67 protein-coding genes and 1 pseudogene (1 of these 68 only partly in view) are annotated in these 55,909 nt (G+C 40.0%); 56 read left to right on the top strand and 12 right to left on the bottom strand.

Going from position 1 to position 55,909, the window contains the following annotated elements:
• The 4 genes from MKX72_RS16805 to MKX72_RS16790 all read right to left on the bottom strand — a co-directional run.
• Positions 1-515, bottom strand: the start of a protein-coding gene (locus MKX72_RS16805; protein ID WP_155007886.1) for an FtsX-like permease family protein. 1,432 nt of this gene lie to the left of the window's left edge; only the first 515 of its 1,947 coding nucleotides appear in the window; its start codon is at positions 513-515; its stop codon lies off the left edge, out of view.
• On the bottom strand, positions 505-1,266 hold the full coding sequence (locus MKX72_RS16800) for an ABC transporter ATP-binding protein (RefSeq protein WP_154990197.1): 762 nt from the start codon (positions 1,264-1,266) through the stop codon (positions 505-507). The genes MKX72_RS16805 and MKX72_RS16800 overlap by 11 nt, the downstream gene beginning before the upstream one ends.
• A 100-nt stretch (positions 1,267-1,366) precedes the next feature.
• Positions 1,367-2,371: a sensor histidine kinase gene (locus MKX72_RS16795; protein ID WP_155007888.1), complete on the bottom strand. Its 1,005-nt coding sequence runs from the start codon at positions 2,369-2,371 to the stop codon at positions 1,367-1,369.
• Entirely contained in the window at positions 2,364-3,056 is a 693-nt protein-coding gene (locus tag MKX72_RS16790) for a response regulator transcription factor (RefSeq protein ID WP_155008242.1), read from the bottom strand. Before MKX72_RS16790 ends, MKX72_RS16795 begins: the two co-directional genes overlap by 8 nt.
• Before the next feature lie 169 nt (positions 3,057-3,225).
• On the opposite strand from MKX72_RS16790, the gene MKX72_RS16785 reads away from it, so the two are divergent.
• From MKX72_RS16785 to MKX72_RS16775, 3 genes are all read left to right on the top strand, one after another.
• Positions 3,226-4,140, top strand: coding sequence for an NAD(P)-dependent alcohol dehydrogenase (locus MKX72_RS16785; protein ID WP_155007890.1), 915 nt, complete (start codon positions 3,226-3,228; stop codon positions 4,138-4,140).
• A gap of 163 nt (positions 4,141-4,303) precedes the next feature.
• On the top strand, positions 4,304-5,644 hold the full coding sequence (locus tag MKX72_RS16780) for an LLM class flavin-dependent oxidoreductase (RefSeq protein ID WP_340760526.1): 1,341 nt from the start codon (positions 4,304-4,306) through the stop codon (positions 5,642-5,644).
• Positions 5,634-6,818 (top strand): M20 family metallopeptidase, encoded by a 1,185-nt coding sequence (locus MKX72_RS16775; RefSeq protein ID WP_049165604.1) that lies wholly within the window; start codon positions 5,634-5,636, stop codon positions 6,816-6,818. Before MKX72_RS16780 ends, MKX72_RS16775 begins: the two co-directional genes overlap by 11 nt.
• 472 nt (positions 6,819-7,290) lie before the next feature.
• Here the strand turns inward: MKX72_RS16775 and MKX72_RS16770 are convergent, their stop codons facing one another.
• Positions 7,291-7,755: a hypothetical protein gene (locus MKX72_RS16770; RefSeq protein ID WP_033580357.1), complete on the bottom strand. Its 465-nt coding sequence runs from the start codon at positions 7,753-7,755 to the stop codon at positions 7,291-7,293.
• A 102-nt stretch (positions 7,756-7,857) separates the two neighbouring features.
• Here MKX72_RS16770 and MKX72_RS16765 point away from each other — a divergent pair, with 102 nt between their 5' ends.
• Entirely contained in the window at positions 7,858-8,400 is a 543-nt protein-coding gene (locus tag MKX72_RS16765) for a GNAT family N-acetyltransferase (protein ID WP_155007894.1), read from the top strand.
• A gap of 103 nt (positions 8,401-8,503) precedes the next feature.
• Here the strand turns inward: MKX72_RS16765 and MKX72_RS16760 are convergent, their stop codons facing one another.
• Positions 8,504-9,934 carry an MFS transporter gene (locus MKX72_RS16760; protein WP_033580300.1) on the bottom strand — a complete coding sequence of 477 codons (1,431 nt, stop codon included), beginning with the start codon at positions 9,932-9,934 and terminating at the stop codon, positions 8,504-8,506.
• A gap of 492 nt (positions 9,935-10,426) precedes the next feature.
• Here MKX72_RS16760 and MKX72_RS16755 point away from each other — a divergent pair, with 492 nt between their 5' ends.
• Positions 10,427-12,022: an FAD-dependent oxidoreductase gene (locus tag MKX72_RS16755; protein WP_155007896.1), complete on the top strand. Its 1,596-nt coding sequence runs from the start codon at positions 10,427-10,429 to the stop codon at positions 12,020-12,022.
• On the top strand, positions 12,022-12,351 hold the full coding sequence (locus tag MKX72_RS16750) for a 4Fe-4S dicluster domain-containing protein (protein WP_033580302.1): 330 nt from the start codon (positions 12,022-12,024) through the stop codon (positions 12,349-12,351). The genes MKX72_RS16755 and MKX72_RS16750 overlap by 1 nt, the downstream gene beginning before the upstream one ends.
• Before the next feature lie 34 nt (positions 12,352-12,385).
• On the opposite strand, the gene MKX72_RS16745 is transcribed toward MKX72_RS16750, so the two are convergent.
• Positions 12,386-13,774 (bottom strand): alpha/beta fold hydrolase, encoded by a 1,389-nt coding sequence (locus MKX72_RS16745; RefSeq protein WP_155007898.1) that lies wholly within the window; start codon positions 13,772-13,774, stop codon positions 12,386-12,388.
• A gap of 176 nt (positions 13,775-13,950) precedes the next feature.
• Here MKX72_RS16745 and ggt point away from each other — a divergent pair, with 176 nt between their 5' ends.
• The 3 genes from ggt (at position 13,951) to MKX72_RS16730 (ending at position 16,923) form a co-directional block, all read left to right on the top strand.
• The gene (gene ggt, locus MKX72_RS16740) at positions 13,951-15,561 is read left to right on the top strand and encodes a gamma-glutamyltransferase (RefSeq protein WP_098627566.1); all 1,611 of its coding nucleotides are present in this window, start codon (positions 13,951-13,953) and stop codon (positions 15,559-15,561) included.
• 206 nt (positions 15,562-15,767) lie between these two features.
• The gene (locus MKX72_RS16735; RefSeq protein ID WP_154992009.1) at positions 15,768-16,268 is read left to right on the top strand and encodes a CBO0543 family protein; all 501 of its coding nucleotides are present in this window, start codon (positions 15,768-15,770) and stop codon (positions 16,266-16,268) included.
• A gap of 43 nt (positions 16,269-16,311) precedes the next feature.
• Positions 16,312-16,923, top strand: coding sequence for a CBO0543 family protein (locus tag MKX72_RS16730; protein WP_034263929.1), 612 nt, complete (start codon positions 16,312-16,314; stop codon positions 16,921-16,923).
• A 29-nt stretch (positions 16,924-16,952) separates the two neighbouring features.
• Here the strand turns inward: MKX72_RS16730 and MKX72_RS16725 are convergent, their stop codons facing one another.
• Positions 16,953-17,291: a hypothetical protein gene (locus MKX72_RS16725; protein WP_033580307.1), complete on the bottom strand. Its 339-nt coding sequence runs from the start codon at positions 17,289-17,291 to the stop codon at positions 16,953-16,955.
• Positions 17,292-17,516: 225 nt separating this feature from the next.
• Between MKX72_RS16725 and MKX72_RS16720 the strand changes: the two genes are divergently transcribed.
• The 5 genes from MKX72_RS16720 to MKX72_RS16700 all read left to right on the top strand — a co-directional run bounded on the left by MKX72_RS16720 (position 17,517) and on the right by MKX72_RS16700 (position 20,549).
• Positions 17,517-17,699 (top strand): hypothetical protein, encoded by a 183-nt coding sequence (locus MKX72_RS16720; protein ID WP_033580308.1) that lies wholly within the window; start codon positions 17,517-17,519, stop codon positions 17,697-17,699.
• Positions 17,700-17,731: 32 nt separating this feature from the next.
• Entirely contained in the window at positions 17,732-17,932 is a 201-nt protein-coding gene (locus MKX72_RS16715) for a hypothetical protein (RefSeq protein ID WP_034263931.1), read from the top strand.
• Positions 17,933-18,022: 90 nt separating this feature from the next.
• Entirely contained in the window at positions 18,023-18,361 is a 339-nt protein-coding gene (locus MKX72_RS16710; RefSeq protein WP_029715023.1) for a zinc ribbon domain-containing protein YjdM, read from the top strand.
• A 200-nt stretch (positions 18,362-18,561) separates the two neighbouring features.
• Entirely contained in the window at positions 18,562-19,806 is a 1,245-nt protein-coding gene (gene gltP, locus MKX72_RS16705) for a glutamate-aspartate/proton symporter GltP (RefSeq protein WP_029715022.1), read from the top strand.
• A 263-nt stretch (positions 19,807-20,069) separates the two neighbouring features.
• Positions 20,070-20,549: a hypothetical protein gene (locus tag MKX72_RS16700; protein ID WP_033580311.1), complete on the top strand. Its 480-nt coding sequence runs from the start codon at positions 20,070-20,072 to the stop codon at positions 20,547-20,549.
• A 27-nt stretch (positions 20,550-20,576) separates the two neighbouring features.
• Here the strand turns inward: MKX72_RS16700 and MKX72_RS16695 are convergent, their stop codons facing one another.
• On the bottom strand, positions 20,577-21,443 hold the full coding sequence (locus MKX72_RS16695; protein WP_155007900.1) for a LysR family transcriptional regulator: 867 nt from the start codon (positions 21,441-21,443) through the stop codon (positions 20,577-20,579).
• 109 nt (positions 21,444-21,552) lie between these two features.
• Here MKX72_RS16695 and MKX72_RS16690 point away from each other — a divergent pair, with 109 nt between their 5' ends.
• From MKX72_RS16690 to MKX72_RS16610, 17 genes and pseudogenes are all read left to right on the top strand, one after another.
• Positions 21,553-22,773: an MFS transporter gene (locus MKX72_RS16690; protein WP_155007902.1), complete on the top strand. Its 1,221-nt coding sequence runs from the start codon at positions 21,553-21,555 to the stop codon at positions 22,771-22,773.
• Between the two features lie 108 nt (positions 22,774-22,881).
• Positions 22,882-23,367 (top strand): general stress protein, encoded by a 486-nt coding sequence (locus tag MKX72_RS16685; protein ID WP_155007904.1) that lies wholly within the window; start codon positions 22,882-22,884, stop codon positions 23,365-23,367.
• A gap of 449 nt (positions 23,368-23,816) precedes the next feature.
• A complete protein-coding gene (gene gvpA, locus MKX72_RS16680; RefSeq protein ID WP_013058000.1) occupies positions 23,817-24,077 on the top strand; it encodes a gas vesicle structural protein GvpA in 261 nt (86 codons plus the stop codon).
• Positions 24,078-24,137: 60 nt separating this feature from the next.
• A complete protein-coding gene (gene gvpT / locus MKX72_RS16675) occupies positions 24,138-24,623 on the top strand; it encodes a GvpT/GvpP family gas vesicle accessory protein (protein WP_155007906.1) in 486 nt (161 codons plus the stop codon).
• A gap of 25 nt (positions 24,624-24,648) precedes the next feature.
• The gene (gvpQ, locus tag MKX72_RS16670; protein WP_049165587.1) at positions 24,649-25,122 is read left to right on the top strand and encodes a gas vesicle protein GvpQ; all 474 of its coding nucleotides are present in this window, start codon (positions 24,649-24,651) and stop codon (positions 25,120-25,122) included.
• Between the two features lie 19 nt (positions 25,123-25,141).
• Entirely contained in the window at positions 25,142-25,408 is a 267-nt protein-coding gene (gene gvpJ / locus MKX72_RS16665; protein ID WP_013057997.1) for a gas vesicle structural protein GvpA, read from the top strand.
• 74 nt (positions 25,409-25,482) lie between these two features.
• Positions 25,483-25,749: a gas vesicle protein GvpO gene (gvpO, locus tag MKX72_RS16660; RefSeq protein ID WP_033580317.1), complete on the top strand. Its 267-nt coding sequence runs from the start codon at positions 25,483-25,485 to the stop codon at positions 25,747-25,749.
• A 28-nt stretch (positions 25,750-25,777) separates the two neighbouring features.
• On the top strand, positions 25,778-26,704 hold the full coding sequence (gene gvpN, locus MKX72_RS16655) for a gas vesicle protein GvpN (RefSeq protein WP_033580318.1): 927 nt from the start codon (positions 25,778-25,780) through the stop codon (positions 26,702-26,704).
• Positions 26,705-26,718: 14 nt separating this feature from the next.
• Positions 26,719-27,486: a GvpL/GvpF family gas vesicle protein gene (locus MKX72_RS16650; protein ID WP_155007907.1), complete on the top strand. Its 768-nt coding sequence runs from the start codon at positions 26,719-26,721 to the stop codon at positions 27,484-27,486.
• A 1-nt stretch (position 27,487) separates the two neighbouring features.
• Positions 27,488-27,754 (top strand): gas vesicle protein GvpG, encoded by a 267-nt coding sequence (locus MKX72_RS16645; RefSeq protein WP_013084016.1) that lies wholly within the window; start codon positions 27,488-27,490, stop codon positions 27,752-27,754.
• On the top strand, positions 27,755-28,564 hold the full coding sequence (locus tag MKX72_RS16640; protein WP_028414531.1) for a GvpL/GvpF family gas vesicle protein: 810 nt from the start codon (positions 27,755-27,757) through the stop codon (positions 28,562-28,564).
• A 17-nt stretch (positions 28,565-28,581) separates the two neighbouring features.
• Entirely contained in the window at positions 28,582-28,869 is a 288-nt protein-coding gene (locus MKX72_RS16635) for a gas vesicle protein (RefSeq protein WP_033580320.1), read from the top strand.
• Positions 28,823-29,107 carry a gas vesicle protein K gene (locus MKX72_RS16630; RefSeq protein ID WP_028414529.1) on the top strand — a complete coding sequence of 95 codons (285 nt, stop codon included), beginning with the start codon at positions 28,823-28,825 and terminating at the stop codon, positions 29,105-29,107. Before MKX72_RS16635 ends, MKX72_RS16630 begins: the two co-directional genes overlap by 47 nt.
• A 21-nt stretch (positions 29,108-29,128) precedes the next feature.
• On the top strand, positions 29,129-29,431 hold the full coding sequence (gene gvpJ / locus MKX72_RS16625) for a gas vesicle protein (protein WP_028414528.1): 303 nt from the start codon (positions 29,129-29,131) through the stop codon (positions 29,429-29,431).
• A 36-nt stretch (positions 29,432-29,467) separates the two neighbouring features.
• Positions 29,468-30,322 carry a GvpT/GvpP family gas vesicle accessory protein gene (gene gvpT / locus MKX72_RS16620; RefSeq protein WP_034265332.1) on the top strand — a complete coding sequence of 285 codons (855 nt, stop codon included), beginning with the start codon at positions 29,468-29,470 and terminating at the stop codon, positions 30,320-30,322.
• A gap of 23 nt (positions 30,323-30,345) precedes the next feature.
• Positions 30,346-30,762 (top strand): gas vesicle accessory protein GvpU, encoded by a 417-nt coding sequence (gene gvpU / locus MKX72_RS16615; protein WP_013057987.1) that lies wholly within the window; start codon positions 30,346-30,348, stop codon positions 30,760-30,762.
• A gap of 50 nt (positions 30,763-30,812) precedes the next feature.
• Positions 30,813-31,259 (top strand): annotated as a pseudogene (locus MKX72_RS16610) (EamA family transporter); the annotation flags it as partial.
• A 73-nt stretch (positions 31,260-31,332) separates the two neighbouring features.
• Here MKX72_RS16610 and MKX72_RS16605 read toward each other — a convergent pair.
• Positions 31,333-31,548 carry a hypothetical protein gene (locus MKX72_RS16605; RefSeq protein WP_013057984.1) on the bottom strand — a complete coding sequence of 72 codons (216 nt, stop codon included), beginning with the start codon at positions 31,546-31,548 and terminating at the stop codon, positions 31,333-31,335.
• 273 nt (positions 31,549-31,821) lie between these two features.
• On the opposite strand from MKX72_RS16605, the gene MKX72_RS16600 reads away from it, so the two are divergent.
• The 3 genes from MKX72_RS16600 (at position 31,822) to MKX72_RS16590 (ending at position 33,974) form a co-directional block, all read left to right on the top strand.
• Positions 31,822-32,757: an aldo/keto reductase gene (locus MKX72_RS16600; protein WP_154992016.1), complete on the top strand. Its 936-nt coding sequence runs from the start codon at positions 31,822-31,824 to the stop codon at positions 32,755-32,757.
• A gap of 366 nt (positions 32,758-33,123) precedes the next feature.
• Positions 33,124-33,507: a MerR family transcriptional regulator gene (locus MKX72_RS16595; protein WP_025751010.1), complete on the top strand. Its 384-nt coding sequence runs from the start codon at positions 33,124-33,126 to the stop codon at positions 33,505-33,507.
• A 20-nt stretch (positions 33,508-33,527) separates the two neighbouring features.
• On the top strand, positions 33,528-33,974 hold the full coding sequence (locus MKX72_RS16590; RefSeq protein ID WP_155007909.1) for a GNAT family N-acetyltransferase: 447 nt from the start codon (positions 33,528-33,530) through the stop codon (positions 33,972-33,974).
• 298 nt (positions 33,975-34,272) lie between these two features.
• Here the strand turns inward: MKX72_RS16590 and MKX72_RS16585 are convergent, their stop codons facing one another.
• The gene (locus tag MKX72_RS16585) at positions 34,273-34,419 is read right to left on the bottom strand and encodes a YjcZ family sporulation protein (protein ID WP_013057978.1); all 147 of its coding nucleotides are present in this window, start codon (positions 34,417-34,419) and stop codon (positions 34,273-34,275) included.
• Between the two features lie 520 nt (positions 34,420-34,939).
• On the opposite strand from MKX72_RS16585, the gene MKX72_RS16580 reads away from it, so the two are divergent.
• The 3 genes from MKX72_RS16580 to MKX72_RS16570 all read left to right on the top strand — a co-directional run bounded on the left by MKX72_RS16580 (position 34,940) and on the right by MKX72_RS16570 (position 37,397).
• Positions 34,940-35,272 (top strand): hypothetical protein, encoded by a 333-nt coding sequence (locus tag MKX72_RS16580; RefSeq protein WP_155007911.1) that lies wholly within the window; start codon positions 34,940-34,942, stop codon positions 35,270-35,272.
• A gap of 336 nt (positions 35,273-35,608) precedes the next feature.
• Positions 35,609-36,172 carry a GNAT family N-acetyltransferase gene (locus MKX72_RS16575; protein WP_155007913.1) on the top strand — a complete coding sequence of 188 codons (564 nt, stop codon included), beginning with the start codon at positions 35,609-35,611 and terminating at the stop codon, positions 36,170-36,172.
• A gap of 88 nt (positions 36,173-36,260) precedes the next feature.
• Complete coding sequence (locus MKX72_RS16570) at positions 36,261-37,397, top strand: sensor histidine kinase (RefSeq protein ID WP_155007915.1); 1,137 nt, start codon at positions 36,261-36,263, stop codon at positions 37,395-37,397.
• Between the two features lie 58 nt (positions 37,398-37,455).
• Here MKX72_RS16570 and MKX72_RS16565 read toward each other — a convergent pair whose 3' ends face one another.
• Entirely contained in the window at positions 37,456-38,229 is a 774-nt protein-coding gene (locus MKX72_RS16565; protein WP_033580487.1) for a DUF2628 domain-containing protein, read from the bottom strand.
• Positions 38,230-38,419: 190 nt separating this feature from the next.
• Between MKX72_RS16565 and MKX72_RS16560 the strand changes: the two genes are divergently transcribed.
• The 19 genes from MKX72_RS16560 (at position 38,420) to MKX72_RS16470 (ending at position 55,906) form a co-directional block, all read left to right on the top strand.
• On the top strand, positions 38,420-38,764 hold the full coding sequence (locus MKX72_RS16560) for a YunG family protein (RefSeq protein ID WP_034265360.1): 345 nt from the start codon (positions 38,420-38,422) through the stop codon (positions 38,762-38,764).
• 14 nt (positions 38,765-38,778) lie between these two features.
• Entirely contained in the window at positions 38,779-39,660 is an 882-nt protein-coding gene (locus MKX72_RS16555) for a PhzF family phenazine biosynthesis protein (protein WP_155007917.1), read from the top strand.
• A 163-nt stretch (positions 39,661-39,823) separates the two neighbouring features.
• Positions 39,824-40,498 carry a response regulator transcription factor gene (locus MKX72_RS16550; RefSeq protein ID WP_034265362.1) on the top strand — a complete coding sequence of 225 codons (675 nt, stop codon included), beginning with the start codon at positions 39,824-39,826 and terminating at the stop codon, positions 40,496-40,498.
• Complete coding sequence (locus tag MKX72_RS16545) at positions 40,495-41,877, top strand: sensor histidine kinase (protein ID WP_155007919.1); 1,383 nt, start codon at positions 40,495-40,497, stop codon at positions 41,875-41,877. The genes MKX72_RS16550 and MKX72_RS16545 overlap by 4 nt, the downstream gene beginning before the upstream one ends.
• A 72-nt stretch (positions 41,878-41,949) precedes the next feature.
• A complete protein-coding gene (locus MKX72_RS16540) occupies positions 41,950-43,035 on the top strand; it encodes an ABC transporter permease (protein ID WP_034265368.1) in 1,086 nt (361 codons plus the stop codon).
• Positions 43,035-43,730: an ABC transporter ATP-binding protein gene (locus MKX72_RS16535; protein WP_098627552.1), complete on the top strand. Its 696-nt coding sequence runs from the start codon at positions 43,035-43,037 to the stop codon at positions 43,728-43,730. Before MKX72_RS16540 ends, MKX72_RS16535 begins: the two co-directional genes overlap by 1 nt.
• Before the next feature lie 127 nt (positions 43,731-43,857).
• Entirely contained in the window at positions 43,858-44,055 is a 198-nt protein-coding gene (locus tag MKX72_RS16530) for a hypothetical protein (RefSeq protein ID WP_080974267.1), read from the top strand.
• A gap of 37 nt (positions 44,056-44,092) precedes the next feature.
• Positions 44,093-44,545 (top strand): hypothetical protein, encoded by a 453-nt coding sequence (locus MKX72_RS16525; protein WP_034265377.1) that lies wholly within the window; start codon positions 44,093-44,095, stop codon positions 44,543-44,545.
• 11 nt (positions 44,546-44,556) lie between these two features.
• The gene (locus tag MKX72_RS16520; RefSeq protein WP_048019601.1) at positions 44,557-45,117 is read left to right on the top strand and encodes a shikimate kinase; all 561 of its coding nucleotides are present in this window, start codon (positions 44,557-44,559) and stop codon (positions 45,115-45,117) included.
• A 5-nt stretch (positions 45,118-45,122) separates the two neighbouring features.
• On the top strand, positions 45,123-45,512 hold the full coding sequence (locus MKX72_RS16515) for a VOC family protein (RefSeq protein WP_155007921.1): 390 nt from the start codon (positions 45,123-45,125) through the stop codon (positions 45,510-45,512).
• A 233-nt stretch (positions 45,513-45,745) separates the two neighbouring features.
• Positions 45,746-46,312 (top strand): GNAT family N-acetyltransferase, encoded by a 567-nt coding sequence (locus tag MKX72_RS16510; protein ID WP_028414508.1) that lies wholly within the window; start codon positions 45,746-45,748, stop codon positions 46,310-46,312.
• Between the two features lie 306 nt (positions 46,313-46,618).
• A complete protein-coding gene (locus MKX72_RS16505) occupies positions 46,619-47,473 on the top strand; it encodes a GAF domain-containing protein (RefSeq protein WP_028414507.1) in 855 nt (284 codons plus the stop codon).
• 266 nt (positions 47,474-47,739) lie between these two features.
• Positions 47,740-48,111, top strand: a complete 372-nt coding sequence (locus tag MKX72_RS16500) for a hypothetical protein (protein ID WP_034328210.1) — start codon at positions 47,740-47,742, stop codon at positions 48,109-48,111.
• Positions 48,112-48,556: 445 nt separating this feature from the next.
• A complete protein-coding gene (zwf, locus tag MKX72_RS16495) occupies positions 48,557-50,059 on the top strand; it encodes a glucose-6-phosphate dehydrogenase (RefSeq protein ID WP_155007923.1) in 1,503 nt (500 codons plus the stop codon).
• A 28-nt stretch (positions 50,060-50,087) separates the two neighbouring features.
• Entirely contained in the window at positions 50,088-52,082 is a 1,995-nt protein-coding gene (gene tkt / locus MKX72_RS16490; RefSeq protein WP_340760471.1) for a transketolase, read from the top strand.
• A gap of 38 nt (positions 52,083-52,120) precedes the next feature.
• A complete protein-coding gene (gene gnd, locus MKX72_RS16485; protein ID WP_047750468.1) occupies positions 52,121-53,014 on the top strand; it encodes a phosphogluconate dehydrogenase (NAD(+)-dependent, decarboxylating) in 894 nt (297 codons plus the stop codon).
• A gap of 49 nt (positions 53,015-53,063) precedes the next feature.
• Positions 53,064-53,732, top strand: a complete 669-nt coding sequence (gene fsa / locus MKX72_RS16480; protein ID WP_028414502.1) for a fructose-6-phosphate aldolase — start codon at positions 53,064-53,066, stop codon at positions 53,730-53,732.
• A gap of 78 nt (positions 53,733-53,810) precedes the next feature.
• A complete protein-coding gene (locus MKX72_RS16475) occupies positions 53,811-54,296 on the top strand; it encodes a hypothetical protein (protein WP_155007928.1) in 486 nt (161 codons plus the stop codon).
• 329 nt (positions 54,297-54,625) lie between these two features.
• Positions 54,626-55,906, top strand: coding sequence for a glycosyltransferase (locus MKX72_RS16470; RefSeq protein WP_235918737.1), 1,281 nt, complete (start codon positions 54,626-54,628; stop codon positions 55,904-55,906).
• Positions 55,907-55,909: the final 3 nt, after the last annotated feature.

The following is a 55,909-nucleotide window of genomic DNA, read 5'->3' as shown; positions in this document are numbered from 1 at the left end:
TAGTTCATCGTCATGATTAACAAATAGATGACGCCGAACACAATCAGCGTTTGAATCAAGGCTTCTTCTGAAAAGTGAAGCTTGGCAATGCCTTTTGTATCGGTGATTTTAAACAAAATCATAATGACCGCTTTTGAAAACGAAAACCCAATTAAAATGCCGACAATCAGTGAGGCAAAATACAGCATAAAATTTTCAACGGTCAAAATACGGAAAATTTTTGTTTTGGTCATGCCAATTAGCTGAAATAAGCCAATTTCTTTACTGCGTCGCTTAATAAAAATCGTATTTGCATATAGTAGAAAGATAGAAACAATGGCTACAAGTAAAACAGAAGCGGCCCGAACCGCCGCGCCTCCTTTAATGGAGCCTTTGGTTGCATCAAGAGCAGGATCGTACTGAAGCGTGACAAAAGCAAAATATAAAGCTGCGCTGAAAATTAGTGCAAAAACGTACAAATAATAATTTTTTACATTCTTTTTGAAGTTGCGGAAGACGAGCTGATTAATATTCATCTTGCACTCCGCCTAGCACGCCTTGCGTTTTCATAATATCTTCAAAGAAGTCTTTTCGCGTTTGGTCGCCTTTATACAGCTGCGTATAAATTTGTCCGTCTTTTATAAAAATGACTTTACTGCAGTAGCTGGCTGCCACTGGGTCATGCGTTACCATCACAATCGTTGCGCTTCTTTTGTCATTAAGCTCGGTCAGTTTGTTTAATAAATCGCTAGCTGCTTTTGAGTCAAGTGCACCGGTTGGTTCGTCAGCAAAAATCATGCTTGGCTCATGAATAAAGGCTCTTGCAGCAGAGGTACGCTGCTTTTGTCCGCCCGAAATTTCATTTGGATATTTGTCTTTCAGCTCGTAGATGCCAAGCTGTTTGGCTAGAACGTCAAATTTTTTGTGAGCTACTGCTGAAGGAGTTTTGACAACAGAAAGCGGCAAGAGGATATTTTCTTTGACTGTCAGCGTATCCAGTAAGTTATAGTCTTGAAAAATAAAGCCTAAATGTGTTTTTCGGAAGTTTGCTAACTGCTTTTCTTTCATTCTGCTAATTTCATTTCCTTCAATTTTGATGGTTCCGCCGTTGATTTTATCAATCGAGGAAAGCACGTTAAGAAGCGTCGTTTTACCTGAGCCTGAAGCGCCCATAATTCCTACAAATTCTCCTTTCATAATGGTAATATCTACCCCTTTTAATACTTCTTGTTTATTAAATTTATTTCCGTAGCTTTTGTGAATATTAGTAGCTTCTAATATGTTCATATGTACTCACTCCTTTGATCTGATACGTTTATTATAGAAAAAGGGCTTTAGCTTTTCCTTTGATTCACCGAACAAATGACGAAAGCATGTGACATTTTTGTCACATGCTTTTCATATCAACAAAATCATTTGATTTAGGAAAGGCAAGTGTAAACGTCGTGCCTTCGTTAAGAACGGACTTCACGCCAATGTGAATAGAAAGAGCGTGCGCAGCTTTTTGAGCGAGATACAAGCCCATGCCTGTGGCACGGCTGTCTTCATGCTGAGTGGTTGATGTAAAACCTTTCTCAAAAATGCGCGGCATATCTTGAGGAGAAATGCCGCGTCCGCTGTCTTTTACCTCGACGTACACTTGACCGTTGTGCTTGTAGCTTCTAATCATTACGTCAGATGCTTCACTGTACTTGACTGCGTTTGTTAAGAGCTGTCTCATAATAAACGAAAGCCACTTTGCGTCACACAGTACACGTTCTGCCTGTATGTCCACATCAAACCCAATCTTTTTTTGCATACACCAAGCTTGCAGCGTTTTGATTTCAGTGAAAATAAGGGACTCTAAATCCAGGTGTTCAATATACATATCATTTTCGATAAAGAAAATGCGCTTTTGATGCAGCTGTTGATCAAGTAAAAAGTGAATACGGAGCCACTCGAACGTCAAGTTTGCTTTAACTTCTCGATTTTCTAAGCGTTCAATTATTAAATGCATTGCAGTTAACGGCGTTTTAATTTCGTGAATCCAAGCTAACATTTCATCTTTTTCCTGCGTCACGTGCAGCTGAGTTTGCACCGCATCTTTTTTCGCCTGTTCTAATTGTTGCATCAGATTTTGCTGAACAATCTTTTCAAAGGGGCGCAGCGGATGAGAAAGAGTAGAAGAATCAAAGAAATCCTCTTCATCTTTTAACCCTTGGTAAAATTTCGTTTCTTTCTGATAGCGGAAGACGCAAAAAATAAGAAAGATAATCGATGATAAAAACACGATATAAAGAATCGAAGACAGAGGAATGGATTCATCAATATAAGCGATAAAAAGCATTAAAAGATGCATCATAAAAAAGAAAAGAATCCAGCTTAGACGCTCGCGAATAAAGAGTTTAATCATAGCGTTCCTCTTCAATCGCTACGTAGCCTTGACCGACTTTTGTTTCAATAAAGCTTCCCAGTCCAATTTCACCTAACTTTTTTCGCAGGCGATTGACGTTTACCGTTAGGGTATTATCACTGATAAACCGTTTATCTTCCCACAAACTATTAATCAGCTCATCTCGGCTTACAATCGTATTCTTTTTATATATTAAGCATTTTAAAATAAAGATTTCATTTTTGGTTAACTCAATAGCTTTAGATTCCGCTGATACTTTATTTTTTTCGTAATCAATCGTTGCGCCTTGCCACGAAAGAAGGCTTACTTGTTCAACGCTGTAATTATACACGCGGCGGAGAAGGGCCTGTATTTTTGCTACAAGCACATCAAAATGAAACGGCTTTTGCACAAAGTCGTCGGCTCCAAACTGCATAGACATGACCATATCAGAAGGATGATCTCGTGAAGATAGGAATATAATAGGGATTTTCGAGTGAGAGCGAATCATTCTGCACCAGTGGAATCCGTCATACTTCGGCAGCTGAATATCCATAATCACTAAATCAGGTTTTACCTCGCTAAACTCCTGCATAGCGTTACTGAAATCACGGATGCCATAAACATCATATGACCATTGCTCCAACCGCTCTTTCAGTTCGTTAAACAGCGTTACATCATCCTCAATTAAAAGAAGTTTAAACAATAACACGTACCACGCTTTCTGTTTTTATACTTATTTTATAGCAATATCCTTTTATTTACCATATATGTTAGTAGATTCATAGGGGTTCTTTTTAAAATGTAAAGAATAGCACTGGCTGAGCATAGTTTATAAACATACGCTGAACTCTAAGAAAAAAAGGAGAGCTGTTATGAAAGCAATGGTATGTACAAAGTATGGAAAACCAGACGTTTTTCAGCTTAAAGAAGTAGAAAAGCCTACTCCAAAAGAGAATGAAATACTCGTAAAGATTTATGCAACTACAGTGACATCGGGTGACTGCAGAGTGAGGAACTTTAATAGTCCACTATTATTGTGGCTTCCTATGCGAATAGTTTTGGGATTACGGAAGCCTAGAAAACCGATACTAGGAGTAGAATTGGCTGGAGAAGTAGAGGAAGTAGGGAAAAACGTAACGAAGTTCAAAAAAGGAGATCAGCTTTTTGCGATGACAGGTATGAAGTTCGGAGGATATGCGGAATATATCTGCTTACCAGAAAAAGGGACAATAGCTATAAAGCCAGAGAATATAACCTATGAAGAAGCGGCTTCTATTTCTTTTGGTGGCACAACGGCTCTGCATTTTTTTAGAAAAGGAAACATTCAAGTCGGACAAAAAGTGCTTATCTATGGTGCTTCAGGTGCGGTAGGAACTGCCGCTGTACAGCTTGCTAGCTATTACGGGGCCGAAGTGACAGGCGTGTGTAGCGCCAAAAATAGCGAATTAGTAAAATCTTTAGGAGCAGATTACGTCATCGACTACCAAAACGAAGATTTTACTAAAAAAGAAGAAAGATATGATCTTATTTTTGATGCCGTTGGAAAACTTACAAAAAACCAGTGTAAGGAAGCGTTAACACTAAATGGACGCTTTGTTTCAGTAGAAGGACAAGGAATTGCGAAAGTGCAGACGGAAGATTTATTGTTTCTTAAAAAGCTCATGGAAGAAGGCCGGATCAAATCAGTCATTGATAGATGCTACTCTTTAGAACAAATTCCAGAAGCTCATAAGTATGTAGAGACCGGACATAAGGTAGGAAATGTGGTTGTAGTTTTAAAGGAATAAAACTACATATTTGAAAAGATGATTTGACTTACCCGGATAGTAGGTATAACATGCAGATAAGTCAACTAAACAGCTATTTAAAACCAATCGACCAGACGACTGGAGATGCTTTGAACAATCAAAGCATCTCTTTTTATTTGTCGTGAAAAGGAGGAAGTATACGTTGAGTAAAAAGAGAAAGCTAATGCTAGGAGCAAATATTAAAGGACTTGGAAATACGACGGATGGATGGAGACATCCGGACGTAGAGCCTGATGCGAGCATTAATATTGAGTTTTATAAGAAACAAGCGCGTATATTAGAAAAAGGACTTTTCAGCTTTGTCTTTATTGCGGATGGATTAGCCATATCTGAAAAGTCTATTCCTCACTTTTTAAATCGTTTTGAGCCCATTACGCTGCTGTCAGCTCTTGCTGCTTCTACGAGTCACATCGGACTAGTTGGAACGGTTTCAACAAGTTTCAGTGAGCCTTTTACAATCGCTCGTCAGCTGATGTCTCTTGATCATATCAGCGGTGGCCGAGCAGGATGGAACTTAGTTACTTCTCCGCAAGAAGGGGCAGCGCGCAATCACAGCAGAGGATATCTTCATGTTCACAGCGAGCGATACGAAATGGCAAAAGAGCATCTCGACGTAGTAAAAGGGCTGTGGGATTCGTGGGAAGACGATGCTTTTATCTATCAAAAAGAAACCGGTCAGTTTTTTGATCCGAAAAAAATGCATACGCTTGGGTTTAAAGGCAAGCATTTTCTAGTTCAAGGGCCTTTAAATATTGCTCGTTCAAAGCAAGGACATCCGGTTGTATTTCAAGCTGGCTCATCAGAAAGGGGAAGAGGTTTCGGAGCGGAAAATGCGGATGCGATTTACACAAATGCACATACACTAGAAGAGGCGCAGGCATTCTATCAAGATATGAAAAATAGAGCGAAAAATCACGGGAGAAATCCTGAAGAGCTTCTCATTTTTCCAAGTATTGATTTAATTATAGGAGATAGCGAGGAAGATGTAGAAAGAAGATATGGAGAGCTTGCTGCTTTAATTCCAATTGATCATGCCATTACATATTTAGCTCGTTTTTTTGATGATTATGACTTTCATCAATTTGACGTAGACGCACCGTTTCCAGAGTTAGGGGATATCGGAGCCAATGCCTTTCAAAGTACTACAAATAAAATTAAACAAGCGGCGGCTGCTAGGAAATTAACGTTAAGACAAGTGGCGCTTGAAACAATTTTGCCTCGTTCGCCGTTTTCAGGAACGCCAGAGCACGTAGCGGATGAAATGCAAAAATGGTATGAGCAGGAAGCAGCGGATGGATTTGTGCTTCGCCCGTTTATGAGCGAGACGTTTCATCAGTTTGTGGAAAAAGTGGTGCCTATCTTGCAAGAGCGTGGGCTTTACGACACTTCATACGAAAGCAATACGCTGCGCGGGAATTTAAATCTTTCCGTTCCAGCCAATCGATATAGTCAAACAAAGGGGGAGTTTGTATATGACAGTTAAATCAATCGGTGAATACAGCGTCACAGAAAGCTTAAAGAAGCAGGTAATTGAGTGGAGAAGACATTTTCATCGCTATCCTGAATTATCGTTTCAAGAGCACCGAACGGCTCAGTTTGTGGAAGATACGCTTCGTTCGTTTGAAAGCTTTGTCATTACGCGTCCTACACCAACAAGCGTGGTAGCTAGATTAATAGGGAAAGAAGAGGGAAAAGTAGTTGCGATTCGAGCGGATATGGACGCGCTGCCGATTGAAGAAGAAAATACGTTTTCATTTGCTTCGGTTCATAAAGGCGTGATGCATGCATGCGGACATGACGGTCACACGGCTATTTTGCTAGGAGTAGCTTCTGTGCTTTCTCAGTTAGGAAATGAATTTAAAGGAGAAATTCGCTTGATTTTTCAACACGCAGAAGAGCTGCTGCCCGGGGGAGCGCAGGAGCTTGTGAAAGAAGGCGTGATGGAAGGTGTGGATTATGTAATTGGTACGCACTTGAATTCTGGTCTTCCGGTCGGAGAAATCGGCGTGCTTGCAGGTCCTATGATGGCTTCGCCTGACACGTTTAACATATCGATTAAAGGAAAAGGAGGACACGCCGCAGCGCCTCATGAAGCAGTTGATGCCATTGTGGTAGGAGCGCAAATTGTGACCAACCTTCAAACCATTGTTTCAAGAACGACGAATCCAATTGATAAATTAGTTGTATCAGTTACACAATTTCACGGAGGAACTACGCACAATGTACTTCCTGATAAAGTGGAGCTGAACGGTACTGTTCGAAGTTTTGACGCGGCTCTGCGAGAAAAAGTTCCGGCACAAATTGACCGGATTGTAAAAGGACTAACAGAAGCCTACGGCGCAGAGTACACGTTTACGTATGAAAAAGGCTATCACCCTGTCATTAACTCTGAAGAAATTACGCGTTTAATTGAAGAAACAGCTATCGAAGAATATGGAAAAGAACGGGTTAAAACGCTGTCTCCTAAAATGGGAGGAGAAGATTTTTCAGCTTACCTGCAGGAAACGGAAGGGGCGTTTTTTAACATTGGAGCACGAAATGAAGAACATAACATCGTATACCCTCATCATCATCCGAAGTTTACGGTAGATGAAGCCTCGCTTGAAGTCGGAGTAAAGATGTTTTTGCGCGTTACTGAAAAGCTGTTGGCTCGTTAAAAAAAGAGATTCAGACATACAATGACCCAATTTAAAGACGAAAAAAGGCACAAAGGAGCTCGTATGGATTGCTTGTGACACGGCTGTTGGTTTCCGTGCAAGACTTCGCTTTCCGCGGGCGGCCGGTGAGCCTCCTCGTCGCATACGCTCCTGCGGGGTCTCACTTCTTCCGCTTTTCCCGCAGGAGTCTTCGTCTTGTCCTCCAACCAACAGCTAGAAGCTACTACATAGATTAAATCTACGTTCGCTAGCACAATGAAAAGATCCCAACTGTTTATGGTTCGGATCTTTTTTCAACTAAACTACGTTTGTCCCACCGACTCTTCTTTACGACATCTTACTTTGTATCCTTATAATTCGTCGCAAATCCTGCTGCAATTAAACCAATTAGACCTAGCACTCCTACAATAACCGTTATGACCACTATGCTCACCTCAATCGCTCTGAATAATACGCTTTCATTTGTTTAATTTTACCATGAGTCTTCGTATGAAAGAAGCTTTTCTTTTAAAGGCTCGAGCTTCTTAAATTTTCGATCATAGCTTTGCCGTTTTAACATGTCGTTAGTGATTATCAAGGCATCTTCTTTACGCCCTGCATACAAGTAGGCTTCAATGACTTCGTCAAATCCTTCTGAGTAAGGGAATTCTTCATATTTTGCTAGTTTAAATGAGGCATCGTAGTGTTTCGTTGATTCTTCATATTGCTTTAGTTTTAAAAGCATACGCCCGTTCGCTAAATGTAAATCAGCTCGTTCTAAATCGGTAAGGGTATGGAGTTCAATTCCTTGGTTACGTATATCAAGAGCATCTCCATAGCGCTTTTTCTCTTCCAGCTCAAACGCTCTCTCGTAAAAATGATCAAACTTCGTTAGCGGTCTCCTTGATTTATACAACTTGTAAATGCCGTATAGAATCAAAAGCAATAACCAAAGCAATTCCTTCAACTCTCTTTCATTTCTTTATGTATAATATTTATAATAAAGGAAATTAAAACTAATTGATAGATTGAATGAAAGAAATACGTGTGGAGGTATAAGATGGTCATCAACCAGCAGATTTACCATGTAAAAGGACTTCGGTACATCATTCGTTCAGCTCACATTAACGATGCAAACGAACTGTCTCACCTAAGAGTTCAGCTAGATGGAGAAACGGAAAACTTAGATCGTGAATCAGGAGAAGGGTATATGGACGAATCCGACTTTGAAAAACTTATTCAACGTGACACAGAAAGTAAACGAAACTTATTTTTAGTAGCGGTTGTACATAATGAAATTGTCGGATTTTCAAGATGTGAAGGTAATGAGTTGAAGCGATTGGCTCATAAAGTAGAGTTTGGTGTATGCATCGCAAAAGAATATTGGGGATACGGAATTGGCAAAGGTTTTTTGCAGCAATCCATACTGTGGGCAGAGAGCGCGACCATGAAGAAAATGACGCTGAATGTGTTAGAAACGAATAAAAAAGCCATTGATTTGTATGAAAAGTTCGGATTCGAAGTAGAAGGGGTATTAAAGAATGACAAGGTGCTGTCAGACGGCAAGTTCTATAATACAGTAGTGATGGGGCGCTTTGCATAGCTTTTTACGAGGATTTTTTTATCGATCTTTAAAGAAAAAAACACCTTCAAGTACACTATACTTGAAGGTGTTTTGCGTTTCGCCTGTTTTACTAGAATGATAGTTAGTGATAGACCTCACTTTTTTCACTAAAGCTTTTATTGATTTCAAATCCTTGTTCTTCTTCTTTTTCGACATCTGTGCCAATAGGCTCCCACTTAATAAGAAACGTCGCGATCAGACCAATAACGGGAACGATTGTAAGGACGAGAAATGTTGTATAAATTCCGCCAATCGAAAGGACAACCGGGAATAAGTAAAAACCTAAAATGCTGCCGATACGCGTTGTTCCTTGCCCCCATCCAGAGCCTAGCCCTCGCAGTTCAGTAGGGTAAGAAAGAGTGGCCATTGTCATCCCTTGCGCTCCCGGGCCAAAAGATTGACCAAAAATAAATAAAGCAATAAATAAAATGGGCAGCGCAATAAAATGAGTATCACCTGTTAGTCCCATCAGGACCAAGCTTAAAGAACAAATGATATAGCCTGTAATCGCAAGTTTTCTTATGCCAACTTGTTCAGTTAGCCGTGATTGTGTAAAGCCGCCAATAATCCCAAATAAATTAAAGAAAAGAGTACCGATAATTGCATAAATCATTCCTTTACCAAAAATAAGCGTGGAGATGGTTGGGATATAGAAGCCAACTGCAAAATACTGCATACTTTGAGTAGCCGTAATGATGGAAGCTAGAAATGTCCGAGCCCGATACTTTCCTTGGAAAATAGCTTTGTAAGACAGTTTTTTTGAACGAGATACTGGTTCTTCTTTTGCATTTTTAGCCACCGTGACTTGTATGTCATAGGTTTTCTCTAACACCTTGACAGCTTCTTTAAGCGGAAGATGATGAGCCGCCCACATTGGACTTTCATCCATGTAGCGGTAGCGCAAAATTAACACGATTAGTGCAGCAACAGCTCCAAATCCTACCGACCAACGCCAAATGTCTTCGTGCTGCCCGAGCAGGTAAAAAGGAAGAACAACAAGTCCAGTAACAGTTGCGGCCACGTACCACAAGGGACACCACAAGTTCACGTATTGGCCTTTTTTCTTTAAATTACTAAACTCAGCAATAAAGCTGAGCGCTACCGGAACATCTAGTCCTACGCCTACGCCCATTAAAAACCGAAAGATAAATAACCAAACTAAATCAGTCGCTAAAGCAGCGCCAAGAGCAGAGAATACCATGAAAAATAAATCGATTAAAAACATTTTGTTGCGGCCGAATTTGTCCGTGTAATATCCTCCTACAGTAGCTCCTAGCAAGGCGCCAAAGGCCATAATAGCTGTAAGGCTTCCAAGGCCGGCAGGAGAAAGGTTAAATTGTTCCTTTAATTGATCAGCTCCAATTCCGAGACTGGTAAAGTCGTAGGCATCGACAAAAATGCCCCCTAAAGCTACTAAAATGATTTTCCAGCTTTTAGAGGTAACTGGATTTGAATTAACAAAGTTGATAATGTCTTGACGGGATTGAATTACGTGTGGTTGAGCACTTGCCATACTTGACCTCCTTATCGTATTAAAACCCTTAACCAAAGAAACAAAAAAGACTCTCATCTATTAAAAAGAATGAGAGCCTCCAGTTGTCTGGTCGGTTTTTAAATCCTATATGTTTAGTGAGATTAATTTACCAAAAAATTCATAGAGTTGTCAATACGAGATACGAACGATTCAAATAAATTCTAAGAATAACATAATCATTGACAATCGTAGCATAAACTTTTAATATATAATTAAACAAAGTGAATTACTTGGTATTGATGATACTGTACGAAAAAGCGCCTACTAGGCAACTGGAGGCCAGACCATTGTGGTGAAACAAATGGACTGGTCTCCTTTTTATATTGAATGGGTGTTATGGAAGAGTTGGATTCTGGAACGGAATAGTTGGTATAGATTTAGCGATGAGCAAAATAGTCGAGTGGATAATAAGCAAGGTTTTTCTTAATAAGGTTTTTGAGAGCGCAAACATTTTAAGAGGGGGATCCGTATATGACTGCCGACTTTCATTTTCATACAGATGTATTAATTATTGGAGGAGGCCCTGCCGGTGCATGGGCAGCTCTGCAAGCAGTTAAAGAAGGTGCAAAAGCTGTACTTGTTGATAAAGGATATTGCGGAACGAGCGGAGCAACTGCGCCTTCGGGTACAGGAGTTTGGTATGTGAAACCTACTTCTGATGAACAGCTGGAAGCAATGAAAAGCAGAGAAGAGCTGGGGGGATATTTAGCTGAAAGAAGCTGGATGAAACGAGTGCTTGATTGTACGTTTGAACAAGTAAATGAATTAGCTCATTTTGGCTATCCGTTTCCTGTAGATGAAAAAGGAATTTCTCAGCGAACGACACTTCAAGGGCCTGAATATATGAGGCTAATGCGGCGTCAGCTTCAAAAAGCAGGCGTACAGATTTTAGATCATAGCCCGGCACTGGAGCTTCTTGCAGATGAACACGGTGTGGCAGGTGCTTGCGGAATTAATAATCAAACGAAAGAAACATGGAGAGTGGAGGCTGCTGCAGTTGTGATTGCAACGGGAGGCTGTGCATTTCTGAGCGGAGCACTCGGTACAAATGTTTTAACAGGAGACGGTTACTTATTAGCTACAGAAGCAGGTGCGTCGCTTTCCGGCATGGAGTTTTCAAATGCTTATTCGATTTCACCAGCTTTTTCTCCAATCACAAAATCAGCATTTTATAAATGGGCTACATTTTATTATGAAGACGGTACAGTGATTGAAGGAGCCGGTTCTCATAAAGGACGCTCCATCATAGCCAGAACGTTAATGACCCAGCCTGTTTATGCAAGGCTGGATAAAGCGGATGGACGTATTCAAAAAGCAATGCGCTTATCACAGCCAAATTTCTTTTTATCGTTTGATCGTCTTCATATGAATCCCTTTACTCAAATGTTTCCAATCACCCTGCGTTTTGAAGGAACCGTTAGAGGAACAGGCGGTATTCACATTATAGACGAAACGTGTAGAACCGACATTCCAGGGTTATATGCAGCCGGAGATGCGGCAACACGCGAATTAATCTGCGGAGGATTTACCGGAGGAGGCAGCCATAATGCAGCATGGGCTATCTCTTCAGGCTGCTGGTCAGGAAAAGCAGCGGCAGCATTCGCTGTTAAGCAAGGGCGAAATACTGCAAGTCGGCATGCCAAAGGCTTATCAGAAGCGTCAGGAATCACAAAGTCAGTAGCTTCTTCTGATTCAGCTGATACGAAAGAAATGATAGCATCGGTTCAGCGCGAAGTCTTTCCATATGACCGGAACTGGTTTCGTGAAGCAAGATTGCAAGATTCTCTGACGAGGTTAAATGCGGTGTGGAATGAGTTGAAGAACGGAGTGTATGATAAAGAAAGAAACATCGTGAGAAGTCGAGAGCTTGCGTCCATGACTGCCACCGCGCGATGGATGTATACAAGTGCATTAGAAAGAAAAGAAACGAGAGGAATGCACCGGCGTGACGATTTTCCGTTTATGGATTCCAAGCAGCACTACCGGATTCTGAGCGGAGGCGTGCAGGAAGTTTGGGCGAGACCCTTAGGTACAAAGTCTTCTAATCACGTAAAGGGGGTTATATAATGATCGAGATCCTTAGTGAAGACCGGTGTATTAACTGCAATCTTTGTGTATCCGTTTGTCCAACAAATGTCTTTGACCGCTCTCGCATGGGAGGCGCTCCTTCCATAGCTCGTCAATCCGATTGTCAAACTTGCTTTATGTGTGAACTGTATTGTCCGGTAGATGCTTTGTACGTGACGCCTTTAGCTGAACAAACTGCAGAAGTAGATGAACAGCACCTAATTAATCATCACCTGCTCGGAAGTTACCGAGAAGCTGTAGGCTGGGGAAAAGGAAGAAAATCCACCGCTTCTTCTGATCAGTCGCATATCATCTTAAATAGAAAATAGACAAAAAAGAGCGGACAAAGCCGCTCTTTTTTCTTTACTTTTGCGTTTCACGAACCCATTTCACAATATCATCAATGACATAAGAAGGAATGTTGGCTGAAACAGCATATTCATCGGGCTTACTTTTTTCACCGGACCCTTCTGTGAAAAAGTGGTTGAGCTTTGGATAAAGCTTAAAGGAAGTGTCGGAACGCTGAGATAAACTTTGCTTCCAACCTTCAAAATCTTCGGTCGTTACTTGATAATCACGCGCTCCTTGTAAAAGAAGCAGCGGCGTGTTCTGAGATTTTGCAACTTCTGCAGGGTGCCAGTGAGCTAAGTCATACCAAAAATAAGGCGTGCCAAGCAAAAATTCTTTTGGCGGCTGAGCTGGCGAAAAATTTGGGTCTTGTAAAATGGCAAACTGCTGCTGGAAAAAAGAAAGCTGCTCTTTCGGAAGCTGATTCAGCGATACAAGATAGGCAAATTGTTCAAGCATTAACTCTGGAAGTGTGCGGCTCGGTGCAGCAAGTAAAACAGAGCCCCGCACGCTTTTATCAGGCGTTTGATTTAAAATTCTGGGCATCATCATGCCGCCTTGACTGTGTCCTAGTATAAAAATGTTACGGCTGTCGATGCCTTTTTGTTTCGCCATTGCTTTGACTGCGAGTACGGCATCATCAGTTGTTTCATCGTCAACGCTTATTTTACTTTCACCGGACATTTTAGCTGTATGTTCGTATGTACGCTTGTTGTAGCGTAAAACGGCAATTCCTTGAGAAGCCAGTCCTGAAGCCAGATCTCGAAACGGCTTTAAGCTCATAAAGGTTTCATCTTGATCAGAAGGACCTGATCCGTGAACTAAAATGACAACGGGGACATTTTGATGCTTTGAACGTGTTGGAAGAGTGAGCGTTGCTGGAAGTTCGTAAGGTGCTTTGCCGATTGAAAGCTGTGTTTCTCTGTAATTCTTAGGGGTGTCATAAGGCGGTGTGGAAAATGAAAACTGGCGCTCGTCCGGCACAATTCGCCAGTCATCGATTTGACGATTTTGACTAAAACGAACGGTTAAAGTAGCTGATGCATGTTCAAATTTAATGGGAATGTCTATATTCCGATGAACGGTATTGACTTCGCCTTGTACAGCTGTATCAATCTTTTTTACAGCACCAAGCTGAGCGGTTAAAGATGACCACCACGTTTTTAGGTTATCTTCACTCATTTTTGCCTGCAGGCTGCGGGAAAAGTAGCGCGTAGCTTCTTTTGTTTTTCCGTTCGATAGATTGGTTAGAAATGAATTAGCTCGTTTGTATTCAACTTTTGCTGAGTGATGAGCAGCATTCGCCGCTGCTTCAGCTTGAATGGTTGAAGTGGACATAGGAAGTACTTGAAGGCCGAGAGCTAAAGAAACAGCGAGTGGAAGGGCAGCTTTTACTTTTTTCATACATCATCCTCCTTGGGGATTCTTTTACTCTACCAGTATACCAATTTTAGGTAAATGAAGTCATGTCATTCTGAGATAAAAAGAAAGGCGCTGGGCTATAAATATGGTAAAATAAAGAAGTTAAATTATTTAGAAAATTAAAATAAATTAAGAAGTGTAAAAGAGGAGGAGCTTTTATGAACTATGATCCGCATTATCATCCATATCCATCTTACCAAGTGCCCGTTTATGCAAAGAAAGGAATGATATCCACATCTCAGCCGCTTGCAGCGCAGGCAGGTCTTGATATCTTAAAAAAAGGAGGTAATGCTATTGATGCAGCGATCGCGACAGCGGCAAGTCTTACCGTATTAGAGCCGGCTTCTAATGGGATCGGAGGAGACGCGTTTGCGCTTGTTTGGACGAATAATCAGCTGTATGGACTAAACGCGAGCGGACCTTCTCCGCAGTCTATTTCCATTGATGCGCTGAAGGAAATAGGATACAAAGAAATTCCTAAGTACGGAATGATTCCCGTTACGGTTCCCGGTGCTCCGGCTGGTTGGGCTGCTTTATCAAAGCGATTTGGTAAACTGCCTCTTTCTCAAGTGCTGGAGCCTGCTATTCAATATGCTAAAGAAGGATTTCCGTTAGCTCCTACACTCGCTAAACAATGGAAACAAGCGTACGATACGTTTAAACGAGTACATACAAGCGAAGAATTTGAATCGTGGTTTCAAACGTTTGCGCCGAATGGACGAGCACCAAAAGCAGGAGAGATGTGGTCATCTACTGATCATGCTCATACGCTTCAGCTCATTGGTGAGACAAATGCAGAAGCCTTTTATAAAGGTGAGCTTGCAGAACGTATGGATGCATTCTGCAAAAAATATGGCGGCTTTTTATCAAAAGAAGATTTGGCAGCTTACGAACCGGAGTGGGTAAATCCTATTTCCGCTCACTACCGTGGATATGATGTTTGGGAAATTCCTCCGAACGGACAAGGGCTTATTGCGTTACTGGCATTAAATATCGTAAAAGGCTTTGAGCTTCAAGAAAAAGACGCCGTCGATACGTATCATAAACAAATCGAAGCGATAAAGCTTGCGTTTGCGGACGGAGCAAAATACATTACCGAAGAAGCGAAAATGAACGTACCTGTCAGGGAACTGCTGTCTGATACATATGCAAGCTATCGCCGCAGCCTTATAGAAGAACATGCTCTGCAGCCTGAAGCAGGAGAACCTGTCGGAAGCGGAACAGTGTATTTAGCAACGGCTGATGAAGAAGGAAACATGGTTTCATTCATTCAAAGTAATTATATGGGCTTTGGTTCTGGAATTGTTGTGCCAGAAACGGGAATTGCTCTGCAAAACCGCGGTCACAATTTTTCAATGGACCCTAATCACGATAACTGTCTTGCTCCTAATAAAAAAACGTTTCATACCATTATTCCAGGCTTTCTCACTAAAAATAATGCGCCCGTAGGACCTTTTGGCGTGATGGGCGGGTTTATGCAACCGCAGGGACATATGCAAGTTGTCATGAATACGATTGACTTTCACCTTCATCCTCAAGCCGCTTTAGATGCGCCAAGATGGCAGTGGAAAAAAGATAAAACGGTGCTTGTTGAGCCGACTTTTCCTTCACACGTAGCACAAGCGCTTGAACGAAAAGGACATAAAATTGAAGTAGCCGTGGATTCGATGGCATTTGGGCGCGGACAGATTATTTGGAGAGACCCTGAAAGCGGCGTGCTATGCGGAGGAAGTGAATCACGAACGGATGGTTGTGTAGCTGGATGGTAAGAACAAAATAGATCAAGAAAGAAGCCCGTACTGATTAGAGTCGGGCTTTTTTCATGTCTCAACCTTATGTATAAATCTCTTCAAAGAACTGAAAACTAAAACAAACATGTACGTACGTAAAGAGAACGGGATTAGAACAACCGTCTTAAGCTGCCAATCGACACGAAGGTATACTAACAACACTTGGTGAAAGGAGCGAAAAGGTTATGAGAAATAAAAAATTTGAAGTGAATTTTTTACGTACAATGCTGATTATAGGGCTGGGAATGCTCCCTTTTCTATTTAGAAAACCACCGATCAAAGACTGGCTGCTGGCTTATGCATTTAATGCCTTAACAAATGGTATTATTGATAAATTTATTGTCTCTCACGGCCTTCTTCGATATCCAACTCGCTTACTGAAAAAACAGTTTAGAATTAATGTGTTGTTCGACTTTTTACTGTATCCTAGCATATCCGTTATGATTAATCAGGCTACGTATCACGATAAAGGGTTAAAGATTTTATATAAAATTGTACTTTTTACGATTCCCATGTTTTTTATTGAATTATGGGCTGAAAAACGAACGAAGCTCATCGAATGGAAAACAGGCTGGATGTGGTACCACACCTTTATTAGCGTAACGTTAAAATCCTACCTTAACCGGATGCTGATTGGATGGATTCGGAAAATTGAAAAGAAGCAGGACGAAATGAAAATAAAATAAAATAACATTGGTTCTAAAAACGACGTTAGAGAGGTGAACAAAGGTGCATATTTCTGTCCTTCTATGGCTGATTTTTCAAAATATCCAGAAGAAAACGTGGAAAAAAATTCACGAGCTATATGCTGGGGTTTTATACGTGAGCTTTTTTAATATTCTTTATTACTTTTTATGTAACGATAAGTTGCTTTGGGATTTTAAATCTTCTCATCTTTCATTAAAAGTACTGCGTATTTTACACCTTATGTTTATTACACCTCTCATGATTTTGTCGTTCTTAGCTACTTATCCGTCTACACTTCTTAAACAGGTAAAATATATCGTAAAATGGGTATGTACAGCTTCATTTGTAGAATGGCTTGGTCTGAGGTGTAAGGGGATTACATTTAGACACGGCTGGCATTTGGGGTGGTCAGCACTTATTTATGTAATGATGCTTATCTTTTCGAGATGGTTTCAAAAAAAGCCTTTTGCGGTCTTGCTGCTATCGGTTTTTGCAACAGTCGTTCTCAGCATCATTTTTAAAGTTCCCATTAGCAAACGAATGCTAAAACATCCGCTGAAACGAATATTGACTCGGCCTTTAAAAGATCATGTGACTCAAGCTGTTGCGAATAAAGTAAGGCGAAAATGCCTGCTTCTCAAGCTGTTCTCGTAAGTGCCTGCTCTCTGTGAAGAGCAGGTTTTTTAGCTTACTGGAGGAATAACGTCCGTCAGCAACAGAATGAAAAAAATCAGGCCGACTCCCGTAAAGCTTAAAGAAGCAAGAAAATAAGCCGTCCAGCGCAAACGAAACGGATTATGTTCGACATTGGCTCCGGACATTAACCTCATGGAGTGAGTGTTATAGTGAGAATGAGCGCTGTTGCTTCCGCTGCTTGAAAACCAAAAAGTTAAAACTGAAAACAAAAGTCCGCTAAAAAACATAAGCTCAATAAAGCGGATAGACAAAAATGATGAGCACGCATAGGTTAATCCCCCTTCAATAAGCAGGGTAATAACAAACACAAGCTGAGTTCTCTTCAAACAATCCTCCCCTTTTTTCTCTGTGTCTACTTTTTATTATACAATAATTTACATGTATAAAAAGTCTCAAAAATGCTTTTATTATGATATAATGGTAATAAATGTATTGTTAAAAAGTGCTCGAAATCCGCATGCATCACGATTATAAGGTTTTTTGTAATGATGAGATTTACTATATACGCAGCGTTTAGTTTCAAGCGCGTAGAATGAAAGTGAGGAATAGCTATGGACCTAGGAGAGACTGTGATTGCCATACTAGCAGCGGGAGCACTGCTGGTATACGGTACGTTAGAGCTTTGGTTTGCACCTCATAATTCTTCTTTTTTTAAAGGGTGGAAGCAAAAACTAGCCGTCATTTTGCCGTTATACGCAGTTACATTCGGCATATGGTTCGCGTTTTGTTCGTAACAAAAAAGTCTTACAAAAAGGAGGAATGAAAAATGGAAATCAATTCATACCTCATTCGGTTTTCATGTATGCTGATGCTCATGTTTGGAGGATTATTTATTATACGGTATGTAAAGACAGGTGACCTTTATTTAGATCAGCTTCTTGTCTTTGGAGCGGGTTTTGTTCTGTTTATCGGCTCACTTATTTGGAAAAGAAAACATCAGCATAGAGAAAATAGAAAAGCTTGTTAAACGTATAAAAATGTGACAGTATAAAACAGATAAAAAACGTAATCTCGTGATCGTACCATTGGTTACGGGCTGCTGCTGGAGGAAAAGAAAATGAATGTACCTAATTGCCCAAGCTGTCAATCACAGTATACATATGAAGATGGAAACCTGTTCATCTGCCCGGAGTGTGCGCATGAATGGGGTCAAGATGAAAAAGCAGAAAGCACGGAAGAACAGCTTACTGTAAAAGATGCAAACGGTAATGCTTTAAAAGACGGAGATTCAGTTACTGTCATCAAAGACTTAAAAGTAAAAGGAAGCTCATCGGTTGTAAAAATCGGAACGAAAGTAAAAAGCATTCGTTTAGTAGAAGGCGATCATAACATTGACTGCAAGATTGATGGATTTGGAGCGATGAGCTTAAAATCTCAGTTTGTGAAAAAAGCATAACGATAAAAAAGTCAGGATGAAGAAGACTTTCATCCTGGCTTTTTTCTATGTATCTTAACGGACAAAGTGAAATATATAGACCGTTTTGTCTATTTTAGAAGGAATTTAACTAAATGTCCCGAATTTACTTAAAGTGTCTGAGAACTTGGATATTAATGGAACTGATGTCCGTTTCATGAAGACAAAGGGGAGGGAGAAATGTGAAAAAATTTTTAGCGTTTCAAATTTTAATTGCATTAGTAATTGGAGCTGTTATCGGGCACTTTTTTCCGGACTTCGGGATGGCTTTAAGACCGGTAGGAGACGGGTTTATCCGGCTCATTAAAATGATTGTAGTGCCGATTGTCTTTTCAACCATCGTCATAGGTGCTGCGGGAAGCGGCAGTATGAAACAAATGGGAAGTCTAGGGTTAAAGACGATTATTTGGTTTGAAATTATTACTACCATCGTATTAGGGATTGGTCTGCTGTTAGTGAATTTGCTAAAGCCCGGAGTAGGCCTCGATCTTTCTCATCTTGTTAAAAAAGATATCGGTGAATTGTCTCAGTATACCGACAAGGTCGTGGACTTTAAACAAATGATTTTAAACATCATTCCAACGAATATCGTAGATGTGATGGCAAAAAATGATTTGCTGGCCGTGATTTTCTTTGCTATTTTATTCGGTGTTGCCGCCTCAGGAGTTGGGAAAGCATCCGAACCTGCAATGAAATTTTTTGAATCAACCGCTAAAATTATGTTTAAATTAACGCAAATTGTGATGGTCACAGCGCCTCTTGGTGTACTAGCGCTAATGGCTGCATCTGTGGGGCAATACGGCATTGTCCTTCTGCTTCCGATGCTGAAGCTAATTGGAACCGTCTTTTTAGGCCTTTTTATTATTTTATTTGTTTTATTTCCGCTTGTTGGTTTTTTGTTCAAATTCAACTATTTTGAAGTCTTCAAAATGATTTGGGACTTGTTTCTTATTGCGTTTTCAACAACAAGTACAGAAACGGTGCTGCCACAGCTGATGGAGCGTATGGAAAAGTACGGATGTCCTAAACGAGTGGTGTCGTTCGTTATTCCGTCCGGCCTGTCGTTAAACTGTGATGGATCTACTTTGTATTTATCCGTTTCATGCGTCTTTTTAGCACAGGCTTTTAATATTGACATGCCCTTAACTCAGCAATTATTTATGATGCTTATACTCGTTATGACAAGTAAAGGAATTGCGGCTGTCCCGTCAGGTTCACTTGTTGTGCTTTTAGCAACAGCTAATGCAGTAGGTCTGCCGGCTGAAGGAGTCGCAATCATTGCAGGAGTAGACCGCATCATGGATATGGCAAGAACAGGAGTTAACGTTCCAGGCCACGCCATTGCCTGTATCGTCGTCTCGAAATGGGAAAAAGTATTTCGAACCCAAACGCCAATTCCGCCTGCATCTCACACGGAATCTCTATAAAACCAACCCCCGCTTTAGTCTATAGAGCGGGGGTTTTTTGTTAAGTCTCCAAACATTTATTAACGATGTAGACTAGAGTAATTTGCCATACTCAGCCCTCCTTAAAAAAAGCACCAGCCGCTTAAGTCTAAAAAAATGCCCTGTGACTGTTTTACGGTCACAGGGCATTTTTTTAGATGAATGTTCACAAAATGTTCACTTACGAAGAAGGAAGATAAAAAGCTATACTAAGCCAAGTAAAAAACATGAAAAGGATGAGGAATATGCCCACAACTAAAAAAGAAAGTATGTATTTTGGAATGATGATGTGCGGAGGGATGGTGCTTGTGATGACGATGTATAACATGTTCATAAATGATGTCATCGGGCATATCACACTTGCAGAAGGTATTTTAAACTTGGTTATCACATTTGTAGTTGCCATGGCTGTCGAAACTTTCTTAGTAGGTCCCGTAGCAAAAAAAGTAGCATTTTCACTGCCGTTTGATAAGTCTAAACAGTTAAAAGTCGTGTTGATTTTATCATCATGCATGGTTATTGGAATGGTGCTTTCCATGTCTGTATATGGATTAATTACGATGTCACTTACGAAAGGTTTAGACGGAGAGCCGCTTCTTTCAAGCTATGCATTTATCGTTATGAAAAACTTTATCGTAGCCTATCCGCTTCAGCTTCTCATTATGGGACCTTTAGTTCGCGGATTGTTTATGAAATTTGTGAAAAAGAATCCGGCAACGGCTTAAGTCAAAACCCTAAGAACGCCTATTTTCTTAGGGTTTTGTTGTGCAAAGCTGGTCAGTCAGAAGAGAAGAAAATTCACGTAAAGCCGCCGATACAAAGGCATCTTTTCGCGTAATAAAAAAAGTAGGAACCTTTCTATATGGCTGCGGCAGCGGAGTTAACGTTAATGAATTGTAGTTAGATACAATGGATTTCATCATTACAGCTACGCCCATACCTGCTTTTACACACCCAATAATGGCTTCAATCGTACCAAATTCTAATATGCGTTTTGGAAACACGCCTTCTTTTGTCATGAGCATTTCTAACGTATGTCGATATGCGCATCCGCTGCTGAATGCTAATAAATTCATATCGTTTAGGCTGTAAAGAGAAGGAAGAGGGTGGCGGCTCACAAGTACAAGCTCTTCATCTTGAACAAATAAAGAGTTTAGATCAGGATGTTCACAGCTGCCTGCAACAAATGCGCCTTCAAGTTTTCGTTCTAAAACCAGTTGAATAAGAACATCGGTTGTATGTGTGTCTAAGATGAAGTCTACATTAGGATAGGCAGTGCAATAAGTAGAAAGCAAAGGCGGCAGCCGAAGAGCCGCGGTGGATTCAGTTGCACCTATTTTTAAAGGTCCTATCGGCGTTTGCGAGCTGCTTTGCACAGCTGCCGTGGCTTCATTGGTTAAACGAAGAATTTGTTCAGCATAACGATGCAACAGCTCTCCGCTGGAAGTTAACGTTACCCCTTTACCGCTTCGTTGGAAGAGCTTTGTGCCCAGCTCCGCTTCTAATTGCTGAATTCGCATCGTCACATTCGACTGCACGTAGCTTAAGCTTTTGGCAGCTTTTGAAATGTTTTTTTCTTCTGCTACCGTTGTAAAAACAAGCAAATCTTTTATATCCATCAAATCTCCTCCTTCAGCTATCATTTTTATTGATGACTTTTATCTTTATTGCTTATTTTACATGATATCACCGCTACTCTACACTGAAAGTAAAGGTGGAGGAGAGAAAATGAGCAGACAAAAAGCTTCTTATAAGTGGATGATTTTATTTATTGCCACCCTTTCTCAGACGTGTGCAACGTTTGTCACGTACGGCGCGGGACCATTGGCAGCGCTTTGGCAAAGACTATATGATTTATCGCAGTTTCAAACAGGACTGCTCGTATCAGCTGTTCAAATTGGTCCGATTTTTTCCATGCTGTTCTTTGGAAACTGGATGGATCGATATGGAGAAAGGTGGCTTGTAGGAGGAGGATCTATTTTGCTGGGGATAAGCATGCTTTTTGCCTATAGCGTTGATCATTATTTGTATCTAACAGGCGTACTTCTCGCAGCAGGAGTGTGGTATGGAACAGCACAGCCAGGAGGAAGCAAAGCCGTGGTGAAGTGGTTTCCATCTCGTCATAGAGGGCTTGCCATGGGAATTCGGCAAACGGGAATTCCGATTGGAGGCGCTATTGCTTCCGCGGCATTACCGCTAGTGTTTTATCAATACGGGTGGCATGGGGCTGTTCTCATACAGGCTGCGGCAGCTATCGGGGGAGGTCTTCTTTTTTTAGTATTCTATCGAGAATACCCATCATCGCCAGAAAAAAAAGAAACATTTACGCTTCGTCAAAAAATCATGCGTATTTCTCAAGATAAAACGCTCTATCCCTTATTCTTTGTAGGTGTTTCAATGATTTCTCTTCAAATGATCATTGTGGCGCACTTTATAAGCTATTTAACGAAAGCCATAAAGATGGATTTTGCTTCAGCGGGCATGTTGCTGAGCGTCACACTGTTAGGGGGAATAATTGGGAGAATTGCTTTAGCCTGGCTAAGCGATCATGTGTATAACGGAAATCGAAGAACACCTTTGCAAGCGACGGTTTGGGTGACTGTAGGACTAATCATAGCTATTTCTTATATTGGATTTACTTTGCCTTTTTGGCTACTAACTATTTTTTGTTTTAGCCTCGGCTTTTTTGCAATTGGCTGGTTTAGTTTGTTTATCGTGTTAATAGCAGAAAAAGCCGATGATCGTTTTATTGGTTTAACGGTAAGCATTGCGTTAACGCTCAATCAATTTGCCATTGTGCTTGCACCGATTTGGTTTGGGCTCCTTGTGGATTGGCTCCGGAGCTACGCGTTGGCTTTTAGTACGGCTGCATGCATCATTGCTTGTGGAGGAATATGGTTAAAAAAAGAGCGAGTTCATTCATTTTTAAATAAAAACGTCACTAAATGAAAAGTGATGTAGGGCCATTTATTTAAGAATAGAGAAGACCTCTTACTCTCTAAAACGTTTCAAAGTCATGCTCCCGGGTACACACAACATTAATGAGGAGGAGATAGTATGGAAGCAAAAGCAAAGAATGTTGTGGGGGTATATGAAACGGAACAAGAAGCAATTCATGCTGTAGAGAATTTAAAAAAAGAAGGATACGCATCAGAAGAAATATCTATTATCGGTAAACATAAAAAGACCAAAAAAGTTCAGAAAGAAACGAATACAAAAGCAGAAGGGGCAGCAACTGGAGCGCTTACCGGAGGTACGTTAGGGAGCTTGACCGGAATATTAGCAGGTGCCGGAGCTCTTGCAATCCCGGGAATAGGCCCAATTGTAGCGGCTGGTCCGATTGTAGCTACATTAACAGGTGCAGCAGCTGGTGCGAGTGTAGGAGGTCTGTCTGGTATTTTAGTCGGTATGGGAATTCCAAAACAGCAGGCCGAACAATATAATGATTCAGTCAAAGAAGGAAGCTTGCTTGTTTTAGTAGACAAAGAAGACTGGGATCATGATGGAAACCCGAAAGCGCCTTTAACCGGAATGATTTTATAGAACTTATTATGTATAGGAGAAAGCTGTCGCAGTGCGGCAGCTTTTTTTATGCGCTGGTTTTATTTAAGAGAACTACATGCACAATAATATTCCATAATAGTTAAAAATATCAAAGTATTTGAGGGTAACCTGAAAGATAATATGCCTTAAATTATAATGTAATATTATTGTAACAATAATGTATTTATTGTTTTATTTTGGAATTTGAGTTTCGATAAAAGCTTTAACAACGGGATTTACGCGCAAAATACATCCATAAATTAACTGTAAACTATTATACGAAGTAGAATAATTTTCTAATTATTTTTCAAGAATTAATTTTTAGCAAATTCTTCATGTTTGAAAGAGGGCTAAAAAGTATATTTCAAAAGTATGTTTACTTAAAAAGTTAAGCAGGTTGATTAGTAGCATCATTCATTTAGCTAAATTTCAAAAGGAGCTGCTAAAAAATGAGTATTCAAAAAAGTACAGATAGTTCAAGTTTAGCAGAAGTGATTGATCGAATTCTAGACAAAGGAATTGTCATCGATGCTTTTGCTCGAGTATCACTCGTAGGAATTGAAATTTTAACGATTGAAGCACGAGTCGTTATTGCAAGTGTCGATACGTGGCTTCGCTACGCAGAAGCGGTCGGGTTATTAACCGACAAAGTAGAGGAAGAAGGGCTGCCTGGCCGAACAGAGGAGCGAGGAGCAGGGCTTAGTTTTTAAGTCTTTTAATCGTAAGAAAATTCATTAAATAAATAATAATAAGAGAAAAGAGGATGAAACATGTCAACAACTGATAAGAATGTACAAAGTGAAAAACAAGAAAATCAGCAGCAGGAAGAAAAAACGCAAAACTCTTTGAATCTTGCCATTTTAGGAGGCGTAGTAGGAGCGGGAATTGGACTTCTTTCAAGTCCGCAAACGAGTAAAAAAGTACTCAGTCGCTTAGGACAATCAGAAATTGTACGTGCGACAGGACAAGAGTTAAGAAGAAACGCACAGGATATTTTAACGCAGCAAGCGATGGGAGCGTTAAGACAGACGGCTACAGGCTATCTTGAAAAAGACAATTTAAGCAAGCTGCTGGCACCTAAAAAGAAAAAAGAAGAAATATCAAATGAACAGGGAAATGCGCAGGAAGAAGTCAGCGCAAGCGCAGAAATGGAAACGTCTCAGTACGAAGAGTTAAAAGAAGAAAATAAAAATATGAACGATCAGCTGCAGCGCATTGAAGAGATGCTAAACAAACTCATGGACGCGAAGAAGTAAGATATCCGTCCTGAAGGGGAATTTCATGGATAAAAAAGATGTGGAGAAAGCAGCCTTAAAAGCAGGGAAAAAAATAGTTGAGCACACGCCTGAACCTGTTAAGGAGAAAGTAGAAGAAAAGGTTAAAGAAAAAGCGAAAGAAAAATTTGTCGAAAAAACCGAAGGGAAACTGCAGGAAAAAGCGGATGAAGCGTCAGAAAAACTGCAGGAAACGAAAGAAAAAAATGCCCAAAAGGTACACGGCAAAGGAGAAGACGCAAAAGAAAAGCTTCAAGGCGTCTTATTATCAGTAAAAGATAAGCTTAGCGATGTAAAAGAAGCTGGAGAAGACTTTCAAGAAAAAGTTTCTTCTTCAGACGATAAAGATAAGTCAAAAAACAAGCGGAAAATAAAAGGCGTAAATCAGATTAAAAAAGCAACGGATATTAAAAGCTCTACTAAGATTAAAAGTTCCAATGATATTAAATCATCTACAGATTTAAAAACAATGGGATCATAAGCGAAAGGAGAAATGGGATATGTCTATTCAAAAAAGTACTAATAGTTCAAGTTTAGCAGAAGTCATTGACCGTATTTTAGATAAAGGAATTGTTATTGATGCGTTTGCAAGAGTGTCTGTTGTAGGAATTGAAATTTTAACAATTGAAGCACGAGTGGTTATTGCCAGTGTTGATACATGGTTACGCTATGCAGAAGCAGTGGGGCTTCTTCGTGACGACGTAGAAGAAAACGGCCTTCCTGAACGTTCAAATTCAAGTGAAGGGCAGCCGCGTTTTAGTATTTAATATGAAGTGGTATGGAACCTTCCTTTTTGAGGGTGGTTCCAGCTTTTAGATCTAACTATTGGAGGCTACTAAAGATGGAAATTAAAAAAATTATGCAAGCCGTGAACGACTTTTTTGCTGAAAACGTAGCTCCTCCTCATAAAATTACCTCGGTGGAAGTTACTGAAGATGAAGGCTGGAGAGTTATTGTTGAAGTCATTGAAGAACGAGAATATATGAAAAAATACGCCAAAGATGAAATGCTTGGAACATACGAGTGCTTTTTAAATAAAGAAAAAGAAGTCATTTCATTCAAACGACTCGACGTCAGATATAGAAGCGCCATTGGCATTGAAGCATAAACGATAAGATGGCAGGAGGAACGTAAAAATGACCGTCTTAACAGACAAAAGGAAAAAAGGCAGTGGAGCTTTTATACAAGATGACGAGACAAAAGAGGTTCTTTCAAGAGCGCTGAGCTATTTAAAATCCGGCTATTCCATTCATTTTACAGGTCCTGCCGGCGGAGGTAAAACCTCTTTAGCGCGAGCGCTTGCTAAAAAGAGAAAGCGTCCTGTGATGCTGATGCACGGGAATCACGAGCTCAACAACAAAGATTTAATTGGCGATTTTACGGGCTATACGAGCAAAAAAGTAATCGACCAGTATGTTCGTTCTGTTTATAAAAAAGATGAACAAGTAAGTGAAAACTGGCAGGATGGACGGTTGCTTGAAGCCGTAAAAAACGGCTATACGCTGATTTACGACGAATTTACTCGGTCTAAGCCTGCGACGAATAATATCTTTCTATCGATATTAGAAGAAGGCGTGCTGCCGCTGTATGGAGTGAAAATGACCGATCCTTTTGTACGCGTGCATCCCGATTTCCGCGTCATCTTCACGAGCAACCCAGCTGAGTATGCTGGCGTATATGATACGCAAGATGCGCTTCTTGACAGGTTAATTACTATGTTTATTGATTATAAAGACATCGACAGAGAGACAGCGATTTTAACGGAGAAAACGGATGTAGAAGAAGACGAAGCGCGCACAATTGTAACGCTCGTAGCAAACGTGCGAAACCGCTCTGGAGACGAAAACAGTAGCGGGCTTAGCCTGCGGGCTTCGCTTATGATCGCTACCCTTGCTACGCAGCAAGACATTGCTATCGATGGAGATGATGAAGATTTTCAAACGTTATGTATGGATATTCTGCATCATCCGCTTACCAAATGTTTAGACGAGAAAAATGCAAAAAGCAAAGCCGAAAAAATCATTTTAGAAGAGTGTAAGAATATAGACACTGAAGAAAAGTAAAGGAGCTTGAAAACATGAGTGAAACAAACGAAACGGGCATTTATATTTTTAGCGCCATTCAAACGGATAAAGACGAAGATTTTGGATCGGTAGAAGTAGAAGGAACAAAAGCTGAAACGTTTTTGATTCGCTACAAAGACGCGGCGATGGTAGCAGCTGAAGTGCCGATGAAAATTTATCATCCTAATCGCCAAAATCTATTAATGCATCAACACGCAGTAGCAGCGATTATGGACAAAAATGATACGGTTATTCCAATCAGCTTTGGGAATGTATTCAAATCAAAAGAAGACGTAAAAGTTCTTTTAGAAAACCTTTATCCGCAGTTTGAAAAGCTGTTTCCAGCCATCAAAGGAAAAATTGAAGTTGGTTTAAAAGTAATTGGAAAAAAAGAATGGCTCGAGAAAAAAGTAAACGAAAATCCTGAACTTGAAAAAGTATCAGCCTCCGTAAAAGGAAAATCAGAAGCAGCCGGTTATTATGAGCGTATTCAGCTTGGAGGAATGGCTCAAAAGATGTTTACTTCCCTGCAAAAAGAAGTCAAGACAGATGTGTTTTCTCCGCTTGAAGAGGAAGCGGAAGCAGCAAAAGCAAATGAGCCAACAGGCGAAACAATGCTTTTAAACGCTTCTTTCTTAATTAACCGAGAAGATGAAGCGAAGTTTGATGAAAAAGTGAATGAAGCGCATGAAAACTGGAAAGACAAAGCCGATTTTCATTACAGCGGTCCTTGGCCTGCTTATAATTTTGTGAACATTCGCCTAAAAGTAGAAGAGAAATAACGTGCTTCACAAATTAGTAACCGCACCTATTAACCTTGTAGTAAAAATCGGCGAAAAAGTACAGGAAGAAGCTGATAAACAGCTATATGACCTTCCGACGATTCAGCAAAAACTCATTCAGCTTCAAATGATGTTTGAGCTTGGTGAAATTCCGGAAGAAGCGTTTCAAGAAAAAGAAGATGAATTGTTAATGAGGTACGAAATCGCGAAACGCAGAGAAATTGAACAATGGGAAGAGCTGACAAAAAAAAGAAATGAGGAATCCTAGATGGGAGAATTACTGTATTTATACGGTTTAATTCCAACAAAAGAAGCAGCAGCCAGAGAGCCGTTTCCATCTTATAAAGGGTTTGACGGAGAACATTCACTGTACCCAATAACGATTGATCAGGTGACGGCTGTCGTTTCTAAGCTGGATGCTGACGCCTATTCAGAAGAAGTGATTAAAGAAAAAATGGAGCAGGATATGAGCTGGCTGCAGGAAAAAGCATTTCATCATCACGAAACGGTAGCCGCTTTGTACGAAGAATTTACGATCATTCCATTAAAATTTTGCACCATTTATAAAAGTAAAGAAAGTCTGCAAGCAGCTATTGAGCTTAACAAAGAAAAGCTAGAGAATTCACTGACGCTGCTTCAAGGAAATGAAGAGTGGAACGTGAAGATTTACTGTGATGATAAAGAGCTTAAAAAAGGAATCAGCGAGACGAATGAAAGCGTAAAAGCGAAAAAAGAAGAAATTAGTCACTTATCACCAGGAAGACAGTTTTTTGAAAAGAAAAAAATAGATCAGCTGATTGAAAGAGAATTAGAGCTTCACAAAAACAAAGTGTGTGAAGAGATACATGACAAGCTCAAAGAACTGTCGCTTTATGACTCTGTTAAAAAGAATTGGAGCAAGGACGTAACGGGCGCAGCTGAACAAATGGCGTGGAACAGCGTGTTTCTTCTCCCGTCTCTGCAGATCACTAAGTTTGTAAACGAAATAGAAGAGCTTCAGCAAAAGCTTGAAAATAAAGGCTGGAAATTTGAAGTGACGGGACCATGGCCGCCCTATCATTTCTCGAGCTTTGCGTAAAGTGAGGAATTAACATTATGTCTCTTAAACAATCCATGGAGAATAAAGATATTGCTCTTATTGATATTTTAGATGTCATTTTAGATAAAGGAGTCGCCATTAAAGGAGACTTAATCATTTCCATAGCCGGCGTCGATTTAGTGTATTTGGATTTGCGGGTGCTAATTTCTTCGGTTGAAACGCTTGTGCAAGCAAAAGAAGGAAATCGCAAACCCATCACTTCTGAACAATTTGATAAACAAAAGGAGGAATTACTGGATGCAACCGGTCAGCCAAGCAAATGGACGAATCCACTTGGATCCTGATAAAGCTGAACAAGGCTTAGCGCAGCTTGTGATGACAGTTATTGAACTATTGAGGCAAATCGTTGAACGTCATGCCATGAGGCGGGTGGAGGGTGGAACGTTGACGGACGAACAAATTGAAAACTTAGGAATTGCACTAATGAACTTAGAAGAAAAAATGGACGAGTTGAAAGAGGTGTTCGGTCTGGACGCAGAAGATTTAAATATTGATCTTGGACCGCTAGGCAGCCTGCTTTAAGCGGTCAGTGGGAGGAACAGTATGGCAGTCGAACATAATATGCAGTCAAGTACGATTGTAGATGTGCTCGAAAAGATTTTGGATAAAGGAGTCGTCATAGCGGGGGACATCACCGTAGGAATTGCAGATGTCGAGCTATTAACGATAAAGATCCGCTTGATTGTGGCTTCGGTTGATAAAGCAAAAGAAATCGGCATGGACTGGTGGGAAAATGATCCCTATCTCAGTTCAAAAGGAGCCAATAGTAAAGCGCTCGAAGAAGAAAATAAAATGCTGCATGAGCGGTTAAAAACGCTTGAAGAAAAAATAGAAACAGAACGTTAAAAACTGTACGCTACTTAAAAAATGGAGGGATTTACAATGGCAACTGAAACAAAATTAGATAACACACAGGCAGAAAACAAGGAAAACAAAAATACGGAAAACGGTTCAAAAGCAAGCAAAACAACAAGCAGCGGGCCAATCAAACGAGCGGTAGCAGGAGGTATCATCGGTGCAACGATTGGATATGTATCGACTCCTGAAAATCGAAAAAGTCTCCTTGACCGCATTGATACAGACGAATTAAAAAGCAAAGCATCTGATTTAGGAACAAAGGTAAAAGAAAAATCAAAAAGCAGCGTGGCCAGCCTGAAAACATCTGCGGGAAGCTTGTTTAAAAAAGATAAATCAAAAGATGATGAAGAAAACGTAAATTCTTCTAGTAGCGAAACAGAAGACGATAACGTTCAAGAGTACGATGAGTTAAAAGAAGAAAATCAAACGCTTCAAGACCGTTTATCACAGCTTGAAGAAAAAATGAACATGCTTGTTGAGCTTAGCCTCAATAAAAATCAAAATGAAGAAACAGAAGATACAGATTCTGACGAAGAAGAGAACGATGAGAACGAAGAAAACGAGCAGGACGATGAAAACGAAGAAGAAACACCTAAGTCTCGTAAAAAGAACAAAAAAGAAGAGGAGCAAGAAGAGGAAGAAGAAAGTGAAAGTGACGAAGACAGCGAGGAAGAAGAGGAAGATTCTCGTTCAAACAAAAAAAATAAAAAAGTAAAAACAGAAGAAGAAGACGAAGATGAAAGCGAAGAAGAAAAAAAGGAAGCGAAACCAAAAAAGTCAACAGCTAAAAAATCAAAAAATACAAAAGCAAAGAAAAACACGGATGAAGAAGATGATGACGCAACATCTCTTTCTAGTGAAGACGATACAACAGCATAAGACGTAAAGGAGGAAAGAAAGACATGAGTACAGGCCCTTCTTTTTCAACTAAAGACAATACGCTTGAATACTTTGTGAAAGCTTCTAATAAACACGGCTTTTCACTTGATATTTCATTAAATGTAAACGGCGCTGTGATTTCCGGTACCATGATTTCAGCAAAAGAATACTTTGATTACTTAAGCGAAACGTTTGAAGAAGGCAGTGAAGTGGCTCAGGCGCTAAGCGAACAATTCTCTTTAGCAAGCGAAGCGAGCGAATCAAACGGAGAAGCAGAAGCCCATTTTATTCATTTGAAAAATACAAAGATCTACTGTGGAGACAGTAAGTCTACTCCTTCAAAAGGAAAGATCTTTTGGAGAGGAAAAATAGCAGAAGTAGACGGATTCTTCTTAGGGAAGATTTCTGATGCAAAATCAACGAGTAAAAAGAGTTCATAAAAAACGGCGGGGTGAGTGCCCCGCCGTTTTTTAGTGATGAGATGTGCAGCTTCTTTTTACTAACAAACGGCTCTGTTTCTTCACTGTCTGTTTCTGTATCTGCCGCTGTTTGAGGAGTGTTGTCAGGTGTAGAAGCATTTTATACGCTGTATGCCGTGCCGCTGATTAAAAAGTGCAGTTCGCTTGTTATCGTTGGCTGGGCAATGGTAATCGGGGGAAGCGTAATGAGCTTTATTCATCCGCCTTGGGAAGCGTCAAGCTTATCACCAATAACCTGGGGATATATTTTATTTGTTATTATTTTTGGCACGATGCTTGCTTTTTGGTTTTATGTAGAAAGCCTGCCAAGTCTTTTACCTAAAGAAACGAGTTTGCTTGGAAGTTTAGAACCTTTAGCCGCTGTTATCACAACCGTTGTTTGGTTGAGAGAGCCTTTTGGTTTTTATCAATGGATAGGCACAGCTTGTATTATTGGATTAGTTCTATTACTCACATGAACGAAACAAGCATCTTCTGAGACGACACTTTCAGCATAAATGGGGGCTTGCTAAAAGGAGAAGCAAACCACTGTCACTTTGCCGCCGAATCTGTAGAAACTCGTTTGACTTTTAAAATCTTTACATATTGAATAAACACTCTTTCTTTTGTAGAGACATTTAATTTAGCAAGTCTTGATGCGTCATCTCGGTTTTTAGCAGATTCTATCACAAAAGTTCCTTTGATTTTGGCTTCATCTTTTAGAACGGAATACTGTATTTCAAATCGTTTTGCTTTCGTTTTCTGCATAGTGATTGATAAGCTCCTTTGCCTGATAGATTAATGTGTTGGTATGAAATAAGCTTCGATAAAAAGGAAGAAAAGAACGTAACATATACTACTAAATGAAATGCAGAGCGGCAGTGATTTTTATCACACCACAACCTAGTATTTCATCTTTTTACCAAAAAAGATAGGGTGTTTTATCGTCGCTGCTTATAAAATCTTTTATTCTTTCTGCTTGACCTAGAGTTAACTCTATGGTTTATCTTGTAGTAGTATCATTTCAAGGAGGGGCTTTATATGAAGTATCATACAATTGCTAATACTGACTTACACGTATCAAATTTAATTATGGGAAATATGCGTTTAACAGAGCTTTCTTTACCGGAAGCAGAGAAGCTAATTCGCACAGCGATGGAAGAAGAAATTAACTTTTTTGATCATGCTGATATTTACGGTCCTGATTATGTAGGACAATGCGAAGAGTATTTTGCAAACGCTATACAAATGAATTCAAGTCTTCGTGAGAAAATGGTGATTCAAAGTAAATGCGGCATTAACGCAGCGAAAAATTACTATGACTTTTCAAAGAAGCATATCATAGACTCTGTTAACGGCAGCTTAGAGCGTTTAAAAACAGATTACTTAGATCTTTTATTACTTCATCGTCCAGATCCGCTAATGGACCCTGAAGAAGTAGCAGAAGCATTTAACGAACTGCAAAACAGCGGAAAGGTACGTCACTTTGGTGTATCGAATCACAACCCAGCGCAAATTCAGCTGCTTGAAAAATATATTAACCAAAAGCTTGTCGTAAACCAAGTGCAGTTCAGCATCGCACATACGCCAATCATTGACTCTGGTATTTCGTTAAACATGGGAATTGATCAAGCTGTTAACCGCGACAGCAGCGTGCTTGAATATTGCCGTTTGAACGATATCACGCTTCAAGCATGGTCGCCGTTCCAAAACGGATTTTTTGAAGGTCCTTTCCTAGGTGATAAAGAGAAATTTGGAAAGCTAAACGAAGTAATTGATCGCATCGCAAGTAAATATAGCGTGACGAATACAGCGATTGCCGTTGCGTGGATTACAACGCATCCTGCCAATATCCAAGTAGTGCTTGGTACGACAAATATTCAGCGTATGAAAGATGCAAGTAAAGGTTCAGAAATCAAGTTAACGCGCCAAGAGTGGTACGATATTTATAAAGCCGCTGGCAACATGGTACCTTAAGCGCTGCAGTTCTTAAAATAAAGCAGGTAACTCCGTTCGGATATGGAACGGAGTTACCTGCGTTTTACGATAAGTAACTACTGGTTAAGCTAGAAAAAGATTTAGCAGAAGCTCAATTATTTTTGTGACGCCAAGACCTAACAAAAAGGCAATAAAACCACCAATTACAATGGTAAGCATCATGTGAGCAGTATTCATCGTATTCATCCTTTCTGATTTGAATGTATGTTGCTGCTTGTACAAAAAACCTGCAGCATAAAGAGCGCAATGAAGAAGACTCTAAAAGAATAAATCCTCGAGATACCTAGAGGTCAAGGCAAACTCACGATGTTTTTCTGAGAAGTTTAAGATGTAGGAGGAAGCAGTATGACGTATACCATTTCACAAGTGGCAAAAAAATTGAACGTGACAATTTATACCATTCGCTATTATGATAAAGAAGGGCTTTTTCCATTTTTAGATCGTACAGCGTCAGGGAATCGTATTTTTAAAGAACAAGATATTGAATGGATTGATTTAATTTGCTGTTTAAAAAGCACGGGTATGCAAATCAAGGACATTCGGACGCTTATTGAAAACTGTACGCTTGAGAATGCCGTGCTTGATAAAAGTCTTCAAATGCTGATGGATCATAAAAAAGCGGTGCAAAAAGAAATCGAAGAAATCCATCACAAGCTTGAGACGATTGATTATAAAATCAAGCACCTGCCGGAAATGTACGAGCGAATTGTGAATAAGCCTTCAAACTAAACAAAAAAGGAAGCGTAAAAATGATCGAAAAAGTAGTACCTCTCACTGCAGAGAATATACAGCAGTGCATTGACTTGTATCTAGATGTATTTACAAAAAAGCCTTGGGATGAACCATGGACGGAAGAATCAGCTAAAGAAAGGCTGACTGATTTACTGAACACGCCTAAATTTATGGGCTATTTATTTTATGACAAAGGAAATTTAATTGGCATGATTGCAGGTCACGCGAAAAAATCATACAGCGGTATGACCTTTTACGTGGCCGAGCTTTGCGTCAGCGCAAGCGTGCAGGGAAAAGGATATGGTTCAGCTATCTTAAGCCGGTTTGAGAACGAACTTCAAAGACGCGATATCAACAGCTTGTATCTCTTGACGGCGACTAGAGGAGCTGCACAGGCTTTTTATGAAAGAAACGGCTATACTGTAAATGATCAGCGGGTCGTCTTGAAAAAATCGTTTGTATAATTTTGTACATAAAGCGGGAAGAGAGTTGCAGAGTGGCTCTCTTTTTAATTAATCTTTTTATCTATTAATATGTAGAAGAAAGGGAAGTATGAACAAGAAAAATAAGGTAATGAGAAGGCGTAAACAAGGAACGGTAGATTAAAAAGCATGTTGTTTTTTCTCAGTGGTGAGTCTCATTATGAGCACACTTAAAAACAGTGCCCATTATGTGGACACTGCTTTTTCATAATAAAGTGGAAAGCTAGCTTTTGGTAAAAGAATTAGTGGAAATGAAGCTGTTCATCATTATTTCTAATGATTAGCAACCGCCAAATCCTCCCCAGCAAGCACAGCCGATGATGATTAATAAAATGAATAATACGATGATTAAAGCAAAGCCACTGCCAAACCCGCAGCCGCCGCCGTAACCGTAACCGCCATAACCACAGCCACCATAGAAGCCCATATATTTCACCTCCAAGTTCTGAGTACATTTTTAACATATGCCTGAAATGCAAAAGTGCTCCAAAAATATCCAACGATTTCAATGAAAATAAAAAAAGATAAGAAAATAAGATGGACACGGTACTTTTTTTCACTTTCTACATAGGATGAATCATCCCAAGATCTCATATATGAGCCCCCATGTTATAACGAAGCAGGCTAATACCACTTCCTCCTTAGCCTGCGTACATAATAATGAAGGAGAAGCCGAAGAATTTTTTCTTCGGCTTTTTGTTTTTTACTATGAAATAAACACGTTAGTACGTTCCTTATACCATTCTAAGTCAGGGTCCGCTTCTTTTTGTATGTATTAGGTACTAAAGAGAAATCAAGCTCATTTTCATATAAACCTAGTCATTTGCTTTTTTTCGTAATTCTTTTCCCTTATTTTCAGCATAACCGAGATATTTGCCCAAGACAGCGAATAGGTAAATGCATATTCTTGGGTGAAAGCAAAAAACAAAAAAACGGAGGTTTCTCTCATGAATTCAGAAATGCATTTTTTACCTACTATGTATGCTCAAGATCATCATCAACTTCAACACGAAGATGAAAGGTTTATTGGCAGCCCGTTTGGTTTCGGACGCCCGTTTGGTTATGGCTTTGGCAGACCGTTCGGTTTTGGACGCCCGTTTGGTTATGGTTTTGGCAGACCATTCGGCTATGGCTTTGGAGGTCCATTTTTAGGAGGATTAGCAGGTGGGCTAGTAGCAGGCTCACTGTTATCACCATATGGCTATGGCGGTTACGGATACGGTTACGGTGGTTATCCGTATGGCGGCTACGGCGGTTACGGCTTTGGCTGCGGCTGTTAAATGTAAATAAAAGAAAAATCTCAGAAGAAGTATTTTTTATATCATTCTTTTCTATAAGGAAGTCTGTTTTGAAACGTAAGGCATTATATCCATCCACAGTGAATCAGAACGTACACCCCATCTCATATATAAAACCACCTGGTTATTTTTCCAGGTGGTTTTTGCGTAATTTTTTCACTTTCACATAGCAAAAGAATCAAAAAAGAGATTAGAACCGCGCGATTTGTTCTTTACATTACAGTAAGAAACGCTTACTATGTGAGAAAATGGAAAATGTTAACGAAGCATTCTTTTTACACAACTTTCTGTGAGAAGTAAAAGAGGGAGAGACATAACATGATCGAAAGTCATACTATTTATTTGTGCCCGTTGATTACCAGCGATGCGCACGACAGCCTCCGATTGCAAAAGGACAATCGCGACTTTTTTAAGCAGTTTTCTATGATTCGAGAGCATTCTTTTTATACGTTAGAGAGCCAAGTAGAAAAAATTCAGCTTCACGAAGAGAATAGGAAAAACGATGAAGAATACTATTTTGGTCTTTTTCAAAAAGAGACTAAGAGGTTAATTGGCACTATCAGTCTTTTTCAAGTGATGCGTGGATCTTTACAAAGCGCAGTTATCGGCTATTTTTTAGATCACCATCATAATGGGAAAGGGTACGCAACAGAAGCCGTAAAAGCACTTGTTGACTATGCGTTTGAAGAGCTGCATCTTCACCGCATTGAAGCCGGCGTCATGCCACGTAATGTGCCTTCTCAGCGCGTACTCGAAAAAGCTGGGTTTCATAGGGAAGGAATCGCTAGAAAAAATGTAAATATTAATGGCATATGGGAAGATCATCAAGTCTTGGCTATCCTTAACCCTAATGATGAAATAGAAGAAATAACGAGTTCTTAAAATTTTGATATACGTTTTTACATTTAAAATTTATAATGAGAATAAGAGAATAGAACAGTCTATATTTAAATAGTAGGTGACTAAGGTAATGGAAGAGAGGAACATCAATGAAAAAGCCGTTTGGGATGTATTGCAGATGGCTAGCGAAGTAGTCGGAAGCAGGACGCTGTTTGTAGGGATTTTCGACGAACAATTTTCAGTTATGAAAGCCTTTAATAAAGAAGGGGGAAGCCTTGTAGAGGATGGACTGATGCTGCCGTTAGAGCTTGCGGTATGCAACTTAGTCACGTGTGATGAACCCCTTGTTATTCCCAATACAAAACGCGATGTTAGAACGTCTAATTTAGCCATCATTGATGGTGCCCGGGTAGGTTCTTATTTAGGAACACCTATTGTGCTAGAGGATGGGAGAATGTTTGGTACCTTATGTGCGGTCGATCCGGATCCTTATCAGTTTAGCGAAAGTGAAATTCAAGGGTTAAACCGGCTGGCTGGTATTTTGTCTCATATTATTTATAAAAATCAAGCGGCTGTTTTGCCGAAAATTGAAGAGAAAATTCTGCAGCTTGATAAGCTGGCACTCGTAGGGCAGCTAGCAGCAGGGTTAGCGCATGAGATTCGAAACCCGATGCAGTCGGTGCGCGGCTTTATTCAATTTTTATTTAATGAAAATGAGCAGGCAGAGCCTTTTCAAAAAATTGTTCTTGATGAACTAGATCGTATGAATGAACTTATTAACAACTTCTTGCTTGTCACGCAGCCAACGGCGCCCAAAAAAGAAATCGTATCGATTGTAGAAGTTATTCATGATACCGTTGCTTTCTTGAAAAGTGAAGCTGCGCTGTATAATGTCGAAATGAATGTAAGAATAGAAGGAGCCATTCCACTTGTATCAATCGATCCTGCTCAAATGAGACAAGTGTTTATGAATCTTTTGAAAAACGCCATTGAAGCAATGGAGAAAAAGAAACGCCGCGAAATAAATCTTATTATCAAAGAATGGGAAGGTTGGGCTCTTATTGATATTCAAGATACCGGTTCTGGCATTCCGCTATCCATTATTAATAAAGTAGGAAATCCGTTTTTCTCAACAAAAGATGGAACAGGCATGGGGTTAGGGCTTTCTATTTGTAAAACGATCATCAACGAGCATAACGGTACGCTTGCGATTGAAAGTGATGAGAACGGGACAGTAGTGACGGTGAAGCTGCCTTTGACGCTTTAAGATAAAACAAAAAAGAAAGGAGAGTACGCACTCATCCTTTCTTTTTTTGCTGACTTTTTTAATATGCTGAACTGTCTTCGATCCAGTATTCATAGTCTTCCGCATCTTTTTTGTTTAACTTTTTGCCGTTGATGTAAATTTTGTCCCATTCATAAATTTGTTTATCCAAATAAACGTTAAACACAATGCGCACATGCTCTTTTTCTGTGTAATCGTAGCCGGTAAATTGTACAACGTGATGACGGCCTTCTTTTTTAATATAGCTCCATTTTGGATGATCGTTGTACGTTTCAAGCGTAATTGCTTCGTCGCCGTAGCGAACTACATCTTTAATATTTGTTTTTGTTGGTAAATATGATAATCCCGCTCCGACTCCAAACGTAATCACAAGCGCTAAGATACTTAAACCAATAGCAATTCCGATATGAGTGCCGCCTTTTATTTGCAAATAAGCTTCTTTCCGCTGCTCCGGCTGAGCTTCGGCTCGAGCTAACACGTTTTTAACGTGCTTATAATACCAGCGGTTGGCACATAGCCCTGTAATAAGTGAAGCACCGCCGAACACAATTGCATCGGACCACTCTGGTATGTCTACAAAGCACAAAAGGGAAAACCAAACTACTTCAATAAGCGTTAAAATAAAAAAGTGCTTATACATTTTTCGGTATGCAAACCAAGCGCTTGTCAGAAAAAAGGCTGCCCAGTTCCACGTGTTGCTTTTAGCTGGATTGGCTGTTTTTCCCCATTTTAAATCATAATAAGACGTATTTGTTCGAACTACTTTATGCTCTTCTTCAAAAGACAGGAGTTCATTTACTGCTTGTTCTTCCATTTAAAACACCTTTCATTGGTTATAATCTATCATCTAAAATGACTCTATTATTATACATTATTTCTAGTATTTTTCTATTCTTCCTTAAATTATTTTTAAAGTAAGAATATTTGCGCTGTGTATTTTTAAATGGGAACTTTCATAAAAAAGAAGAATATGGTAGATTTGAAGAAAAAGGAGCTGCCCCAACGTGAATCGTTTAAAGAAAGCCCTGCATCAATCGTGGTCAGTTCATTCAAGCACGAAGTGGACGGCTGACAATCCTGCCAAAGGACAGTGCGGAGTGACCGCGCTTGTCGTTCAAGATATCAAAGGAGGAGATATTTTAAAAACTCCGTGTAAAGAAGGCTGGCATTTCTATAATCAGCTCAACGAACGGCGCTATGATTTTACACAAGAACAATTTCGTGAGCCTCTCCATTACGCAGACATTTTATCCAGTCGGGAAGAAGCGTTTATGGATACGGATGAGGAGCAATATGAGGCTTTAAAGAAAAAAGTAATGACCCATTTTGTACATAAAAATTTGCGTTAGAAAGGAACACAGGAATGAAAACTATTCAGTATTCCATTGTTGATGTATTTGCACAGAGAAAATATACGGGAAATCAGCTCGCCGTTTTTAAAGACGCCGGAAGCCTTTCAGACAAAGAGATGCAGCAAATGGCTAAAGAAATTAATTTCTCTGAAACGACGTTTATCACGTCGGCTTCTCCGCAAAAAGGAGAATATGACGTGCGGATTTTTACACCTAATGAAGAAGTGCCATTTGCAGGCCATCCGACGCTCGGTACCGCTTATGTTATTCGAGAAGAACTAGAAGAAAAAGATACAGAGGAGCTTACTCTTCATTATAAAGCAGGTCCTACGCCTGTTACATACGATGAACAAAAAGATGTACTGTGGATGACACAAGGTCAGCCGACGTTTGGGAAAGTGTTAGATAAAAAGCAGGTGGCGGACGTGTTAAACCTTGATGAAACTTATATCGATATGCGTTTTCCCGTTCAAGAAGTATCCACGGGTCTGCCGGTCATTCTTGTCCCTTTAACATCATTAGAAGCTGCTAAAGAGATAAATGTAGACAAAGAAAAATATTTCAAGCTGATAGAAAACACGGAAGCAAAAGCAATTATGGTCTTTTCGCCGGAAACCTATCACCAAAATCATCACGTAAATGTGCGAGATTTTGCTGATTATTACGGCGTTCCAGAAGATGCGGCAACTGGCAGCGCCAACGGCTGTTTAGCAGCATATTTAGTCAAATACGGTTATTTTAATCAGCAAGCTATTGACATATGTGTAGAACAAGGATACGAAATAGGAAGACCTTCACTGCTGTATGTAAAAGCTAGTTATGATGGAGAGGCTTTTCACATTAAAGTAGGCGGAAAAGTAGAGATGATTGCGCGCGGTGAATGGATTTTGTAACAAGCTGTTCATCTGCTGTTCACAATAAGTCCTTATCCTAATAAAAACGCAATAGGACTACTACGTTTGGTTACACTAGTAAACAGATAGATACTGAAAGAATAAATGATGGCGGCCAAAAGGCCGCCATTTTGAATGGTTGATAAAAGGAGTGGCAGAAGAAATGATTCACATTTTACTGGCGGATGACGATGAGCATATGCGGCAATTGGTTCGTCACTATTTGCAGCTTGAAGGCTATATGGTGCATGAAGCAAAAGACGGGGAAGAAGCTTCGGGTCTGCTTGCTAAGCAGCACATTCATTTAGCGGTTGTCGATATTATGATGCCTCATAAAGATGGATATGAAGTTTGCGAAGAAATACGCAGCTACTATGATTTTCCCATTATTTTATTAACAGCAAAAGATCAGCTCAAAGACAAAGAAAAAGGCTTTTTAGCAGGAACGGATGACTATGTGACAAAGCCGTTTGAACCAAAAGAATTGATTTTCCGAATCAAAGCCCTGCTTCGCCGATACGAAGTGGTAAATGAAAAGATGATCGTGCTGAACAGCACCTCTATTGACCGAAAAAGCTATGAAGTGCACTGCAGCGGACGACTGTTCATTCTTCCAATGAAAGAATTTGAATTATTAGCTCAGCTCGCGAGCTATCCAGGAAGAATTTTCACAAGAGAAGAATTAATTCATCTGATATGGGGAGCGGATTTTAACGGAGATAACCGTACAATCGATGTACACGTAAAAAGGCTGCGCGAGCGGTTTGAACATACCGATGATTTTGTCATTACGACGGTTCGAGGCGTCGGCTATAAGCTTGAGGTGACGGCAAAATGAAGACGCTCTATTTGCGGATTGTCCTGACAACCATTGCTGTGATGGTATTTAGCAGTCTCCTCGCGTTTATTGTGGCGAACGTTTATTATCAGTACAGCTTAAAACCTTATAACGATCAAAAGCTTACGCGTATGGCAAAAGACATTGCGAGCTTTTACGAAAGCAATAGAGGCGTAGATCAACAGTCTTATTTACAGCATATTAGTAAACTTGGCTATCAAATATATGTAGTGGACAGCACTGGACATGAGACGTTTTACGGACGAGAGTTTAGAAACCAGCGCTTAGAAAAGAGTGCTGTCAAACAAGTGTTAGAAGGCAAAATGTATCACGGAATTGCAAACTTTCCTTCACAGGTGTTTGTGACGGGGTTTTTTGATAATGTGTTAGCTAATACCATCGGCGTGCCGTTAAAAGGAGAGGGTAACAAGCAGCAAGCGCTGTTTATTCGCCCTGATATTCAGCTGCAGTTCGGGGAAATGCGCATTTTTTTCTCGGTCATTTTACTGCTGATGATTGTATTAAGTATTTTGTTTGTACTTATTAGCACGCGTTATTTAGTAAAACCAATCGTCAAGCTAACGGAAGCAACAAAGCAAGTGGCGAAAGGAAAATACAACGTTGAGCTTTACGTAAAGCGCCGAGACGAAATCGGCGCGCTTGCTTCACATTTTTCCGAAATGGCTAAAAGTTTAGAGCAGCTTGAAGAGATGCGCCAAGAATTTGTATCGAACGTGTCACATGAAATTCAGTCTCCGCTGGCGTCCATTCAAGGGTTTTCGAAAACGCTCCGTTCTGCTGACCTTTCAGATGAACAAAGAAATGAGTATCTGTCTATTATTGAAGAAGAAAGCCGGCGCATGTCGTCCCTCAGCAAACAGCTGCTTACGCTTGCTTCACTTGATAAAGAAAGTGAGCATATCGAAAGAAGAACGTTTGACGTTGCAACTCAAATCAAGCAAGTGCTGTTTATGACGGAGTGGAGCTGGCGTGAAAAAGAATTAGCCATTGAAATAGATCTTCCTTCAACGATAATTTCAGGCGATCAAAAACTGCTTCATCAAGTGTGGACAAATTTGATTACTAACAGCGTAAAGTTCACCGAAGAAGGAGGAACGCTGTCTCTTCGCGTTGGTATGGAAGATACGTATTGCCACGTGGAGTTTCAAGATACGGGAATCGGCATGTCAAAAGAAAGCCTACCGCATATTTTTAATCGTTTTTATAAGGAAGATAAAGCAAGAAGCCGGACGGAAGGAAGCAGCGGTCTTGGTTTAGCGATTGTGAAGCAAATCGTCGACATGCACGGAGGTTCCATTCACGTTGAAAGCGAAAAAGGAAAAGGCAGCACTTTTCACGTCTATCTTCCGAAAATGTAATGAGCCGTTCATCTTCCATTCATTTTCTGTTTTTATACTTTAAATAGAATGAAAAAAGGAGATGAAAGAAAGATGTTTTTGGCTTTACGTGAATTAAAACATGCGAAGCTGCGCTACTTACTCATTGGCGTGATTATGGTGTTAATTGTATGGCTTGTACTTTTTGTATCGGGCTTAGCAAAGGGGCTTTCCTCTGACAATGCTTCAGCTGTTCAAGAAATGAAAGGAAATTACGTTGTGCTTCAAAAAGAAGCGGATCAGCGCCTGACGCGCTCTGTTTTATCCATAAACAAAACAGAAGATATTCAACAACTAAGCGGAAAGAAAAAAGCTGAGCCGCTTGGTGTGATGATGACAGCCGTTATAAATGATGGAAAAGCGAAAAAAATAGACGCCTCATTTTTTGCCATAAGCACAAGCGGCTTTTTAGCTCCGAACGTAACAGAAGGGAAGATGATTACGGACGATGCAAAACATGAAGCCGTGGCGGACTCTTCGCTAAAAGAAGAAGGAGTAAAGCTAGGTGATACGATAAAAGATACAGCTTCAGGAAAAAGCTTTAGAATTGTTGGTTTTACAAAAAATCAGTCGTTTAGTCACGCGCCTGTTATTCATATTAATCTTAAAGAGTGGAAAACAATTGAAAACACAGGTGCGTTTAATGCAGTGGTGTTAAACATGAACGATAAAAAAGCACATGCTCTTCAAAAAAAGGAGTCTGACATTGACGTGATTAGTAAAGATGAAGCGTTAAAAGGAATTCCAGGTTATCAAGAAGAACAAGGCTCGCTTTTAATGATGGTCGCATTTTTGTTTATCATTGGCGCTTTTGTGCTAGCCGTTTTCTTCTACGTGATGACGCTTCAAAAAATGAATCAGTTTGGCGTGTTAAAAGCGATAGGAGCAAAAACAAGCTATTTAGCGCGAACAATTTTATCTCAAGTAGTTGTGTTAACTTTATGCAGTCTTGCTATTAGTATTGGACTGACGTACGGAGTAGCAGCCGTATTGCCGGATTCGATGCCGTTTCACTTAGACGTATCGCTAATCGCAGGGTGTTCAGCGCTGTTTGTAGCTGTTTCTGTACTGAGTTCATTATTATCGCTGTATCGCGTAGCAAAAGTAGATGCGGTTGAAGCGATTGGGAGGGCTGTTTAATGAGTGAAGAAAAATTAGTTTTAGAGAATGTTAGCAAGTCGTTTGGAGACGGAGAAAACGCTGTAGTCGTGTTAAATGACCTATCGCTGCGTGTGAAAGCTGGAGAGCTTGTGGCTATAGTCGGGCCTTCTGGTTCTGGGAAAAGTACGTTTTTATCCATTGCAGGGGCGCTGCTTTCACCGTCTAGCGGACGTGTAATTATTGACGGAGACGAGATTAATAAAATGTCTCCATCACAAATGAACAGCATTCGTCTCAAGAAAATCGGCTTTATCTTTCAATCAGCTAATTTAATCCCGTATTTAACGGTTCGCGATCAGCTTCTTCTTGTCACGGAACTAGAAGGAAATCGAAATCAAGAAGCAAAAAAAAGAGCGGATGATTTGCTTGAAAAGCTCGGGCTTGCCCATCGAAAGCATCACTATCCTGAAAGTCTATCCGGAGGAGAACGTCAGCGGGTAGCGATTGCAAGAGCGTGGATGAATAACCCTGAAATTATCTTCGCAGACGAGCCTACGGCAAGCTTGGATTCAGAGCGAGGAAGAGCGGTCGTTCAAATGCTTGCAGATGAAGTGAAGCTAAGGGGAAAAGCGGCTGTAATGGTTACCCATGACCAAAGAATGTTGGATTTATGTGACCGCGTTGTGTGGATGGAAGATGGGAAATTAGCAGAATCAACTAGCGTGCAAGTTTAAAAAAGAGGCTGGGACAAAAGTATGTTAGACGAAGTGAAAAACGAACCCTTCATCAACATGTTTGATGAGCGGTTCGTTTTTTTTGTGATAGTGCCTATCGTTTTATCTGTTTTGTTCCTTCTAGCAGTTGATTGGAGGGAAAGACGAAGACTCCTGCGGGGAAAGCGGAACAGATGAGACCCCACAGGAGCGTAAGCGACGAGGAGGCTCAGCGGCCGCCCGCGGAAAGCGAAGTCTTGCACGGAAGTCAACTGCGGTGTCTCAAGCAGTTCAGCTCATAAGACAATGCTATTTAGGAAAGGAGAAAATAAGAAACAGGAAATAAACGAACCGTGAAGAAATAGTAAAAAGGTGATGAAAGGATGAGAACATGGAAAGTGACTGCGTTTGGACTTATTATAGCAAGCTTTTCTGGGTGTTCAAGCAGTGGAGTTCTTGAAGAATCTCCGCCAAAAGCGTATCTTGAAGCAAGCAACCATCTTTATGACACAAAAGTTGGCACTTACTGCTGGAAAAACACGTGTGTGGATAAAGCAGGCCCTTTGGAATTATTAAAAAACGAAAAGCCTATTAAAGTAAAAGCAAATGAATCGCTATCGCTTGTTATCAAGTATAAACGGCAGCCCAACGAAAAACATATGGCACAAATACAAAACAACCATGAAATGGAAATACCACTGAAGAAAAATAAGCTGAAAGCACCTTCTGAAGCAGGCACGTACTACTACTCATATTCAGTGTGGTGGATGGATGAAAGTCAAAAAAATGTATCTAATGGAGATGCATCGTACGCGTTTGTATTGGAAGTGAAATAAGGAGAGAGCCTATGCAACCCCCTATTATTCTCATTGGACCTATATGCGCGGGTAAAACGACGGTTGGTGAAAAAGTAGCGCAAAAACTAAGTATTCCTCAGTGCTCAATGGACGAAGTACGATTTTCTTACTACGAGGAAATAGGTTTCAGCAAAGAAACACAGCAGGACATTCGAGAAAAACAAGGGTTTCAGGGTATGTACGCCTATTGGAAGCCGTTTGAAGCCTATGCCGTTAAAAGAATACTAGAAGATTACAGGCATGCGGTCATTGATTTTGGCGCCGGTCACTCGGTCTACGAAGACATGGGACTGTTTCAGCAAGTAGAAAAGATATTAAAACCTTATCAGTCTCTATTTTTATTGCTTCCCAGTGCTGATAAAGAAGAGTCCATACAACTATTACATCAAAGACTGCAGCAAATAACGGATGATGAAGATGTTTTTAAGCTTAACAAACATTTTGTAACGCATCCGTCAAATGAGCTGCTGGCAAAGCAAACAATTTACACAAAGGAAAAGTCGGCAGATACAGTAGCAAAAGAAATTATTTCATCTATATCGAAGGAGTGAAAGCAATGATTAAAAAAATCGGTCAAATTATGGTGTATGTAAACGATCAAGATCAAGCGGTAAAGTTTTGGACAGAAAAAATGGGATTTCAGGTTATGTCCGAACAAAATAATGAACAAGGCATGAAGTGGATTGAGCTAGCGCTGGTAGCGGGTGCTGAAACAACCATTATCCTTCATAACAAACAGCTAATAGCAAAAATGCAGCCGGAATTAAATGTCGGGACACCTTCGCTTCTGTTTTTTACGGAGAATGTGGATGAATTATATAGAGATTTAACTGCTAAAGGCGTAACGGTGGGAGAAATTGTATCGATGCCTTCAGGAAAAGTCTTTAATTTTTCAGACAGTGAAGGTAACTATTTTGCAGTTATGGAAAACGCGAATAATAAATAGAGCAAAAACAAAAAACACCGGGAGCATATATATTGTCTCGGTGTTTTACAGGCAAAGCAGGATAAGTTACTTTTCATTTTCATCTGCTGATTGGCAGTAGCAATACTATTCTTTATAAATTTACTCCTTTTCTTCATTATTTAACGCTATGATTGTATAAACGTGTATTAAGAGTCGCTTTAAGTTTCTAAAATTTAATAAGCCATTTCATAAATCAAGGAGTAATGCCTCTCATGATAAAATTAATAGGAGAAAAAGTGTTATTAAGAGAAGCGACACAGGAAGATGTTAATACGCTCTATTACTGGAAATACGAAGAGAAAAAACAAGAAGCGAAAAAATGGAATGCTCCGTACATACCAGATCGAAAGCTGACGAAAGAAAAGTATATGAATTCATGGGAAGAAGAGTATGAGATTTATCCATCAGTTCCCCGAATGCTTGCGGTTATTATTGATGAAATAGCTGTAGGAACGGTGAACTGTTACTGGGTGGACAAACGTACAAACTGGATGGAAACTGGAATTGTCATTTACGATTCAGACTATTGGAGCGGAGGATATGGATCAGAAGCTTATGGAATGTGGATCGACTTTTTATTTGAGTTTACACCTTTGCATAGACTCGGCATGTCTACGTGGTCAGGCAATATCAGAATGATCAAAACAGCGGCAAAAATAGGTATGAAAGAAGAAGCAAGAATCAGAGAAGCACGTATCGTAAACGGTGAATATTTTGATAGCGTCAAAATGGGAATTCTGCGAAGAGAATGGAACAAAAAGATGAAGCAGGAGCTCTAATACCCTTTGTGCTATGTTGTCATTGAACTAGGCAGTTTAGTTTGATATATCCTAATATGGGGAATAGAGGGAAAATGGGGACGTGTGAGATTTTTATATAATTTAAAACTTCTTCCTTCATGAACGGAAGAAGTTTTTCTTATGTGAAATCATGTCATATGTCAAATCTGGTATGTATAAGATAGAAAATAGGCAATATAGCTGTCCTCTCTCATACTACAAAAAAGTTATAGCCAAGCTGTGCGTATCTTTATGAAAGAATGCACTTATGGCAGAGAGAATGATAGTTGCGATGGAGGTAACTAAATGAACGTTGATGGAGAAAATAAAGTTCCTCATTTTTATTCACTGCGGTCTGTTTCGCAAAAATTATTTGAGGTTATTACCAAACAGCTGAATGTCAGCACAACGTACGTAACTAGAAGAGGAGAAACAGCGATGACGGTCCTCAGCTCATATAACGAGAAGGAAGAGATTATTCCTGAAGGATACAGCGTTGAATACGGAGGTACATACTGCCGCTTAATTATTATGAATGACGGAGACGTTATGCATACGGCAAATCTGATGAAGGATGCCGTTACAAGACAGCTAGAAGTAACGGATCAATTGCAGGTAAAAGGTTTTTTAGGTGTTACATTAAAAGATTTAAAAGGAAATGTATTTGGAACACTCTGTGTAATGGACAAGGAAGAAAAAGAATTTTCAGGAGAAGATATTGCTTTTTTACAATCAATGGCAGGTATCTTATCCCATATGATCGATCTGGATGAAACACGATATCAGATGGGATTTTTAAGCGTCCCAATTATTCCGATTACAGAGGGGGTTTCGATTCTTTCTCTTCAAGGTATTATTGATAAAGAGCGTGCGGATCAGATTATGACAGATGTGCTTCACGATGCAGCTCATAATGAAATAGATTACTTTATCATTGATTTATCGAAGCTGCTTCTGAGAGAAAAAGAGTTTCCGAATTTCTTCTTGAAAATGATTACAGCACTTCAGCTCATGGGTGCTCAAGCAGTTATAACAGGTGTAACCCCCACATTTGCGAAAGAGCAAACTAAAAATCATGATTTGAGAAACTTACAGTTAAAAGTCGTGAAAAATATTCAACAAGCTCTTCAATGTGTGGGGTATAACTTAATCAAAACATGAACCAAGCCTTGGCTCTATCAGCCAGGGCTTATTTTTGTGTATGTATATAATTCAATACGAAACGAAAAACAAGCTGGTATGCTCAGAAGCTGTGAAAGCATCAAATGCAGCATAAAGTGAATATAGATAAAGAATGTAGCTTCATTGAAGCCTTGCGTGATGATCATTACGCACCTTTTGGTGGTGTAAGAAATAGCCGGGGGAGAGACCTGTGTATGGCTGATGACCCTTTTTGCTGTATGCAAAAACATCATGGGGGGAAATACATGCGAACAAACTTTAAAAGGTCCGCACAAACGGATGTGGATATGAGAAAGAAACAGCGGAGAACACTTCAGTCCACTTTAAACACAATAGGGATACTTATGTTTATTGGAATTTTGATCAGGTGGTGGACCGTGCCGTTCGCTATTAGTAAAGATCTCCGAATTTACTATAATCAAGATTTTCAAATGACATTGAACGAGTGTAAAGAGTTTCTTACGTTCGTTTTATGCGCAGCAGGCGTGTATTTTATGTTAGTCAACGTCTACTTTTTAGGCAAAATAGGTAAAAAACTAGTCTATATCGTTCTTGTTTTACTTGCTGTTTTTAACCTCTATATGATGCTTATGCTTCTTGTCGCAGTGACGCATTAAAGTTAAAGTGTGAGTGTAGCTCAAAAAAAGAGGTCAACTTCCGGTGACTCTTTTGGATTGAGCTACGATTTTTCTATGTGAAAAACAGATAGATCTTCAGGCATCTTGATTAGCTGAGCTTCCATATTACTTCCACCTTTTGATATTTTCCCTTGGTACATATGCAAACATTATGTATGCTTTTACTTTCATACAATTCTATCAAATCCATTAAAGCAGATTTATTTTCTAAATTCAACTAAAAAGTATTTTCATTATTTTTCCATAAATTATCTAAGATAAGCGGCTATAGGGTTTAAAGAACAAAAGAAAATTGAAATGATTTTTTATGAGTTTTATATCTTGACGAAAAAATATTTCAGGAATAAGATAGGTTACATAAAGTAACGAATGAAAGAAAAGTTACTTTTTAAAGATTATATTTTTCCTAACAGGAGGAAGAGATATGGAAGCGATGACTTTTGTTTTATTCGGTTCAACAGGTGATTTAGCGAAACGCAAAATTTATCCTGCACTCTATAATTTATTTGTAGACGGGAAAATCCCTAAATCAATTTCTGTTGTAGGACTAGGCAGAAGGGAGATGTCCGACGCTGACTTTCAGGAAAAAGTAAAAGAGTCTATTCATACTTTTTCACGTCGCGTCGAAAAAGATTCATCTCTTATGCAGCATTTTCTTTCAGCTTTTCGCTACAGCCCATTGGATGCAACGAATGCTGAAGATTATAAAAAGTTGTTAAATCTAGTAGAAGCACGCGAAGAGGAACGAAACATTCCAAGCAACCGAATGTTTTATCTATCCGTTGCACCAGAATTTTTTGGTACGATTGCCGAGCATATTAAAGACAGTGGCTTAGGTGCTACAAAAGGTTGGAAACGGTTAATTATTGAAAAACCGTTTGGCCATGATCTACAGTCAGCTCGTCAATTAAACGAAAACTTAAGCAAAGCGTTTAAAGAAGAAGAGATTTACCGCATTGACCACTATCTTGGCAAGTCGATGGTACAAAATTTAGAAGCGCTGGAATTCGCTAATCCTATTCTTCAATCATTATGGAATAACGAACATATTGCGAATATACAAATTACAGCAAGTGAAACGGTCGGCGTAGAGGAAAGAGCAAGCTATTATGACCATTCAGGAGCCATTCGAGATATGGTTCAAAATCATATGCTGCAAATGCTGATGATGACGGCTATGCACTTACCGGCCCGCATTAGCGCTGATGATATTCGAAACGAAAAAATAAATGTGTTAAAAGCGCTTCGTCCGCTTGTAAAAGAAGATATGGATCTAGACGTTGTTCGCGGTCAATATGAGGCTGGAAAAATAAACGGGGCTTCAGTGCCGAGCTATATAAATGAGCCCGGTGTATCACCATCTTCTCAGACGGACACGTTTTTAGCAGCCAGACTATATATCGATAATTCGCTTTGGAAAGGCGTTCCTTTCTACATTCGTACAGGGAAAAGAATGGCGGAAAAAGCGACGCGAATTGTTATTGAATTCAAAGACTCGCTAAAAGAGTTGTACTTAGACAAAGGAGAAACAACATCTCCAAATCTGTTGATCATTGAAATTAACCCGCACGAAAATATTACGCTGCAGTTAAACAGCAAAAATCCATTTAATCATGGTCATATTGAGCCTGTACAAATTAATTTTTCAGGTCAGCAAGAAGGAGCGCCGGAAGCATATGAACGCCTTATTGCAGATGCATGCGCCGGAGATTCTACATTTTTTGCTCATTGGAAAGAAGTAGAGCTAGCTTGGGAATGGGTTCAGCCGCTTCTTGAAGCGTTTGAGGAAAATACAGTGCCGCTTCACAACTATGCTGCTGGTTCACACGGCCCTGACGCATCAAATGAGCTTTTAGAAAAAGACGGTTTTAAATGGTGGTTGGATGAAGAAACAGCAAGTCAATCACGAGAAGTACAGCCAGTTTAATACAAACAAATTGAAAGAAGGATGACACATGAGTACCAACATAGATACACTCGCAGTTAATACGATTCGCACCCTGTCAATTGACGCGGTGAACGCAGCTAATTCAGGACACCCTGGACTTCCGATGGGAGCGGCTCCGATGACCTATGCGCTGTGGGCGAATCACTTACAGCATAATCCAGCAAATTCAAGCTGGTTTAACCGAGATCGTTTTATCTTATCAGCCGGTCATGGCTCAAGCTTACTGTATAGCATGCTGCATTTAAGCGGATACAATGTATCAGTAGAGGATTTAAAAAGCTTCCGCAAGCTAAATAGTAAAACACCGGGTCATCCTGAATTTGGCCATACGGACGGCGTAGAAGCAACAACAGGTCCTTTAGGTCAAGGAATTGCAAATGCAGTCGGAATGGCAATGGCAGAAGCCCACTTAGCAGCAAAATTTAATAAACCAAATTTCTCTGTTATTGATCACTATACGTATACGTTAGTAGGCGATGGTGACTTAATGGAAGGCATTTCTTATGAAGCGATGTCAATGGCTGGCCATATGAAGCTTGGTAAACTTATTGCTTTATATGACTCCAACGATATTTCGTTAGACGGGGAATTAAATCTTTCATTTAGCGAAAATATCCAAAAAAGAGCGGAATCTGCGAACTGGCAGTATTTACGTGTAGAAGATGGAAATGACGTGGATGAAATCACAAGCGCCATAGAAAAAGCGAAACAGAATATGGAACAGCCAACGCTTATTGAAGTGAGAACCATTATTGGCTACGGAAGCCCGAAAGTAGCGGGAACAAATAAAGCACACGGCAATCCGCTTGGAGAAGAAGAAGCAAAAGCAACAAAACAAGCCTACGGCTGGAAAACGGAAGAAAACTTCTATGTTCCAGAAGAAGTAAAAGCTCATTTTGAAAAGCTAGAAGAAAAAGGGATGAAAGCAGAAGCAGAGTGGAACGAACTGTTTGCTTCTTACCAAAAAGAATACTCTATGCTGGCTGATGAATTAGAACGTGCCATCACGGGCGACGCGTTAATTGAAGTGAATGATATTTTAACATTCTCATCGGAAAAAGCGATTTCGACGCGTGTTGCAAGCGGAGAAGCGATTAATTATTTCACTAAATCTGTGCCATCTATTTTTGGAGGCAGCGCTGATTTATCGCATTCCACGATGACGGACATTAAAGAAGAAGGCCCTTACGCACCCGGATATTTCGGTAATCGAAATATTTATTTCGGCGTACGTGAACATGCAATGGGAGCGGCCGGTAATGGAATGGCCCTTCACGGCGGTGTGAAGCCGTTTGTGAGCACATTCTTTGTTTTTAATGATTACTTGCGTCCAGCGATTCGTTTAGCTGCACTGCAAAAGCTGCCGGTCACATATGTGTTTACTCATGATTCCATAGCAGTAGGAGAAGATGGACCAACTCATGAGCCGGTTGAACATTTAGCTTCTCTTCGTGCAATTCCAGGGCTTACCGTTATCCGTCCGTCTGATGCAAACGAAACAGCAAGCGCTTGGGCTTATGCGCTTCAGCAAGCGGAAGGTCCTATAGCCTTAGTACTTAGCCGTCAAAACTTGCCTGTATTTGAAGAAACAAAACAAAATATCAACGACCTAGCTAAAGGTGCTTGCGTATTAACCGAAACAAACGATAAGCCGGAGATGATTTTCATCGCCACAGGTTCTGAAGTATCACTAGCGGTCAGTGCAAAAGCTCAGCTAGAACGTGAAGGTACATCCGTACGAGTTGTAGCGATGCCTAGCTGGGAGCTGTTTAACAAGCAGTCAAAAGAGTATCAAGAACGCGTCTTGCCTGAATCTGTTTCAAAACGAATCTCTCTAGAAATGGGAATTTCACTTGGCTGGGAACGCTTTGTAGGGCCAAAAGGAAAAGTTTTAGCAGTTGACACATTTGGTGCTTCAGGAACCGGAGCTGATGTGATGAAGCTGTTTGGATTTACAGAAGAAAACGTAGTGGCACAGGCAAATGAATTACTAAAGGCTTAAATAAGAAGATAAAAAGATAAATAGAAGGAGCGGTTCACATGAAAGTAGGATTAGTTGGTTTAGGGAAAATGGGGATTAACTTAGGACAAAACTTACTGGATCAGCGTCATGACGTTGTAGCATTTGACGTAAATTCAAACGCAGTGGAACAAATGAAAGGGTACGGTGCTTCAGGAGTATCAAGCTTACAGGAGCTTGTTCAGTCACTCGAAACACCAAGAGTTGTATGGCTGATGGTTCCTCATACGGTTGTTGATTCTGTTATTAGTGAAGTGACGCCTCTTTTAGCTGAAGGAGATATCGTTATTGAAGCCGGAAACTCTCATTACAAAGAGTCTATTCGACGCTATAACGAGTTAAAAGAAAACAAAATCCACTTTATGGACGTTGGGACATCTGGCGGAATGGAAGGCGCTCGTAACGGAGCTTGCTATATGATTGGCGGAGATCGTGAAGCGTGGGAAATTGTTGAACCTATTTTCCGCGATACAGCAGTAGAAAACGGATATCTATATGCTGGAGAAGCAGGCAGCGGTCACTTTTTAAAAATGGTTCATAACGGAATTGAATACGGCATGATGGCTGCAATCGGAGAAGGATTTGAAGTTCTCGAAAAAAGCCAGTTCGACTATGATTACGAAAAAGTGGCGAGAGTGTGGAACAATGGATCTGTTATTCGTTCATGGCTCATGGAATTAACCGAAAATGCATTCTCTAAAGATGCTAAGCTAGATGACATCAAAGGAGTTATGAACTCTTCTGGTGAAGGGAAATGGACGGTAGAAACGGCTCTAGACCTTCAAACAGCTACGCCGGTTATTGCGATGTCTTTACTGATGCGCTATCGCTCGCTTGAAGATGATACCTTTACAGGAAAGGTAGTTTCCGCGCTTCGAAACGAGTTTGGCGGTCATGCTGTGGAAAAGAAATAACAAGTGAAATAGTGGGTATAGTAAAAAAAACTAATGGAGGAATGAAAAAATGAAATTTTTTATTGATACTGCAAACCTTGACGATATTAAAAAAGCATACAAATTGGGTGTTTTATCTGGCGTTACAACAAACCCTTCTCTTGTTGCAAAAGAAGGCGTAAAGTTTGAAGATCGTATTGAAGAAATTTTAAAAACCGTTCCAGAAGTAGAATCCGTTTCAGCAGAAGTGACGCCGGATGCCGAAACAGCAGAAGACATGATTGCACAAGCAGAAGAATTAATCAAAATTAACGGCGGAGATCAAAACATTACGATTAAGCTTCCAATGACACTCGCTGGATTGGAAGCGACTCGCTACCTTGCTGAAAAAGGTGTAAAAACAAACGTAACGCTTATTTTCACTGTAAACCAAGCGCTTTTAGCAGCTCGTGCAGGTGCAACGTATGTATCTCCATTCCTTGGTCGCCTTGATGATATTTCAGAAGACGGCGTACAGCTTGTGGCTAAAATTGCCGAGCTGTTCCGCATTCAAAATATCGATTCTCAAATCATTGCGGCTTCTGTAAGACATCCGGACCACGTTACACGCGTAGCCCTTGCCGGAGCTCATATTGCAACCATTCCGTATTCAGTAATTGAGCAGCTTGTTAAACATCCTTTAACCGAACAAGGAATTGAAAAGTTTGCGGCTGATTGGAAAAACGCTGTTCAAAACTAAGTAAAAGATAAAGAACGTGCGCATTCTAGAAAAAGAATGCACGCGTTCTCTCATAATATCCCTAAAGAGGTAAACATCATGAATACAGTAGACGCTAAAATTATTAAAACCCAATACGGTTCAGAAGTTTATGTAGACGATGCAGAGCATATTAACTTTAAAAGCCTTCATGCGCCGAAAGTTAACCAGCCGCTCTATCGCATTGAATTTGAAATTGGCTACTTTTTATTAAAAGAACACAGATATTACGAATACGAAAAAAACTATTTTTGGCTTGCAGTAAGCGAAGATTTTAGTAAGCTAATTATTCAAGAACCTGATATGGAAAGTTTATTTGGAGCTAAAAGCGAAGACGAAAGAACGGCAACAAAAGAGCTTTTAAGTCATTGGCTCATTCATACCGAGGCTTATAAAAAGCAATTAAACCAGCATATTAATGACTGTAAAAAAACTAATGAAACAAATGAGGGCATAACGGCTATTTTAGAAAAGTTGCTGCATATTTCAGCAGCAGACATTGAACAAACCCCAATCGAGAAATTAGCTGCTTCACGAGCAGTTTAACTTGAAAAATAGGTAACTATTCATAGCTCTAATAGGTAAAAGATGCTTCGTTTAAAACCCGAAGCATCTTTTTTTCATTCTTTATAAAGAGGGGGTTATCTTTATAATACTCTTTCAGGAGGCGCTTTCTCAATGATTAAAGACATCTATGTTACGTTTTTGGACTTAAGACAAGCAAATTCAACTATGTAACTTTACGAAAAGAGCCTTAGGAAAATAAAGGGTAGCAATAAAAATGACAATATTGTCGTTTTTATTGACGAATTAATCGGAGAAGGGTACATTATATTAAAACGACATAGTTGTCGTTTTAATATAAGGAGGCTGAAATGATGCTTATTACGATGTTAACAACAGGAACTCGAGGAGACACCCAGCCTTTTATGGCTTTAGGATTAGAGTTAAAAAAGAAAGGATACCGTGTACGAATTGCCGCTTCAGAAGCTTACCAAAACTTCATAGAATCGTACGGGTTTGAATATGCCATGCTTCGAGGAGATGTTTCTAAAATTATAGAGAGCGGAGCAGCAGACGACGCAATTAATGCAGACAATCCTCTCAAATTTTTTTCAAGCTTAAAAAATGAAAAGATGATGGGTATGATGATTAATATACAAGAAGATTTGCACAAAGCATGCAAAGGAGCCGATGCAATTGTATATCATCCAGGTGCGGCAATTGGTTACTTTGCTGCTAAAGAGATGAATATACCAAGTATCTTAGCCAGCCCTTTTCCAATGACACCAACAAAAGACTATCCAGCTTTAATTTTTTATGATCGACCACGATTTGGAAAAATATACAATAAGCTGACGCATCGCATTTTTGAATGGGGATTTTGGAAAGTAGTAAGTGGTCCTTTAAAAAAATATTGGGTTCAGCAGCATGGAGAAGGACCTGAAGATTTTTTATGTCCGTACCCAAAGCAGCGTACAGCAGCTAACCCAACTATTATTTCATCAAGTCCCGCCGTATTTTCCGTATCTAAAGATTGGCCTGAACACGTTCATTTCTACGGAAATTGGTTTATGGACAGTGATCATAGCTATCAGCCGGAAGAGAAGCTGGAAAGATTTTTAAAGAATGGAGAACCGCCGGTTTATATTGGATTTGGAAGTATTGGGGATAAAAAAAACGCAGACGAAACGACTGCTTTAGTGATTAAAGCCTTAAAACTTGCCAGGAAACGAGGTATCATCAATATAGGAGGAAGTGGAATGAATCACACGAGGGAGATAACAGAAGACATTTTATTTGTAAAAGATATCCCTCATGAGTGGCTGTTTCCTAAAATGTCTGCCGTTGTTCATCATGGAGGAGCGGGAACAACAGCCGAAGGCCTTCGAGCTGGTGTTCCAAGTGTTATTATTCCTTATGGAAATGACCAATTCGCTTGGGGAAGAAAAATTTATGAGCTGGGAGCTGGAGCAAAAGCTATTCCTAGAAAAGAATTGACGGCTGAAAAATTATCCGCAGCTATTTCCTATACGCAAGTTAATGAAATTCAATCCAAAGCACAAGAAATCGGAAAACAAATCCGAGCTGAAAAAGGAGCCGAAAAAGCAGCTCAGGTGATTATTAATACACTCGAGACATTCGGGAATAAATAAAAA

It is taken from the genome of Priestia sp. FSL R5-0597 (assembly GCF_038006305.1).
In the GTDB taxonomy this organism is placed as follows: Bacteria; Bacillota; Bacilli; order Bacillales; family Bacillaceae_H; genus Priestia; species Priestia zanthoxyli.
This window is presented reverse-complemented; position numbering and strand designations above follow the sequence as displayed.

Bases quoted from the DNA above. Each gene is read 5' to 3' on its own strand.
- MKX72_RS16800 (WP_154990197.1), bottom strand. From the start codon at position 1,266: ATGAACATATTAGAAGCTACTAATATTCACAAAAGCTACGGAAATAAA.
- MKX72_RS16795 (WP_155007888.1), bottom strand. From the start codon at position 2,371: ATGATTAAACTCTTTATTCGCGAGCGTCTAAGCTGGATTCTTTTCTTT.
- MKX72_RS16785 (WP_155007890.1), top strand. From the start codon at position 3,226: ATGAAAGCAATGGTATGTACAAAGTATGGAAAACCAGACGTTTTTCAG.
- MKX72_RS16775 (WP_049165604.1), top strand. From the start codon at position 5,634: ATGACAGTTAAATCAATCGGTGAATACAGCGTCACAGAAAGCTTAAAG.
- MKX72_RS16765 (WP_155007894.1), top strand. From the start codon at position 7,858: ATGGTCATCAACCAGCAGATTTACCATGTAAAAGGACTTCGGTACATC.
- MKX72_RS16760 (WP_033580300.1), bottom strand. From the start codon at position 9,934: ATGGCAAGTGCTCAACCACACGTAATTCAATCCCGTCAAGACATTATC.
- MKX72_RS16755 (WP_155007896.1), top strand. From the start codon at position 10,427: ATGACTGCCGACTTTCATTTTCATACAGATGTATTAATTATTGGAGGA.
- MKX72_RS16750 (WP_033580302.1), top strand. From the start codon at position 12,022: ATGATCGAGATCCTTAGTGAAGACCGGTGTATTAACTGCAATCTTTGT.
- MKX72_RS16745 (WP_155007898.1), bottom strand. From the start codon at position 13,774: ATGAAAAAAGTAAAAGCTGCCCTTCCACTCGCTGTTTCTTTAGCTCTC.
- ggt (WP_098627566.1), top strand. From the start codon at position 13,951: ATGAACTATGATCCGCATTATCATCCATATCCATCTTACCAAGTGCCC.
- MKX72_RS16735 (WP_154992009.1), top strand. From the start codon at position 15,768: ATGAGAAATAAAAAATTTGAAGTGAATTTTTTACGTACAATGCTGATT.
- MKX72_RS16720 (WP_033580308.1), top strand. From the start codon at position 17,517: ATGGACCTAGGAGAGACTGTGATTGCCATACTAGCAGCGGGAGCACTG.
- MKX72_RS16715 (WP_034263931.1), top strand. From the start codon at position 17,732: ATGGAAATCAATTCATACCTCATTCGGTTTTCATGTATGCTGATGCTC.
- MKX72_RS16710 (WP_029715023.1), top strand. From the start codon at position 18,023: ATGAATGTACCTAATTGCCCAAGCTGTCAATCACAGTATACATATGAA.
- MKX72_RS16700 (WP_033580311.1), top strand. From the start codon at position 20,070: ATGCCCACAACTAAAAAAGAAAGTATGTATTTTGGAATGATGATGTGC.
- MKX72_RS16695 (WP_155007900.1), bottom strand. From the start codon at position 21,443: ATGGATATAAAAGATTTGCTTGTTTTTACAACGGTAGCAGAAGAAAAA.
- MKX72_RS16690 (WP_155007902.1), top strand. From the start codon at position 21,553: ATGAGCAGACAAAAAGCTTCTTATAAGTGGATGATTTTATTTATTGCC.
- MKX72_RS16685 (WP_155007904.1), top strand. From the start codon at position 22,882: ATGGAAGCAAAAGCAAAGAATGTTGTGGGGGTATATGAAACGGAACAA.
- gvpA (WP_013058000.1), top strand. From the start codon at position 23,817: ATGAGTATTCAAAAAAGTACAGATAGTTCAAGTTTAGCAGAAGTGATT.
- gvpT (WP_155007906.1), top strand. From the start codon at position 24,138: ATGTCAACAACTGATAAGAATGTACAAAGTGAAAAACAAGAAAATCAG.
- gvpQ (WP_049165587.1), top strand. From the start codon at position 24,649: ATGGATAAAAAAGATGTGGAGAAAGCAGCCTTAAAAGCAGGGAAAAAA.
- gvpJ (WP_013057997.1), top strand. From the start codon at position 25,142: ATGTCTATTCAAAAAAGTACTAATAGTTCAAGTTTAGCAGAAGTCATT.
- gvpO (WP_033580317.1), top strand. From the start codon at position 25,483: ATGGAAATTAAAAAAATTATGCAAGCCGTGAACGACTTTTTTGCTGAA.
- gvpN (WP_033580318.1), top strand. From the start codon at position 25,778: ATGACCGTCTTAACAGACAAAAGGAAAAAAGGCAGTGGAGCTTTTATA.
- MKX72_RS16650 (WP_155007907.1), top strand. From the start codon at position 26,719: ATGAGTGAAACAAACGAAACGGGCATTTATATTTTTAGCGCCATTCAA.
- MKX72_RS16640 (WP_028414531.1), top strand. From the start codon at position 27,755: ATGGGAGAATTACTGTATTTATACGGTTTAATTCCAACAAAAGAAGCA.
- MKX72_RS16635 (WP_033580320.1), top strand. From the start codon at position 28,582: ATGTCTCTTAAACAATCCATGGAGAATAAAGATATTGCTCTTATTGAT.
- MKX72_RS16630 (WP_028414529.1), top strand. From the start codon at position 28,823: ATGCAACCGGTCAGCCAAGCAAATGGACGAATCCACTTGGATCCTGAT.
- gvpJ (WP_028414528.1), top strand. From the start codon at position 29,129: ATGGCAGTCGAACATAATATGCAGTCAAGTACGATTGTAGATGTGCTC.
- gvpT (WP_034265332.1), top strand. From the start codon at position 29,468: ATGGCAACTGAAACAAAATTAGATAACACACAGGCAGAAAACAAGGAA.
- gvpU (WP_013057987.1), top strand. From the start codon at position 30,346: ATGAGTACAGGCCCTTCTTTTTCAACTAAAGACAATACGCTTGAATAC.
- MKX72_RS16605 (WP_013057984.1), bottom strand. From the start codon at position 31,548: ATGCAGAAAACGAAAGCAAAACGATTTGAAATACAGTATTCCGTTCTA.
- MKX72_RS16600 (WP_154992016.1), top strand. From the start codon at position 31,822: ATGAAGTATCATACAATTGCTAATACTGACTTACACGTATCAAATTTA.
- MKX72_RS16595 (WP_025751010.1), top strand. From the start codon at position 33,124: ATGACGTATACCATTTCACAAGTGGCAAAAAAATTGAACGTGACAATT.
- MKX72_RS16590 (WP_155007909.1), top strand. From the start codon at position 33,528: ATGATCGAAAAAGTAGTACCTCTCACTGCAGAGAATATACAGCAGTGC.
- MKX72_RS16585 (WP_013057978.1), bottom strand. From the start codon at position 34,419: ATGGGCTTCTATGGTGGCTGTGGTTATGGCGGTTACGGTTACGGCGGC.
- MKX72_RS16580 (WP_155007911.1), top strand. From the start codon at position 34,940: ATGAATTCAGAAATGCATTTTTTACCTACTATGTATGCTCAAGATCAT.
- MKX72_RS16575 (WP_155007913.1), top strand. From the start codon at position 35,609: ATGATCGAAAGTCATACTATTTATTTGTGCCCGTTGATTACCAGCGAT.
- MKX72_RS16570 (WP_155007915.1), top strand. From the start codon at position 36,261: ATGGAAGAGAGGAACATCAATGAAAAAGCCGTTTGGGATGTATTGCAG.
- MKX72_RS16565 (WP_033580487.1), bottom strand. From the start codon at position 38,229: ATGGAAGAACAAGCAGTAAATGAACTCCTGTCTTTTGAAGAAGAGCAT.
- MKX72_RS16555 (WP_155007917.1), top strand. From the start codon at position 38,779: ATGAAAACTATTCAGTATTCCATTGTTGATGTATTTGCACAGAGAAAA.
- MKX72_RS16550 (WP_034265362.1), top strand. From the start codon at position 39,824: ATGATTCACATTTTACTGGCGGATGACGATGAGCATATGCGGCAATTG.
- MKX72_RS16545 (WP_155007919.1), top strand. From the start codon at position 40,495: ATGAAGACGCTCTATTTGCGGATTGTCCTGACAACCATTGCTGTGATG.
- MKX72_RS16540 (WP_034265368.1), top strand. From the start codon at position 41,950: ATGTTTTTGGCTTTACGTGAATTAAAACATGCGAAGCTGCGCTACTTA.
- MKX72_RS16535 (WP_098627552.1), top strand. From the start codon at position 43,035: ATGAGTGAAGAAAAATTAGTTTTAGAGAATGTTAGCAAGTCGTTTGGA.
- MKX72_RS16525 (WP_034265377.1), top strand. From the start codon at position 44,093: ATGAGAACATGGAAAGTGACTGCGTTTGGACTTATTATAGCAAGCTTT.
- MKX72_RS16520 (WP_048019601.1), top strand. From the start codon at position 44,557: ATGCAACCCCCTATTATTCTCATTGGACCTATATGCGCGGGTAAAACG.
- MKX72_RS16515 (WP_155007921.1), top strand. From the start codon at position 45,123: ATGATTAAAAAAATCGGTCAAATTATGGTGTATGTAAACGATCAAGAT.
- MKX72_RS16510 (WP_028414508.1), top strand. From the start codon at position 45,746: ATGATAAAATTAATAGGAGAAAAAGTGTTATTAAGAGAAGCGACACAG.
- MKX72_RS16505 (WP_028414507.1), top strand. From the start codon at position 46,619: ATGAACGTTGATGGAGAAAATAAAGTTCCTCATTTTTATTCACTGCGG.
- MKX72_RS16500 (WP_034328210.1), top strand. From the start codon at position 47,740: ATGCGAACAAACTTTAAAAGGTCCGCACAAACGGATGTGGATATGAGA.
- zwf (WP_155007923.1), top strand. From the start codon at position 48,557: ATGGAAGCGATGACTTTTGTTTTATTCGGTTCAACAGGTGATTTAGCG.
- tkt (WP_340760471.1), top strand. From the start codon at position 50,088: ATGAGTACCAACATAGATACACTCGCAGTTAATACGATTCGCACCCTG.
- gnd (WP_047750468.1), top strand. From the start codon at position 52,121: ATGAAAGTAGGATTAGTTGGTTTAGGGAAAATGGGGATTAACTTAGGA.
- fsa (WP_028414502.1), top strand. From the start codon at position 53,064: ATGAAATTTTTTATTGATACTGCAAACCTTGACGATATTAAAAAAGCA.
- MKX72_RS16475 (WP_155007928.1), top strand. From the start codon at position 53,811: ATGAATACAGTAGACGCTAAAATTATTAAAACCCAATACGGTTCAGAA.
- MKX72_RS16470 (WP_235918737.1), top strand. From the start codon at position 54,626: ATGATGCTTATTACGATGTTAACAACAGGAACTCGAGGAGACACCCAG.